This is a genomic window from Bartonella kosoyi (genome assembly GCF_003606325.2).
Lineage (GTDB): Bacteria > Pseudomonadota > Alphaproteobacteria > Rhizobiales > Rhizobiaceae > Bartonella > Bartonella kosoyi.
In genome coordinates this window covers 634,384-692,054 of the sequence record NZ_CP031843.2, presented here as the reverse complement: position 1 = coordinate 692,054, position 57,671 = coordinate 634,384, and the positions used below count along the sequence as shown (strand labels likewise).

The window sequence follows — 57,671 nt, the reverse complement described above, 5'->3', positions numbered from 1 at the left end:
TTAAATGTCTTCTATTGACACTCTAGAAGAGCGCCGGGTGCTAGAAAACACGGCACATAGCCCGTCGTTATGCCTTCCCCAAAAGGGTATTGTATAGCATAACCACACCCGACAAAATCATTATATGTGTGTAACGTACAATGAGTCAAAGGCTTTAATATGCGGAGAAAAGATTGTATCGGCAATCTATCCGCTATGTGTCTAAGGTGTTTTCTAGGCACCTGATTTGACAATAGACACATTGTTATAAGCCTGTCAAGTTTCTCCTATTATAAATGCAGCCCACTGTTCCAAGAGAGCATGGCGTTGTTTCAAAAAATCGGTTCGCATATAAGCTTTTGTCACTGAACTCCCAACTGAATGCGCAAGAACAGTTTCTGCGATCTCAAAGGGTGTTGACGTTGTCTCTGCTATCCAATCACGAAGACTAGATCTGAAACCATGGGGTCTATAATCAAAACCTTTGTCTTTCATGAATTTAGAAAGTGTTACATCAGATATAGGCTTTCCAGAACTCCCAGCAAATAAAAAACCTTTTTTCTCAAAAGGGAGAGATTTTTCAATCACTTTTAAAGCTTCATCACTCAATGGCACGCGAAAGTCTGAAACCTTTCCCACAATACCCTTCATATTTTCTTTGGGTATCGTCCATATATCTTTATCAATTTGTTCAAGACGCAAATAGCGTAATGGATACGACCGTACTCCAGTCAAAATAAGCAACTTCAGTGCTAAATTTGAAAGAATCTTATCATCCAAGCTTTGATAAAATGCCGGAACTTCTTGCCATGGCATAGCAGGGATATTTGTTGATGTTGCACGGGGTTTTCCTAAAAGGGCGCGTGCTTTCATACAAGCTTGTAGATCAACGTCCAAACCAAGAGCCGCAGCATATTTCAAACAAATGTTAATACGATTAAGTGCTTTTCGTGCTGTGTCTGCTTTTTCATGCCAAAGAGGAGCAAGAACATTGCGAATGATATTAGCCGTTAATTTTTCTATAGAGAGGCCGCCTATGTGTGGAATAACATGCAATTCCAGCGGAGAAAACCAGCGCCCATTTTTGCCTTCATTTTTTAACTCTGCTTTTTTACTTTCAAAAGCCGCTGTTGCAATCTCACTGAATATGTTGCTTTGCTGTTTTAAGACGGTTTGTTCTCGAAAGACAATAGGGTCATTGCCTTCTCTGAGAATAGCACTATAATGCTTGGCAAGTTCGCGCGCTTCTTTTAGAGAAAGTTGTGCAACTGGACCAAGCCCCATTTCACGGCGTTTGTTATGGTATGTATAACGAAAGAACCAAGAACGTGTATTGTCTTTTCGAACATTCAGCCACAACCCTGCCCCGTCACAATATTTACCTTGAGGAGATGTCTTTACGAACGCTGCTGATAATCGATGAATCCCCCTCACTTAATTTCCCTTCTCGTCCACCTTTTTGGGTCCACCTTTTAGACCACCTTAATTTTTTGATTTGAGATTTTTTCTTTAATTCTTAATTTTTTATTGGAACATAAAAAAATTATAGACATCAATAGCTCTTGCACATATTTACATAATTTGAATCTTGCTAATAAATACTGATTCGCCTCTTCCGGGCACCACTCTCTTTTTTATTGCTAATAATTTACTATTTTTACGAATGTTTTTTAAGTGAGAGAATAGAATTTTACAACATGTCTCTTAATTATTGTGAGTCAATACTTCTTCTTGAAATATATCCGTTAATTTCAGCACTTAAAATACTTTCGTTTTTAATAAGATAAATCTTTAAAGAATCTCTCGAATTTCATTACAATTATTATAATGCAACGTTAATTGGGACCTAAAAATTTTTGATGATATGCGCCATATTGTCAGAACCAAGAGCTATGGCAATCTTGGAACTGGCAAAAATTTATAATGGTATCGACTTGCTCCTTCATAACTGTAAAACAGCAGGTATCCTCATATATTATTCGTGGAGGCTTTATACCATTCACAAGTATCGTCACGACATAGGTATGACGTGCCTTAAAAATGCCCTGTTGAAAACAAACTCGTAAATTAACAACAATAGCTATTCGCGTTTGAGCTGTTCTCTTTTTGAGTGAGGGACATCACTCTATTAAAGAACGTGAAACATAAAAGCATAAAGCAATGCGTAATTTCCATTATTAAAAAAATATTGATGTCGGTGCTTTTGAAAGTCGGAAAGCCAAATTAAAAGGAGATGATCAAGCGATTGATCGCTTTGCACCTACCACACACATTTTCTTTAAAAACTTTATGAAATTGCTATTCATCCATCTTTTAAAAATTAAAAGACTTATAAATCTTCTTTCAAAAATATTAGTATTTTTTAAAGCCGATTATAAAATTTATTAATTTGGTCTTGAACAATTATATACTGTAACATTGCTACAATACATAAATTATTTAAATATCATATACATAATTTTTTATTATTTATAGATATTTTACTTTATTATATTGATAATAAAATTGTTTTATTATTAAAAAATTAAATAATCTACCAATTAAATATGGAAAATATTGAAGAATATAAATACATTCCTAAATTAGTATATACGCGTTTTACTATTTGAAAAAGAAATATCATATTTTCCCAAAATACATTATGATTACCAGGATGAGATGGTAAAATAACTTTATTTAATAAATTATCGCTCTGCTTACTAAAAAATAAATTTGATTCAGAAAAAGTATAAGAAGTATTAAAAGATGTATCTAATTGAAAATCTTTATATTCAGATGCTTTTATAACAGATAAAAAAATTAATAATATAGCACATATCAAAAAGAAATATTTTATAGTCATTTTGTCATTTAACTCCATTAATAAATATTCATAATGAAATTAACATAATTATATTTTTTTGTCTATATTATATTTAATATAAAAATTAAAACATGAAAAAATATTATTTTTTATCTGAAATTTTTTTTAAAATTAATTTATAATTCATTATATTTATATCACTTATTAAAAATAAGTTGTATTATTTTTTTAATAATATTTTTGATTATATTATTTATAAATTATTTCTAAGATATATTTTATAAAACAAATTTAAATTTATAATAAAAATATAATAAAATTCTCTTTTCTAAATATTCTTTTTTATTAAAATACAAAATTAAGATAAAAAATACTTTGTCTTATTACTATTTGTATTCAAGCTTTTTATGCCATACAATACAACAGCTTACTAAGTTAATACATTGACTTTTAATGATAATTTAGCATCACTTAACTTGAATCAGCTCCCCCAAATATCGTAAGATTTTCTCTTACTTCCAATCTCTTTTATGTTGAATCAATCAAAATCATTTGCTTGCACACCATAAGCGGGATGGATATGAGGATAAAAACTATACAAGAAAGAACTAAAATGTCTCTTATGAAGAGTCTCAAGTGCTAAGGATTGTTGTAATATTTTAGGGCTGACAAATATAACGATAGTGCCTATCCGAATTGCTTCTTCAAAAGCGTAAAGAAGGTGGTGCTCAATGGATTAATCTTTATACCCTTTACGGGTGTCGTTGCGAAATGGGCTTAAGTATCTTGAGAGATGTTTCTTTAAAACAAGCTCATGAATTGGCAATGCAATGGCATTCTGTTTTACATCAGGGGCATGACCCCATTCTAAGAATCAGAACTATCCTTTCTTGGGATGAATGAGAGGGACGGTTTTTTTTATGGTAAGCGCAACAAAGGATGCAATGAGCACTTTCAAAAAACCACCAATTAAAAAACCTAATGAACTTATTAAAACTGTCAGCAAAGGCACTTGTGTCATATAGGCTGTCCATGGAATACCAAAAGCATAGACAACACCTATACCACCCACAGTATTGATCAAAAATATGAGTATAAAATTTAAGTGCTTCCAAAATAACTCAACCAGTAAGCCAATAAAAAATGCTGCAAAAGGGAAACTAATGAGATAACCACTCGTAACTCCTGAAAAAACACTCATTCCACCACGACCACCAGGCAATAGAGGCAATCCAATCGCAACAAGAGTAAGAAAAAGAAGTGATGCGAGAGCTCCCCTCTTGGACCCAAGTATAGATCCTGCTAACATTGGTCCCATCGACTGAGCTGTAATAGGCACTCCTAGAAGAAAAGGAAGATAAACAGGAGGGAAGAGGCTTAAAACAGCATAAATAGCTGCGAATAAAGCAATATAGACTAAATCTTTTGTATTCATTTGATTCTTCTTTCTCTATCAAAAACTTGCATTATTGATGCGATACTGTATCAATATTATCAGCATCATAAGAACGTGCTTCCAATGCTTCAGCTACTTCTGAAGCCATTCTTATAGTTCGTATAATTAAAGGTATTGCAAGAGCAACGATGTTCGTATTCATTCCCCGTGCTTGCTGTGCTTCATAGACTTCATTAAACTTTTCACTCAAAAGAGGAATAAACCTGACCGCCATAGAGATGACCATACTCACTTTTGACGGATTTATACCCAAACAACGAAAGGGCTGAAGCCCTGCTTTAATTCCATCCACCATATCTGAAACTTTTGTTGTGAATGAAACAAGGGATGATAAAGAAAAGAGAATAACAAGACGTAATATGACCTCAACTCCCGTAAGCCAACCACTACAAATAGTTTGAAATACAAAGAGAAGAACTAAAAGCAATCCCATCGATTTAAACTGCTTTATCACAGTGCTAAAAGGAACCTTGGCAGCTCTATAGAATAAGGCAACAAATAATAAAAAGAGTCCAAGAAGTGGTATAGATGAAACCATTATTATAAAAGTTCCACATACCGTAAGAAATAATAACTTAACTCCAGGACTTAACCTATGAATAAATGTATCCCTTGGAATATATAAACCGATCATGACATTCTTCTTATATATTCCTTAACAGCAACAAAAGGTACATCATCAATTGCTATTTCCCCCTTATCAAAAACCAGTACTCTATCAAACTTTTTCAAAAACTCCAAATCATGCGATACAACTATTGCCGTTTGTGGTAATTCTTCTATCACTTGCGTAACACGATGCTTATTTCGCAAATCAAGTAATGTTGTTGGCTCATCAAAAATAATGTAATCTGGTTTCATTGCAATGACACTGGAAATAGCAACGAGTTGTTTTTGCCCACCACTTAATAAATGAACAGCGTGATTTCTGAAATCTTGAAGCTCATAGCGCTGTAAAATTTCATCTACACGCTTCTTAATTTCGTCCTTACTCAGCTTCAAATTTTTAAGACCAAAGGATAAATCTTCTTCCACTAAGGGTAAAACAATTTGGTTGTCAGGATTTTGAAAAACAAATCCTACTTTACGCTTTACCGCCTTTGCATCACGCTTTGTATCAAGGCCATCAACACTTACAAAACCATGAGATGGTAATTGAAGCCCATTAATAAGACGCACAAATGTACTTTTTCCAGAACCATTCGCCCCAATAACGGCGATGCGTCTTTCGGTAAGTTGTACAGTAATATTCCTTAAAACACACAACTCACCAAAGACTTGTGTCACCTTATCAAATTTTATAATTCCCAAGGTTTATTCCAATCAAACCCTTTATATTACCCCTTCTATTGTTATCGCTTAAGCTTATAGCCTAAAAGTAAAAATAAGCACCATAGAGGAATAATAATAACTGCCAAACTCATATCAGGCATCTGTACAGGAATATATGTTTCAAGAAAAGGTATTCTTATTCCTACCATATCCAAAAGTCGAGCCATTAATCCATTTTTCCCAAAACCACTTATAAGCATTATACAAAATAATAAAACAAGAAAGCATAAGCAAAGATAGTTCGCGTAAGGATATAAACCAAACGCATAAATAAAGTTTCCTTTTCTGTTCTTATGCGCCTTTCGAAATTTTAAATGAACAATAACAATAATAGCCCACGTAATAAGCGCCGCAGCAGTTGCGAGAGCCATAATTCGCATAAAACTATTATCAGGAACGAGAGCATTAATAACAACGATTATTGCCGTACATAACGATGAAAAAAGGATAGCAACATAAGGAACACGAGCAGCATTCAGTTTACTGAAAATATGTGGTGCATTTTTTTGTATTGCTAAACTATAAAGCATACGACCATTCGAATAAATGCCACTATTGTAAACAGAAATAGCCGCCATAATAACCACAAAATTCAAAATATGACCCGCAGCGGGAATTCCTACAGTTTCAAAAATTGTCACAAAAGGACTACCATTTTTCCCACTCATATCCCATGGGCTTATTATCATAATAACGCTGATAGAACCAATATAAAAAATTATAATTCTCCACATAACTTGACGAATAGCCGCCGGAATTGTCTTTTGTGGATTAGATGCCTCTCCAGCAGCAACACCAATAAGCTCGGTTCCTCCAAAAGAAAACATGACGACAGAAGTTGCCAAAATAACCCCTATAATTCCATAAGGAAAAAAACCGCCGTGATCCCAAAGATAATGGATACTCGCTTGATTTTCTCCTATTCCAGAAACAATGAGAAAAATCCCAAAAATAATCATACCAATAACAGCAGTAACTTTGATTAAAGCACAACCAAATTCAAATTCTCCATAAAAACGAACATTCGATAAATTAACGAGTGTGACAAACAAAAGTACAATAAAGGATGACTTCCAATGATCAATCAAAATCCAATGATCTAGATAAAATCCAATCACTGTAAGTTCAGTCATACTGACGAGGATATAAAGAAACCAATAATTCCAACCTGTTATGAAACCTGCTAAACTCCCCCAATATTTATAAGCAAAAAAACTAAAAGCACCCGATGTTGGTTCTTCTACAGACATTTCACCAAGCATTCGCATAATGAAATAAATAATAAGTCCCCCGAAAAGATAAGCTAGAATAGCCGAAGGACCAGCCAATTGAATTGCCTCTGTCGATCCATAAAAAAGCCCCGTCCCTATAACGCCACCCAAAGCAATCATTTGAATGTGGCGATTTTGAAGATTACGCTTCAATCCATTATCCGCATTCTTAAGCATTACTCTTCACTCCCCTTAATATTGATTGTAATTTTTACACGAAGGGTTGATGATATCTTCGACATATTTTTTTAACAGAAATTATAAAAGAGAACATAAATCTATTTTTTTGTCATAATGCAACTCCTTGTCTTTCTGTGCATTATGCGAATGTTCCATTGAAAATACAGGAAGAAATATGCTTCGCTTTTTATTCAAATTAATGGCTTTCATTTTTGTTACACTAACAATTATAGCGTTGGTTATTGATAATGCACACTCCGTCATCACATCACATTGGACAATAACCCCCCTTAATAGAATTCTCGTAAATCTTCTGCAAACAGATATCTATAATCTTAATCAATCTTTATGCAAGATAATGCCTGATTTTTTATCCTTCATTTGCATTACTTTCACTTATCTACCAGCATGGATTATCTTTGCTGCTTTAGCAATCATATTTTGTATCTTAACTTACGAAAAACAAAGGCCTTTTCAAAAAAATATCATATACATATAATGGAAAAAACATTTAAACCTGAAAAAGATTTATAAAACTCACTGTACTATACACAACCGATGCAGCCTAAAGTTTCCTCACCCTATCAACACAACTAAAAATCATTTGATCACAAAAACGGATTAAAACGCTTTATTATAATAAATATATATTCAATGATGATTTTTAAACGATAACATCATTTCATTTGCATCAATTTAAAGAAATTAGCGAATAAATTTAATCCCTGCTGCCTATAAGAAAACTCTGTACCGAAAAATTGAAATACATTGAAGTCTCTCGATTTTTTTTGTGGCAGCTTTTTTATACTCTACAAAAACCTTTCTTAATTTTAGTACTAAAAATCATATATAAAAATTGTCTTCCAATATCAGTATTCCTTATAAGATTGAAACTTCTTGAAATTAATAAGAGACGTTTTCAAAAATTTATAAAAACTGTTTTACATGCTAAAAAATACATTCAATAAAAACTAGTCTGTAAATAACGTAAAATCGTGATAAAGAACTTTTCACAGTTTCTTCCTATTGAAATATTCACCCTATCACCTCTAAAAAAATCAAGAGGCTATTATTAATTGTTGAAAAAATATCTTCACAGGTTCACGCCCCTCTCGTAAAATAGAATGCCATTGGGTTGCACATTTATGCGCTTGTTTAAAAAAATATCTCTCAATATGCCCAAGCTCAATTCGCGACGTCAACCATGAATGATATAATGTTCAATCCATTCAGCACCTCCATCTTTATGCTTGTAAAGGAACAAGCAAACACCATCACATACTTTGCCAACCAGCCCTAAAATGTTGCAACAGCCCTTGGTACTTGAGATGATTCATAAGAAGTATTTTTAGCCCTTTCTTAATAGTTTTTATCCACACGGGCTCCTTCCGCTTGTAGCGTGCAAAAGACATGGTTTTTACTTAATTAAACATGAGAGAGATTTGAAATGAGAGAATCTTGCGGTATGAAAGATTTTAATTCAAGTTGAATAATGATAAATATTATAGATCAGCCTGTTGCTTTATTGAGAAAATGGCAAAATAACAGCTTCATTAAGGCTGTTCTCTCCTGAATCTGCCAAGCATCTCGCTAAAACATCAACTTTTCAGATATCTTCTCCAAACTTTTCCATTGATCAGTGACCACACGAGAAAGCTCCTCAATGAATTTTTCTTGGTAAGCGAGCTTCGTTTCTAGTTCTACCAGCCGATTTTCTCCGACATGATCCGACTTCCTCTTAAGTAAAAACCGTGATTAAGTTTAATAACCCGTCCTCTTTTTCTTCTTATAAAGTTGAAAAGAAACTTCAACTAATTTTACTCGCCTCATTTTCAAATTATATAAGATTTATGATAAATTTTAATTTTCTGAGCACTTATTCAACAAATTTCTTCCATGTCTTAGAATCAGAAAATATTTTTATCTTTGCTAAGATCTCTTAACACCATTTTCTATCCTAAAGAGAGAGGCTTCCAGCTTCTTAATTTGAACACTATCATAAACCGGTAAGCATTTTATAGCATTACAATCACAAGAATACTGCCTCCATGACTCTTGTGCAGTTTTCTCCTTCAATTATTATCACATCTTATAAATTATTGAAAAAAATGCATACTTGCTTTTATACATACTTTTAGCTATTACCCTCAAATTAGTTTTGTTTCATTGACTTACAAACCTATGCCGCATTAGCTCAGTTGGTAGAGCACATCATTCGTAATGATGGGGTCGCTGGTTCGAATCCGGCATGCGGCACCGATTTGTGTGTTTAGAATGTTTAAATATATAGATTTTTTCTTTATTTTCTATTTTTAGATCACCTTTTAGTCTACCTCTTGTGACTTATATAATTACTTAGTTTATTGTTATTTTCTCCGTATTTTTTGAGTAAAAGATAGCATCTCTTTTTTCTCCATTTCATGACTCTATCTCACTTATATGACTCTAGAAGTAGCGCTTTGAAGCCTCCAAGTATGAATCATTGTTGTGGATACACTAAAAAGCGGTGCACATTCATGGAAGAAACATATCTACCACCATTATCACAAAGCATCTCATTTTATACTCCATAAATGGGTGAAGATTCTGAAAAGAGAAATTTCCCTTCCTAACTTCAAGCAGCTTTTATCAAAATCTTTTATATCCCTTGTGTTATTACCCCTCAAAAGATTTCACAAGCTGAACTGATGTATTTAAGATGCTACTGGAAACGTAGCCAATAAACACTAGACAAGATAATGCCATTGCCAAAACGCTTCATATGAAGAAAAGAAAGCGTTATTCATATGAATAAAAAACATAACCAAGCTGCCGCTCAAGTTTCTTACAGTACAATATTCTTTTAAAAATTATTAAATATCATTGATCGACAGATTAAATACGCTCCTCTGATATACTGTTTCAGTTGGAAACAGGCTATAAGAGAAAAATAAAATATCCATTATGTTTTCATGTAAATATATTTTATTTATAAAAAAAATTTATGTAACAGTTTATTTCAAACCCTTCATGAAGGTATGTTTTTAATGCAATTAAGAAATTAGAGGAAAAAATAAAGAACAATTAAATTAACTATAGCTTTTTTGATTAAACATGTATAATACGTTATGTATTCGATCTTTTGATTCTAAGATAATTGGTGGATAAAAATGTTTAATCGCAATATCTCTTTTTGTTTTTATAAAAGTTTATATAGTGTAGGTTATGGATTCTGAGATTATTTGAGAATCAATACCTATTATTTCGTTAATTATTATATTTATTACTTTTTCTTGAAAAGATATTTTTCTCTAAATTATTGGAGTATTTCAAGTAAATTTTATCTAAATCATTCTAGATCAATTGTATTTATAGATGAAATATCTGATTATAAATTTATAAATTGGTTTATTAAAAATTGTTGTATTTAGGTTCAAGAGGAAGTTAATTGCTACAAAATGAATAGTATTTAACGTGATTTTTCTCTAATAAAAATAATATGGGGTTTAATAAAATTCGTTAAGATAGTTTTATCTCAATTAACCCCTTTCACTGTTTCGTTCTTTAAAATTGAGTAGATGTAAGTTTTGAATTTATGTCCTGCTTTGTGTAGGTTTTTTATAGGATTAAGAATAATGCGAAAAATATCAACGGAAGGGCTTGCACTGATTAAGCAATGGGAGGGTTTACGTTTAAAGTCCTATGAGGATTCTGGTGGAATATGGACAATTGGTTATGGGCATACAAGTGCAGCTGGCGCTCCAAGTGTCAATAAAGACATGCAAATTACTGAAAAAGAAGCTGAAGAAATCCTTTGCCAGGACTTGAGGGAGTGTGAAGCCGTTGTTGAAAAAGCTGTTACCGTTCCTTTAAACGATGAACAATTCGCAGCTTTGGTGTCGTTTTCCTATAATGTAGGAATAACAGCTTTTTGCAAATCTACGCTTTTAAAAAAGCTCAATAACGGTGAATATGAAGCGGTACCAACTGAATTGCAAAAATGGACAAGAGTAGGCGGAAAGCGTATCCAAGGTCTTGTCAATCGTCGAGCAGCCGAAGCAGGATTATGGGCAAAGGGAGCTCGTGTTGCGCCTAATTATCATGTTGTAGAATCAGAAGGCGTAACGGGGATTTGCAAAATAGAGGCTCTTGCACCAATTATAGGCTCTTTTTCAGGGCTTGGAGGACTTTTTGCAGGAAATGGTCCTGTCCAGTGGGCTTTAGCAGGCATTATGGTTTTAGCTGCTTTTACAGCTATGGTATATATTGCTAAACGTTTTCAGGAACACCGCCTATGATCTTATGGATAAAAAAATATCTGACGACGACGTCAGCAATCATAGCAGCTTTTTTTATAGCTTTAGTGAAGGCCTTTTTCCTTGGAAAAAGAGTTGAGAAGCAAAAACAAACAAAGGAAGCTTTTAATACAGCGAAAACACGGCTTGAGGTAGAAAATGAAATTAACAAGAAAAGTGATGCTGATGTGCGCAATAAGCTTTCTAACTGGATGCGCGATGAATGAACGAACTTCTTGTATTGGATGGCTTCCAATTTATTTGAATAGACAAGACATCAGTGTCATTAGTCCAGAGTTAGCAAGAGAGATTCTCAAACATAACGAACAAGGTCAGCGTGTATGTGGCTGGAAATATACAAGAGAAGTGAAATAATAAAAATGCCATTCTTCTGAAACATTCATCAACGAAAAAATTTGAAAGAGGTGAATCCATTTAAATTAAAAACAGAAACCCTTAAAGGATTAAAACACTTTGATAGTCTCCTTGATTTACTTGGAGCGATTTAATTTCATTAGAGTGACAAGGGGGAGTTTGACTTAAAATCAAAGGATTTAACTGGTTATATTTTCGTAAAATGATTGAATATATTGAGATATTTTAGGGGTGTTCCTGTTATCCTAACCAAACAAGAGAAGGAAGGATTTCGTAGATTGCCCTTTTATTGCCTTTCAAAGATCTGATGATATGTCTTTAGTAAAAATTATTTTTAGAGATCTATTCATATTTAAGAAAATAAACCCACAAAATTATAAAGAGATATTAACTTTTTAGGGGATTTATTAATGAAGTTTTTTCAGCTTTTTACTGTAATGTTCTTGAATATAAAGTAAATACTTTCGCATTATATCTGCTTTTTATGCTGAAGTGGCGCAAGAATATTGCGAATAATATTGACTGTTAATTTTTCTATAGGTATGCTCTCTATGTGTGAAATAACATGCAATTTCAGTGGAGAAAACCGGCCCCTATTTTTACCTTCATTTTTTTACTCAGCTTTTTTGCTTTCAAAAGATGCCCGTGCAATTTCTTTAAAAGTATTGCTTTGCTGTTTTAAAATAGTTTGTTCTCGAGAGACAAATGGTGGCTTCACGAATATCTGGAAAGATTGCTCAATTCGCAAAACTTTATCCGACATGTATTGTAGAAGTTGGAAGTACTGAATAAGATTTGATAGGTATTGCTGCTGGTCTTACTTCATGTGAAAAAAGTTCTTTGTTGTTTTGCAAGCTTGTTTTTTGATAACACGTGCCCTTAACAAATAAAGGTAGATACCTGCTTATTGTGAAAATCCCGTTCGCTTAATTGACATTAGTGCGGGTATTAGCTATGAATCCTGAAGATACCATTATACTACTTCCGATTTTGCTTCGTTTCGCACCATTCCTAACATACAGTATTATTGCTTCTGCAGATAATAAAAAAAGAAATAAAATCTACAATTCTCTCAACATTAAACAATCCTATGCACGTTTATATCTCCCTAGGAAAGCACCTTGTTATAAATATTCATAAGAGTACTGCAAATATCGATATCAGCAAAGCTTCTGTTATCAAAAAGGAGAAAAATATTCTCCTATTTGCCACAGGAAAAATTGTCTAGATTTATCTTAATGTGCCTGAAGCACTTCAAAAATATAAAATTATCCCAACAGTTGTCAGTGTACCAACAATCCGATCTTTAGATGATGCATCTATATTAGAATTTTGCAAATCTCACAGATCTATCGTTATTTGTGAAGAGAATTAATGGAGGCTTAGAGAAGAAATAGCAAGATTACTCATGGAACAAAATATCGTCTGTAAATTCGTATCACTATAAATACCGGATGAGCCAATCTATAATGGAAGCCAATGGGATTGGTTTGGCAAGTTATAAAATAAGTCGAGAAGATATAAAAAAACTGTGTTAGCAACGATATAAGATACAAAAAACATGAAACTGCATCTTAATATGCTCGCCCACTTTAAATCATCATAAATCATTGAGGATGCAAAAAAAGAAACTGATAAGCACATTAAATCGCGTTGTCTTGCTTTCTAATGAAAGCGTTTTTTAAAAGATACTATACTGTTTTTTATTATTTAAAAATATATTCTATAAAAAACAATATCATGTCCATATAATATATTATTCATTAAAATCAGCATAAATAATATAGATATTATAGAATATATCTCCATTTTTTTATAATTTATACACACTAATAATACATATTGATTTTTTGAATAAAATTAATTATATACTATATGTATTAATTTAATATTAAAAACATGATTAATATATTATATTTTTTATAAATAGGAGAGGAAAAATGCTCACAGCATTATTTATATCTATTTTTTCTTTTTCAACAGTTGTTATGCCTTTGTTGGCAGCGCTTGTTCCTTTTTATCCCTAGAACGCACTTTAACAAGGTGAATAATAGATTTATGAAGTGTTATTTGTAATTTTTTTGATTTGATTGTTATTAAGATTTTTTTATTATCATTATAGTTATTGGTTATTTATTGTCATTTTATAGAAGAGATTTTTAACCTTTTTCTTCAACGTTAACTATCAACATATCTGTAAAGTAGACAATGATGCTCTTCTATAAAAAAATTTCTTTTTCTAAAAGCAATATAAAAAAATAACTTTCATTGCTTAAAAACATCTGTATTCACTAAACTTTTGTGTGTAATCTCTTTGAGTGTCTGAGCACCAGTCAGTGTCATAGCGACCCGCATTTCATTGGCAAAAAGATCAAGCAGGTGAGCAACACCTTTCTCACCTGCTGCTGCAAGTGCATAAACAAAAGCACGACCAATCATAACGGCATCCGCACCTTGTGCGATCATGCGTACAACATCAAGTCCAGAACGCACACCAGAATCCGCTAAAATAACCAAATCATTCTTTACAGCCTCGGCAATTGCTGGTAATGCCCGCGCCGTTGATAAGACGCCATCGAGTTGGCGTCCGCCATGATTAGAAACAACGATACCATCAGCACCAAATTGTACTGCTTCTCGTGCATCTTCTGGATCAAGAATACCTTTTAGAATCATTTTCCCTTTCCAAAAATCGCGAATCCATTGTAGATCATGCCAACCAATTGATGGATCAAAATTTTCCCCAAGCCAACCAACATAATCATCCAATGCAATCTCCTTTTTGAGATAGGTGGAAACATTTCCAAGATCATGGGGGCGCCCCATAATACCCACATTCCAAGCCCAATGTGGATGCGTAAAAGCTTGTAAAAAACGGCGTAATCCAGCATAAGGGCCAGACATCCCCGAATGTGCATCACGGTAACGGGCACCTGGAACTGGCATATCAACTGTAAAAACCAACGTGCGGACACCAGATGCCCAAGCCCGCTCTAATACATCACGCATGAAGCCGCGATCTTTGAGAACGTAAAGTTGAAACCAAAATGCATCTCCAACCGCTTCTTGCACTTCTGCAATGGGACAAACTGAAACAGAAGATAGAGTAAAAGGAATCCCTTTTGCTGTTGCGGCATGCGCAGCTTGTACTTCACCACGGCGTGCATACATGCCCGTGAGCCCAACAGGGGCAAGAACAATTGGTAAATCAAGTGTCCGATTAAAGAGCTTTATTGAAAGATCAACACCACCAACTTGCCTTAGAATCCTTTGACGCAGTGCAAGTGCTTGAAGATCGCTACAATTACGTCGCAATGTTTCTTCAGCATAAGCTCCACCATCAATATAGTGAAAAAGGAAAGGTGGAAGCCGACGTTTTGCTGCCTTCCTATAATCAAATGTTGAAGCAATAATCATTGATGACACCATTGTTCCTAAATGAAAAGGGAAAACACCCTAAAACGCATAAGAGCTCCCTGTACCTCCTATTTGATATCCTCACAAAATGCTCCATTGAATAAATAGAGATAACAGGGATTGCAACTTTCTAAAAAAACTAATTGATAAAAACAATGTCTTCTTTCTCTTTTCCAAATATAAAAATCCACAGTATGGAGCAGTATCCATAACGTATCCACTCACACATTGTTCATGGCAATTGAAATTATTATATTCTATTTTAAATGAATACATATTCGAAAGCGATTGCTCCACCAATTAAGTTAGTTGCAATTTAAAGTCATCTCTTCCTCCAAAGAATCCTTACATTATCATTTATAAGAATATAGAGTCTCTTGTCATTGAGTATAACCCATAATCTCCTCCAAAAGAGAGAAAAAAATTTAATTAATACTGGAAACAAAGCTGTCACGTATGTCCAGAAATATTCTCATTCAAAAATGAGATATTTTACTTATTCATGAGAGTTCATAAAAATATACAATATCTCATTCACATAGAGCATAAAAAAAATTTTTAATGTTCATTATCATAGAAATTATTCACCTTTAGTTGAATAATTTTCTGGCGGTATTATATCCTGAGGCTATAAATGGGTTACTAAAATTAGAACACTCTTCATTAAAAAAATTGTTATTAAAATGTAGTGAATAGCAACACCCCGTCTTACACGTTTTTTTGAAAAACAAATAACCTATTGATTTATTATCATAATACATATGCATGACATATTGAATAAGAATTAAATACAATAAAAATCTTTCATTTCAGCTCTTTTCACGATGAAACAATTGAAACTATTCTTTTTCTCTTCATAAACAGAACTCGTATGAATAAAAACTCTTTAAAAAGAAGTAAAAATGCCTCTCATATCCTCAAAATGCAAAGGCAATCATAACTTGTAAAACTGAAAATAGAGTGCATAATGCCGATTTTATGAAGAACAAATTTCTTACTTAAAAGATATTTCCTGCATACATTTTATCAAAATTTGTCGTTTTTAGCTCATTTAAAATGCTTGGATAACTTTAAACCCTGTGCTTGATAATGTGATCTAACATCGTTTCCATAAAGGGCTGATGGCCGATTAAGCATATGCTCATAGACCAAACGGCCAATAATTTGGCCATGCTCTAAGATAAAAGGAACTTCATGGCTCCGCACTTCTAAAACTGCTCTTGCCCCCTTACCACCGGCCTCTTTATGTCCAAATCCTGGATCAAAAAAGCCTGCATAATGCACCCTAAACTCACCCACTAAAGGATCAAAAGGTGTCATTTCTGCGGCATAAAGTGGAGGTACATGAACAAACTCTCGTGAAACTAAAATATAAAACTCATCAGGATCAAGAACCAGCTCCCTTTGTCCACGATCAAAAAGAGGTTCCCAAAAATCTAAAACGTGAGCAACAGCACGTTTATCAATATCAATAACACTTGTATGATGTTTTCCACGATAACCTATAAACCCGTTTTCATCTCCTTTTAAATTAATGGAAAGTCCAATACCACCAGCGCTAATATTAGGAAGGTCATCCGATATCAGCGTTTCTTGCCTTTGCAAAGCATACAGTTCAATTTCATTTAAATAACTTTGCCCTTTTCTAAATCGAAGCTGTGATAAATGCGAGCCTGTACGCACCAAAATTGGAAATGTTCGTGGGCTAATTTCCAGATAAAGGGGACCATGATAACCAGCACAAATTTTATCAAACTCTTGAGCATTGTCCGTAATAACTCGTGTAAAAATATCTAATCGTCCCGTAGAGCTTTTGGGATTGGCAATAGCAGATAAAAATTCTGGTAAGGACAAATTTTCCAAAAGTGGAACAATATAAACACAGCCCGTTTCCAAAACAGCGCCATCTCGTAAATCAAACTCATGTAACTTTAACCGTTCAAGTTTATCCAAAACTTTTGCCTCAAGACCCGGCATAAAGGAAGCTCGTATACGATAAGCTTTCTCTCCTAAACGAAGATCAAGGCTTGCTGGTTGTATTTGAGATCTATTAAACGGATACAGAGCTTTCAGAAAGTTATTATCAATCAAAGCTTGTATATCACTATCTGCTAAAATACCGCTTATACGCGCCATATATGTTGCCTTCCCTTTTTACACTGTTTCTTTTTTGACCTAGATGATAAATCGGTGCAAGCTATTTTAGGATGATAAAAATTATTTTTTCTATTTTTTTCAAGTAATTTGTTAATATTGCGAATAATGAAGAACATTTAGTATAATACGTTCTCAAAAAAATGAGAAACATTTAGAAATAAGATCTCTCATACCCTCTTATTCTTGAATGTTGCACAAATAATGTTATCATAATTTTCCATAAACCCCTTAAGAACCCTGTTAGAATTTATGATGATTATACGCCATCTTAGCGAAAATATTATTAATCAAATCGCCGCTGGTGAAGTTATTGAACGGCCAGCAAATGTTGTCAAAGAACTTGTTGAAAATGCTATTGATGCTGGTGCAACGCGCATTGAAATTATTACAGCGAATGGTGGAAAAAATTTTATAAAGGTAAGTGATAATGGTTGTGGGATTCCGGCAGATCAGTTAACCTTAGCCGTTTCTCGCCATTGTACCTCAAAGATCACCGATGATGTACACAATATATGCTTCCTTGGGTTTAGAGGAGAAGCTCTCCCTTCTATTGGTTCTGTTGCCAAACTCAAACTCATTTCACGAACAAAAGAGGCTGAGAATGCTGCTGAAATTTCCGTAACTGCAGGAAAAATTGTAGGTCCCAAGCCCGCTGCTGCAAATTTGGGAACAATTGTTGAAGTTCGTGACCTTTTCTTTGTCACACCAGCACGATTAAAATTTATGAAAACTGATCGGGCTGAAACAAATGCTATTAGTGATATGATTAAACGAATTGCTATTGCATTTCCACATATCCGCTTTTCTCTTTCAGGACTAGACAGAACATCTATGGAACTGTCTGCGACAGAAAATAATACGCAAGGACAATTACAACGTATTACCCAAATTATGGGAAAAGAATTCGCCCCTAACAGCATTGCATTGGATGCTGAACGCGAATGCGTACGCTTAACGGGGTTTGCTTGTTTGCCATCTTTTAACCGAAATAACAGCCTTCATCAATTTGCTTATGTTAATGGGCGTCCTGTTCGTGATAAATTTCTATGGGGTGCAATCCGAGGCGCTTATGCTGATGTCATGACACGGGATCGTTATCCTGTCGCTATTCTTTTTATTGATCTTCCTCCTGCTGAAGTCGATGTTAATGTTCACCCTGCCAAAGCTGATGTACGATTCCGTGATCCAGGATTAATTCGTGGTTTAATCGTTGGAGCAATTCGTGAAGCATTGCAGCAATCTGGTATTCGCCCTACTTCAACCCGTTCTGAAGCAATGCTCGCTGCATTTCAAACACAAAAACCATTGACACAACAATCTTTGGGTAATTTTAAAAATGCTCACCAATTCTCTTCTTACAGTCCGCAATCTCATCATTTTGCCACCGCTTCAATGGTTCACAAACCGTTGGATAGTACCAACTCTTTTGGTTTGAAAGAAGATGCCACGCCTATTATGGAAGGCTTAAATACACCAAGTGGAGATGCATATATTCCAAGCACTACACCTTCATCAGAAGAGTTATCTTATCCTCTAGGTGCGGCCAGAGCACAAATTCATAAAAACTATATTATCGCCCAAACTCAAGATAGTTTGATCATTGTCGATCAGCATGCTGCGCACGAACGATTGGTTTATGAAGCACTCAAAAATGCACTTTATGCCAAACCACTTCCTTCACAATTGTTACTCATTCCTGAAATTGTAGAACTCTCTGAAGAAGACGCAACATGCCTTTTAACACACAAAGATGCTTTGCAAAAATTTGGATTGAGCATAGAACCATTTGGACCTGGTGCAATTCTTGTACGCGAGACGCCTTCCATGTTAGGAGAGATCAACGTGCAAGCCCTTATTAAAGATCTCGCCGATGAAGCTGCTGAGCATGATACAACAAATAATTTAAAAGAAATGCTTGATTATGTTGCAGCAACAATGGCTTGTCACGGCTCTATACGATCAGGGCGCCTTTTACGACCCGAAGAAATGAACACTCTGTTACGACAAATGGAAGCAACGCCCAATACAAGTACATGTAATCATGGACGCCCTACTTATATTGAACTTAAATTAACAGATATAGAACGGCTTTTTGGCAGAAAATAAACGTTTAACTCTTTTAGACCAGAAAAATATTTTTAAATTAATTCTGGACTGTATAATATATCTTATGGCATTTTTTTGAATAATAATGTCAAGTAAAAAGGAAATGTAGAAAATGTTTTCTAATGATGAACGCGAAGCAAAAGTTCGTTATTCTAATAACGGATATGACATTGTGGAATATGGAACCTATACCATTTGTGCCGTTAGCGGACAAAAAATCCCTATAGATGATTTAAAATATTGGAATCATCATCGCCAAGAAGCCTATGCTAGTTGTGAAATCTCCTATCATCGCGAACTTGAATGCAATCCATATCTCAAACAATTGTTAAAAACACAAGAAGAATAGCCCCTTAAAAGCTATAAATTTAACCTTTGCCTTTCGCACAAGAAAATTCACAGGAACGTTTTCTAAAGCGGGTTATAACCTCCTCAAGGAGCATATGACAGAAATCTTTTTGAACAAAATCGACATCCACATCAAAAACAATAAGATTTTTCAAATCTTTTCGCTCATGAATTGTCTGTATACGAATATAATCTTTAGCTGTTGTTGCTAACCATAAATTGTACATTTGAGCCTTTTGTACAAGGCTTATTAAATTTTTATCGGTAAAAAAATAGTGATCTGGATAGGTATAAGTTTGCACCACATGACCAGACAATTCTTTAATGGATTGAAAAAATTTGTCTGGATTACCAATACCCGCAAATGCTAAAAATGATTTGCCTGCAACCTCATCAGAGGCCCTTGCCTTAAGATGAGCACGATGCAAAGGCTTTCCAGTACGCGCAATAAGAAAAGAAACATTATCACACACATCTGAGTGACCAATCAATAAAACACTATCCATAAAAGAAAATTGCGTTTTTAATGGTACACGCAAAGGTCCTGCTGGAAAGACAGCTCCATTGCCAAAACCACGCATCGCATCAACAACAAGTAGCGTATAATCCATATAAAGGCGGCGGCTTTGAAAGCCATCATCCATTAGAATAAGATTACATCCCTCTTTTTTCAGCCGTTGTGCTGCTGCATAACGATTAGCCGATACAGCAACAAAAGCATGCTGTGCCAGTAAAAGAGCCTCATCTCCAACATCGCGCGCGGTGTCATATTTTTCATTTACAAGATGCACTCCTTTAACTGCTCCACCATAACCCCGTGATACAACACCAGGAATGAAACCAAGTTCTTTCGCCACTTTGGCAAAAGCAATAACAACCGGCGTTTTACCCGTACCACCGCATGTAAAATTCCCAATACATAAAACCGGAAGATCAATTACGGGAGGCTGTCTTGCCATAAAACGACATGAAAAATAGCCATACCCCCATGAAATTGGAGCTAATAAAAAACGTAAAAAGCTTTTATTTTTCCACCAAAAATGAGGGGCACTAATATGCATATCCACCCTGACGCTGATGTAAACCTGTTTGTATGACAAGGGGTTGTAAAAACGGGTCTAAAATCTTTAACGTGCGCTCAAGTGCTCCTGCCATATCTGTTGCAACCTCATGGGCCTTAGCAACCATTTCTTGTCGCAGTGTTTCATTGGTTAAAAGTTTATACACCTGAATCGCAAGCTGTTTTGTATCTTGAACCATATATGCTGCATCACGCATTAAAAATTGTTCAAACATCTCTTGAAAATTTGAAACATGAGGCCCCGTTAAAATAGCAGAGCCGAGTAATGCCAATTCTAATGGATTATGTCCTCCCTTTCCACATAACGACTTACCAACGAAAGAAACTTTGGATAAACGAAGAAAAAGTCCCATTTCTCCAATCGTATCGCCCCATAAAATGTCGGTATTCATATCTGGAAGAGTATTTCTGCTTCTCCGAATAAAACGTAAACTCTGATTGTCACATTTTTTGATAAGATCTTCTAAACGTTCAGGATGTCGAGGCACAATAATTGTTAATAAATCTGGCAAATAATTTTTAACAATCTTATGAACCTCAAAAGCAATCTCCTCTTCCCCTTCATGCGTTGAAACAGCGGCCCAAACTGGGCGATTGCCAATAGCATTACGATAACGTGCAAGCAATGCTTGATCTTCAACCAAAAAAACATCAGCCTTGAGATTACCAGAAAACGTTACAGATTTTACGCCAAGTGTATGATAATAAATAACATCTCTTTCGTTTTGACTAATCGCCAAATCAATATCCTTAAAAATATGTTTAGCAAGAATGTGCCGTTTTTTCCAAGCTTTAAAAGAACGTTCAGACATATGAGCATTAACCAAAATCTGTGGAATATCCATTTTAGCAAGTTCTTTAATACGAAGAGGCCAAATTTCCGATTCACAAATCAAAACGAGATCAGGCTTCCAACGACGAATAAAACGCCGCACAACAAAATCCAAATCCAAAGGAGCATATTGATGAATCAACCGATGACCAAAATGTTTTTTCACAAGAGAGGAAGAGGTCACCGTCCCTGTTGTCAATAAAACATTGATTTTTAATGATAAAATATGATTTATAAGAGGAACAAGCGCAAGTGTTTCTCCAACACTTGCTGCATGCAACCAAACTAACGAACCTTGCGGACGTCGAAGGGAGCTTTTACCTAAACGCTCTTTTTTGCGACACCACTCTTCTTTTCCACGGATAGCACGAAAAAACAAGTAAAAAGGGATAACAGGATATAAGAAAAAGCCAATCATCCGATAGGTTAAAAGAGCCGCATGTGCCTTTAATTCTACCATTTAAAATCACCTCATTAGCTGTTTTGAGATATCTATAGGCTTATTTCGTTAAGAAATTTATCAATACTATTGGTTGTATCCAGATTTTTTTTAATACCACTCGTATTTTGGATAAAGAATATTTCTCCCATGGGAAAATTGAAGGCACTAAAGAAAAAGAAATATAATTTTACCCCTATCTTTTTAAACTTTCCTATAAAAATAGCATAGATACAATAGAATAATAGAAATAGATCATTGACTATACAATGGCTCTGTTACAGCTTTCTCTACTATTTCATATGCAATATCCAAATTCATAGCCATATTTTTTCAGATTTAAAGGTATTTCAAATGTTAATAATACTGAATTTTTTTATGAACGTGATATACTAGACATTATTCCATTCCAATCACAATCACGTTATGCTCACACTGTTTTGTAAACTCCATATTTATTTTTGCACAACCAAGAAAAATAGAGGAACAACTTCCTCACTTTGAGAACAAAGAAAATACTCCTTATGAAAAAAAACGATAATAATAAATGAATTATAAGTTCCTTCGTGCCTTTGCAATTGTCATCTAAATTTATCTTATAAATAAAAGGGCATACCCCTTTGCTTTCACAACAAACACTTGCGCAAACCACCTGTCGCTAGTAAATGCTCCTTATTTTACCAAAGGTGCTTAAAAATATACCGTCTTTTTGAACTTTTTTACTCACTCTGACATAAAATTCAGAAACTTGATCACACTATATTCGCATAATGAGGCAATATATTGATGTATAATTATTTCCCATTGCGTAACTTGCCCTTGCATAGCATAAAACTTTCTCATGTTGAAGCAATCAAAACTTTTTGCTTACGCACAACTGGTGGATAGGAGGTATATAAAAAAATACTGAAAAAAGGAGTAAAAATGCCTCTTATGCTCTATCTCAAGCGCTAAAGTTTATCCTCATACCTTGGGCTAGCAACAGTGCATAATAATGTAAGCCTGCATTTTTATTAATATTTTAAGTGTAAAGATGATGATGCAATAATGGCTTGATCTTGCGCGAACACCATTATGAAATGAATTGGATATCTTGAGAAATATTTTCTTAAGAACGTCTATGAATTTATAACAACAATAGCATTTTGTTCTATGGCGTTCTATTCTTTAAAAGAACACGCTTATGAGAGAGCACGATAAACAAGCGTGAGGTAGCGGATATAATGACCAAATATTCAAGCTTTACTCTGCATCATCTGTTTCAGCATCAAGAAATTGATGCAAATCCACGATGTAATAACGTTGTAATGCATTATCGACACTGCTTTGTGCTTTTGCCTGCCATGCTTCTTGAGCGGATTGATAATTTGAAAAAATACCAACTACATCTAAATCATCAGGATTCTTAAATTGATTGCTCTTAAGATTTTTTAATTCACCGCCAAATACAAGATGTAAATATTGTTTTTTTTCGTTGTTTTCAGTCATATGTGTCTCCATATCCTCAGATAATTCTAGCACGCTTTTATGTGATTAAACTAACTTTGCTTGATGAACAATATCGATCATATCTTGACAGCAATTATTTTTACCAGCAATTAAAAGTCCATATTGATAAGGTTCAGTTCCGTAAGATAGTAAAGGGGCATCAAGCGATAAAAAGCACCCTCCACACTCCTGCAAAATAAGATCAGCCGCGGCAATATCCCATTCATGACAATTCGGACGAACTAATACGATATCGATCTCATCTTGAGCAACAAGAACAAGACGATAAGCAAGAGAAGGAAGATAATGGTAAAGACTGACGCGATTGCGAAAATCATCTGGTAATTTTTGTGCGAGCGATTTATCAAGCGAGATTTTATATTTTCGATGAACCTGAAAGGCTAAACGAGGAAGTTTTATCCCATTTAATGTTGCCCCTCCACCCGTGACCGCTGCATAAACATCTCCTTGAGCTGGACACTGTAAAACGCCCACAATAGGGCGCCCATGCTCAATAATGGCAACCGAAATACACCAATAAGGACTGCCAGAAAGAAAACCTCGTGTTCCATCAATAGGATCAACCACAAAGGAGCGTTCATAATCTCGTTGTTCTCGATTATCTTTTGTTTCTTCTGAAATCCACCCATAATTTGGACGCGCCCCAAGAAGCTTCTCTTTCAAAAAATGATCAACAGCAAAATCTGCCTCACTCACCGGTGAATTCCCCTCTTTCATCCAAACATCCAACGTGCCTCCAAAATACCGCATTGCTAAATCTCCTGCCTCGCGACAAACGTTACGCAAAAGATTTAAATCAGAAAAATGATGCGTGTTATGTTCCTGCAAGTGTCATCCCTTCAATTAATAATGTTGGAGCCGCTGTTCCATAACGCCGATCAATATCATTGGCAGGTGTTAAATGTGCTAACATATGAAGCAAATCAGAACCTAGCGTTACTTCACTCACCGGATAAGAAATTTCACCATTTTCAATCCAAAAACCCGAAGCACCCCGACTATATTGACCCGTAATGAAATCGATGCCATGGCCGAATAATTCTGTCACATAAAATCCACTTCGTAAATTTTTTATCATATCGCAAGGCGATATTAAACCCGGTTCAATAGCAAAATTTGTACTTGTCGGCTGCACTAATGACCCCGAACGCACACCACGCCCATTTGTTTTAAGCCCCAATTCACGTGCTGTAGATGACGAAAGAAACCAATTTTTTAAAATACCATTTTCAATAATATTGAGTGGTTGCCCCTCTACCCCTTCTCCATCAAAAGGATGAGAAGCATTTCCGCGTAATCGCAAAGGGTGATCGGTTACATTAACATCCGGCTTCATCACTGCCTTGCCTAAGAGATTCTGTAAAAGACTCGTTTTACGAACCACAGAAGCTCCATTGACCATCGATGCGATATGCCCTGCAATTGTGCGTGCCGTACGCGGATTAAAAATAACATCAATACCTCCTGTCGCCGCACGAACTGCCCCCAAACGTCGAACAGCACCAAGACCTGCATTCTTTCCTACAGTTTCTGCGGCCTCTAAATCAGAAAAATGTAAGGCTGTTGTATAATCATAATCCCGCTCCATCTGTGTCCCTTCACCCGCAAGAGCGCTGCAAGAACGCGAAAAGCAACTGGAGCGATAGGCTCCACAAAAACCATCGCTGGTCACAAGAATAAACCCACTACGGCCATAAGCTGTTGCAGCGCCACCAGAATTGCTTATGCCTTTAACATCAAGAGCTGCTGCTTCTATTTTTAAAGCATCTTCTGTTAAAAAATGGCTGCTTGGTACAAAATCATCAAAAAGATCAAGATCTTTAGGATGTTTAACCAAACACTCTTTATCTGCCAAACCTTCAAATAAACTATCGGGAGAAGCTTTAGCCATTGCAACAGCACGTTCTGCGAGTTCTTGTGGATAAGACGCTAAATTAGCAGAAACACTTGCCACTTTCTTTCCAACAAAAACCCTTAGAGTAAAATCATTGCTCTCGGCTGCTTCTGTCGATTCGACTTTTCCAAAACGAACAGATACGCTGGTGGAATGTGTATGAACAATAACCGCATCAGCAGCATCCGCCCCAGAACGCCTTGCCGCTTCAACCAACGAAACCGCTTTCTCAATCTGGTTCTTGTCAGTCATTATAGACTCCCTAAAATATTTTATTATTTATATTGATAAGCACTCTGAAAAATTTATACAAATCAGAATATAACTCTTATCTGTTTATTCATAGGATTACGTATATCTCATGCATTCTTTTTCTTTTAATGCACCAAGTTACTTCCCTTTTAGCTTCTTTATGAAAAGACGCAATATGTCGTAAAATCTCTTTAGTTTCAAGATTTCTCATGAGCTCTTATCATTTTAAAAGCCAAATCAGCCCTGCAATCAGATCAATAGAAGGCTTAGCGATAACACTTGGATTTAAGCAAAAATCCTCAAAAATTCAAAAAGCATAAAACGACCTAAACCACACACCTTTTGTCCTCTGGAGTGTCAAATAACGTCCCTCATTCCTATAGCATTCTTTAATTCTCAAGCAAAAACCAAGAAAACGACTTCTCTTTTTGAACACTTCTTACTTCTACAAGCTCTCTCATAAGAGAAAAGCAATCGTGTCAATGAAATAAAACATCAACAGCGTAGAAAATATTTCCTTTCATTTAATGATTTCAACAAAATGAATTATCATAACCTTCTTTATCTCCATAATCAGTAATGTCATAGAAAACGCCTTTTTTATAATTGTAAAAATAAGTTATAATCGTAACATTTTTTCTCAGGTTTAGTGCGTCTAGTAGAAAGCCATTCATCTTTTCTTCTTCATCATCCTTGATTGTTTACTTTGTTATTGAGCCAAGCATAATTTGACGAAATTCTTTTTTCCTTGAAACAAAAATCTCTAGACACGGGATAGATTTTGATTTAGTATTCTCCTTCTCATCCCTCCATTAAAAAATGAAGAAGCGTGATATTGTCAGAAAGTGATAATCAATAAAAGTTTTGTACGAAACTCAACATTGTATCTATGCCTTAATTAAGTTTGCAATAAGCACATTCGCTCAATTAGTTTTGGCAAATTTATCGCTTATAATTGTCTTAACAGATATAAAAAATTTGTCGAAGCGGGGATATCTATTAATATTTTAAAAATTCAGTTTTTAAAACATTTGAACCAAACATATAGATACATGATTTATTTTTACGGGAATAAAGTGTATGCTTATTTTATCTTCTAGAATCTTTTAGAGCTATACTCTCTAGAAAAGTGATCAAAAAAATGCTCTTATAGTTTTTCAATCAAATATTTGATTTACAAAAATAATTTACTGTTTTGTTATTTGCATAAAAGAGCTGAATGTCATAAAATTCTTTCCATTAAAAATCTATCCATAAAGCACCTTATAAGTTTTTATATAAAAATAAAATTCAATAAATTTATAAGATCCTTAGAAAAAAATTAAGCTCGTAAGATGATTTGGTACAATTTCAATGACTAACTAAAAATATTCCGTAGTTCATCGACTTGTCATATATTCACAACTGATTTTTTCTAATATGAGTTTAGTTTCTGCAGCTTTTTAAAAGATCAACTTCTTTATGAATACACATCAGATAGTTTTATTTCCAATAAGAGCACGTCTGCTCATTTCAATCATTGCATCGCGAAGATGTAATTTAATTTTCGATCCAATAATTATTCCAAAGAAAGGAGAAAGTAAACCAGACATCGTTACAGTATGACGAATTTTATTATTTGAAGAAGCAGATTCTTTTGAACAAATATATTCATGATCAAAACGCATACGTGTAAAAGGAAGTTTGGCATAATCAGAAAAACAAACGTTTTTTATCACTTTATCAAGCATAAAAGTTACTTTCGGTCCTTTTTTAGGTTTCATGCGCCCTACAGTGCCTTCTTTGAAAGCACCAGAAAGTTCTACCCACTCAAGTTCATGATCCCAGCAAGGCCATGTTGCTACGTCTTCCCACATAGACCAAATCTGCTCTGCACTTGCTTCTGTACTAATTTCTTCGCTGTGTGTCCATTTAAACATGATAATCTCCCCTTTTTACAAAATCACTTATCTTTAGTGACAAGAAGTAATATATCAATTACCCTTAAAGCTGCACAACGATAAGATATTTAATATTCTCAAGTGTATTTAATAGGTAATGATTAAATCAACAAGCGATATTACAAAATAAACACATAAATAAATTTTCACTGTAAATGAATATTATTGTCTACCTTAAATAAAAATATCTGTTTTTTAATTTCATACAATAACAAAGATAGAATTTACACACCATTTAAGATATAAATGTAGACTACATAAATTAAAGTTGTCCACTGTTGATAAAATGTTTATGATTAATGTTCTACCGAAAGAAATGAGACAAAAGGGTATCATAACTGTTGTCGTGAAATATATATCCTATTCGAGAAGAAACATTCAGCGGTAGTAAAGCTCATAATATACGAAAGCTTTGGCAATCTGTTTCGCTTTTAATGTCGCTGAAATTAACAAATCAGCACATAACTTACAAAAATTAGCAGCAACACATATTGCCCATTCGGGTGTAATAGTATCTACCTCAAAGCAATTTTTGACTGAATAGAAGATTAGAGAACCTCTCTCTCTATTATAATGTAAAAGATTTACTCTTGGAGTTATAAAAAAGCTTCAAAAAATAGAGGAATTGGGACAAAAAGCATAATAAAATTAAAATGCATCAATTTTTTTTAACATGAGAATCTTTTATTGATTTTCTTCTTAACCTTTAAAGAAACCATATAAAATAAAGGAAACTGTAAAGAAGCGTTTTTTCCTCCTACCGGATAAAAAAGAGCTTTCTCAAGATGTCAGCGATCGTAATTTATAAAGGCGTATTGCTGTCTCACCATAAAAACGCTCATCATCGAGATAAAACACGTCAGGTAAATGAATGATTGTATCTTTCTTTTCTTCAAGTACGAAGAGTGTATCCGCTTTTGCCCACCCCCCTCGTAAAGCTTCTACAAAAGCACGTTCACCTAAACAACGGCTATAGGGAGGATCAGCACAGATAACATCAAATGGAAGCATTGTTCCAATATTGCCAAGTTTGGTTGCATCACGACGCAAAATCCTCCCAATAGACTGTAATTCAAAGGCTTCGATATTTTTTTGAAGCAATCCACGCCCCTCAACCGAGTTTTCAACAAAAACAGCCGCCTTTGCGCCACGTGAAAGTGCTTCGATGCCTAAAGCACCAGTACCAGCAAACAGATCAAGGATGCGTTTATTGGTCCAAAACTGTTCTTCACGGCTAGAAAGAATATTAAAAAGGCTTTCACGCGTACGATCACTCGTCGGACGAATCGACTGATCAATAGGAGAAAACAAAACACGCCCAGCAAATTTACCGCCGATGATCCGCACGTGGACCTCCAAATCGCTTCGAAGTTTTTGCACCATCACGATGTGGTTTAGATTTTTTCATAGCACCACTAAACGATTTTATCTTGTCCTTTCTCTCAAAAGAACGCTCATCACGACCCCCTTTTATCATTGTCTCTTTATCCTTTAAAAAGCGATCTTTCTTACCAAAGGTATGCGTCTCTTCATAAGGTGCTTTGCCACGTTTTTGAACAAAACTTCCCTTCTTCCCTTTCTGAAAGTGATTGTCTTGTCGTTTTTCCTTGCTCCCATAAAAGGATTTTTTATCAGCCGTATCGCCCTTATGATCATGCGATTTCTCCTCATTATAGGAAAGCTTCCTCCTCGCACTCTGCGGACGTGCACCAGGAGCCATCCAAACATTCGCACGACGAGAACGTGGTAGAAAACGCTCTGCTTTTCCTTCTTCACTTTTCCCCTTATTCACATTCTCATGAGACTTTGCTCTTAATCGTGCGCGATCATGCTCAACAGCCCCATCTTTCGCTCTACGCCGTATTGCCGTTTCGCTTGAGAAAACCCAACCATCATTTGCAACAGATACATCCTTCTGGCTTTTCTTTTCCGCAATAACTGGAGAATTTGAAAAGGGTTTCAAAATAGGAGCATCAAAATCTGCATTGACTTGCATAATCAAACGCTCTCCCAACTGATCTCGTAACATCCGACCTTTTAATTCTTGCACGGCTCCTTCTTTTAAATCAGAGAGATGAAATGGACCATAAGATACACGTATTAAACGATTAACCGATAATCCCAATGCCCCTAAAACATTCTTTATTTCACGATTTTTTCCTTCTCGCAAAGCAACAGAAAGCCATATGTTAGATCCTTGTTCGCGTTCAATTGAGGCTTCAATCGAACCATAAAAAATACCATTAATCGCAATACCATTTTTAAGGTTATCCAGTGCACTCTGCTTTACTCTTCCATGAGCACGAACACGATATTTGCGAACCCACCCCGTTACAGGAAGCTCTAATACGCGCGCTAAGCCACCATCATTGGTTAAGAGCAAAAGCCCCTCCGTGTTAATGTCAAGCCTTCCAACGGAAAGAACGCGCGGCATTCCTTTTGGCAAATGACTAAATACCGTAGGTCTACCTTCAGGATCACGGTTCGTGGTGACAAGCCCTGCTGGCTTGTGGTAAAGCCATAAACGCGTTCGTTCTATAGGAGGTAAAGGTTTACCATCAACTTTAATAACATCAGAGCGGCTCACATTAAAAGCAGGCGTTTTAACAACTGTACCATTCACGGAAACACGACCTGCAACAATCATCATTTCCGCATCTCGACGTGAGGCAACACCAGCACGCGCTAACCTTTTAGCAATCCGTTCACTCTCATTATTTTCATTCATTTGCGTTTCAAACCAATCTTTGTCAGTATGTTCAGAAAATTATTCACATGCACCATACTGCTTATCCTGAAAGAGGACGTAGCATAATCATTTCTTATTTTCTATCCTTTAAAGACAGTAATGTATTTATTGATTTGCAAGTTTGTTTTAAACACTTTAAAAATAGAGATATTCCTTCCATTATAAAAGCGTATAAATTATTCATTCCATAACATTACTTATCCAAAAATCTTTAAATTCTCTATGCCTTTGTTAGAAAGAATATTATGACTTTGACGCCCATGGAAATAGCCCTTTTAGAAGCACAATGGGCTGCACAAAAAGATGAGGTACCTGTAGGTGCTGTCATTACACGCGGAAAAGCTATCATTGCACGCGCTGGTAACTTGATAAAATCTGCATATGATCCTACAGGACATGCAGAAGTACGCGTAATTCGTATGGCTTGTGAAACATTACAAAGTGAAAGGCTTCCGGATTGTGATCTTTATGTGACACTTGAGCCTTGTGCCATGTGTGCTGCTGCCATTTCATTTGCACGCATACGACGTCTCTATTATGCAACAAATGATCCTAAAGGAGGAGCTATAGAAAATGGCCCACGTTTTTATCAGCAACCAACCTGTCATCACAAACCTGAAATTTATTCTGGTTTTAAAGAAAAAGAAGCTGCTCAATTACTGAAAGATTTTTTTATCCAAAAGCGATGCTAAAAACAATTCTTTATCCATAATTTTCACTCTTTAGAAACTATCCTATTCCTTTAAAAAGAGTATTAACCCTTTAAATAGCGAAAGTTATTTCAAAGATTTTTCCCTCTAACACTCTTTTAAAACTGCATATTGTTTCTATTAGATTGATTCATTCATTTATGAAGAATAATTCATTGTTTTATCTATAAAATATAAAGTTCAAACTATCGTAGAATACGCTCATTTCAAATCTGTTTATGGTGAATCAATAAAAACCTCTTTCTTGCACATCACAAAGTGTGAGTACCATCTGGATAAAAAACAATTTAGAAAAGACTAAAAATATCCCTTATAAAGATATTCAAACGCAAAGGCTATCGCAACATTAAAGGCTTGTAAATACAATGATGATACCAACCTGTTCTCTTCATAAAGCATATAGATGGCAAAGCACAATGGATTTTACGTTATCTTCTCTAAATGAGCGACACTGTGAAATGAGTCTGAAAACCTTGATAGATCTTTCTTGTGAGGGAAATACAGCACCACTTTTTGATGCTATTGCCATATTGCTATTTCATGAAAATCCCCCCTTGCCACAAAGGGAAAACTCTGAATGGAGGAGAACTTGATATTATAAGTAATAGGAAGAACACCTCACATACTTTAATTCTTTAATATTTTTTCTTTTCTCTAGCGACCAATAGGAGCAGTCTTTGCCGGTTGGCGATAACTTAAAGGCGGTTCCGTGAGATAGCGACGATATTTTGGACTTCCAACTTGTGCTCTTTGACGACGTAAATATTCTTGTCGTTGTTTTGCATTTAACTGTGAAGGATTTTCTGAACTAACGCCATTAACTGAGGACCCTTTGTGAGGAAAAGGAGCATTTCCTTGATGCTGTTTTGATGCTACTCCTTTATTGATAGATCTATCCTGTTGTGGCAGCGGCAAAAATCGGCGTGCGCTAGCACTTGGTATCACAAGTTCTGGGCGAGGCTTTATAACGATCTGACTGCTGTTATTTACTGGTGTTAATGAAGCAATATTAGCAACATCTTCAAAAAACTGTATCGAAACCGGTTTATTTGTCCCATAGGTAGGAGCAGATAAACTACATCCCGTTAAAACAAAGCATATACCTAAAATTCCTGTTGGAAATATTTTTACTTCACGTTTTCTCACTGCTTATTCCATTTCCCAAGCATACGGCTGATCAATATTCCCGCTATTTATGAGAGAACAGTCCATACACAAATTTCCCCCCTGCAGATAAAATAACGGAATTTACCTCGTACCACAAAAAACGATATTCATCAATATCAGAAATCTACTTGCATTTCTTTCCTTTGATGTAAAATTTTAAATCTTGCCAAGAATTTTTAATTCTCGCAAAGCAGCTGCATCACGAGCAGAGACATCCGGATAAGCTGGATCACTCCCAACATCTTGTGTATAACGCCATGATCTAGCACATTTTTTCCCCAACGCCTTCTCTGGATATACACCAACACCTTCAACATCATTCAAAGTAAAAGCATCGGAAGGCATTGTATCCTGCGTCATTGTAAGAGCACTGGTGATACAGATTTCCGCCATATCTACATTTTCTAATGCTTCTCGTAAAACTGGATTGGAAATAAAAACGATAGGAGCTGCTTCTAACGAAGATCCAATACGCTTATCAGCCCGTTCAAGCTCTAAAGCACCTGTCACAACTTTACGGACCTGCCGAATTTTTTTCCAACGCTCAGCCAAAGATTGGTTTTGCCATTCTTCTGGTACAGAGCGAAATTGTTCTAAATGAACCGATTGGCTTTCTGGATAACGCTCTAACCAAGCTTCTTCCATCGTAAAAGGCAACATCGGAGCAAGCCATATCACCATTCGTTCAAAAATCTCACGAACAACCTGCAAAGAAGCTTTACGTTTTTGTGATGAAGGCGCATCGCAATAAAGAGAATCCTTACGGATATCAAAATAAAATGCCGATAACTCAATGATTGAAAAATCTAATAATGCACGCATAATTTTTTTAAAATCAAATTCATCGTAAGCGTGATTAATCAATTGATCAAGTTCAAAAAGCCGATGTAATATAAATTTTTCAAGATCTGGCAGGGCGCTATAAGATATTTCTTCTCCTTCATCATACGCTAAAGTTCCAAGCATCCAACGAATTGCATTGCGTAGTTTACGATATGAATCCACATTTGTTTGAAGGATTTTTTTACCTAAACGCTGATCTTCCCAATAATCAGTTGTCATGACCCAGAGACGAAAAATATCAGCACCAGATGTTTTAATAATCTCCTGCGGAACAACCGTATTGCCTAAAGACTTAGACATTTTCTTACCATTCTCATCCAAAGTAAAACCATGTGTGATCACTGTCTTATAGGGAGAACAAGCACGCGTACCGCAGCTTTCCAAAAGAGAAGATTGGAACCATCCACGATGTTGATCTGAGCCTTCAAAATAAACATCTGCAGGCCACTTTAAATCAGCCCGATCTTCTAATACAAAACTATGGCTTGCTCCAGAATCAAACCAAACATCCAGAATATCATAAACCTGCATCCAAGACTCATGGGCACGCTCACCTAAAAAACGCTCACGCGCTCCTTCAGCAAACCATGCATCTGCCCCTTCTACTTCAAAAGCTCGTAAAATACGCTCGTTCACGCCTTCATCTTTTAAAACAACACCATCCTCATTGGCAAAAATACAAATAGGAACACCCCAAGAACGTTGACGAGAAAGAACCCAATCAGGACGATCCTCTATCATAGAAGCTAGGCGGTTTTGTCCAGAAGATGGCACAAAACGCGTTTTTGAAATAGCTTCCAAAGCCCGACTGCGTAAAGTTGAACCATCCCCAAAATCTTTATCCATTGAAATAAACCATTGCGGTGTATTGCGAAAAATAACTGGTTTTTTCGAACGCCAACTATGGGGATAGGAATGCTTTAAACGCCCGCGTGCAAACAATCGATTTGCTTTAATTAAAGCATTAATGACCTCTTTATTGGCATCACCCATTTTTCCATTATCGTCAATAACACGTGCCGGCCCCCCTTCACGATCCGGTCCCAAACCTGGAACATCTTTTGTATAGAAACCCGCATCATCAACAGGAAACGGTATTGATGAATCAATCCCCATTTGCTCTAATAAAAGCTTATAATCATTCCAAATTTCAAAGTCCTCACGCCCATGGCTTGGTGCTGTATGCACAAAACCTGTCCCCGCACTCTCTGTCACATGGGCGCCCTCAAGTAGCGCAATCTTATAATTATACGCTCCAGCCAAACCTTTCAATGGATGAGAAAGAATAAGAGCTTTCAATTCGTCAGCAGAAACAGTACGTAAACGTTTCAAAACAAGTTTGGCTTTTTCTGCACAACTCATCGCTAAAGCATCTGCAAAAAGAAGCCTTTCTCCCACTTGAGGACCAAAATCATTTTCAGCACTTTCAACTTCGTAAAAACCATAAGAAATCTGCGAAGAATAACTCACTGCACGATTGCCTGGAATTGTCCATGGTGTTGTTGTCCAAATGACGACATAAGCACCATATAAATCATCAGAACTTGCTTCAAAAATAGGAAACTTAACCCAAATCACCTCTGATTCATGATCATGATATTCAATCTCTGCCTCTGCCAAAGCTGTACGCTCCACAACAGACCACATCACCGGCTTAGAACCACGATAAATCTGATCTGACATCGCAAATTTTATCAATTCGCTCGCAATGCGTGCTTCTGCTTGAAAAGCCATTGTGGTGTAAGGTGCCTTAAAATCTCCCACGACACCAAGACGTTTAAATTCTTCACTTTGAACGGTTACCCAATGTTGTGCAAATTCACGGCATTCCTGACGAAACTCGTTAAGAGGGACTTCGTCTTTGTTTTTTCCTTGTGCGCGATATTTTTCTTCAATTTTCCATTCAATTGGAAGCCCATGGCAATCCCAACCAGGAACATAATTTGCATTAAACCCCCGCATTTGAAATGAACGGACAACCACATCCTTTAGAACTTTATTTAAAGCATGCCCGATATGAATATGGCCATTTGCATAAGGTGGGCCGTCATGAAGAATATAAAATGGACGATCTTTTGCTTGTTGGCGCAATTGCGCATAAAGCCCTATATTTTCCCACCGCGCCATTAACTCAAGCTCTTTTTGCGGAAGCCCTGCACGCATAGGAAAATTTGTCTGTGGGAGATAAAGAGTTTTTGAATAATCTATTGTTTCATTTTTCACAGTCATTGTGAAATATTCCTGTCCACTTTTACGATTTCATTTTTGCATAACTTCCCTGAATCCTGCAACTCTGGTTTTTATCTATAGGGAAAGCCGAGCTTATCATTCGTATTAAGCAGCGATCAAGAAAATATATCATCACACTCTATGGGCTTTATCATGAAATTCACAAGAAAAGAAACCAAAAAATGATCTTAAAAAAAATAAAGGCTCCACCGATAGTGGAGCCTCTTAAAAATTTAGTTAAAAAAAAGATTAGAATTTATAAGCTACACCAACACGGAAATCATTGGTTTTGTAGTTAACTTCAAGTTTTTCCTTCACAAATTTCTTTTTACCAAAATCGGAATAACGATATTCTGCACGTACAATTACATTATCGAGCACCGAGAAATCAACACCACCACCAAGAGTGTAACCAATCATAGTTTTTGTTTCATCAGTTAAGTTCTTAGAAGAAACAACTGTTCCCTCCTCATCCTTAACGGATATTGATATAGTGTCTTGAAACTGCCCATAAGCAATACCACCCGCAAGATAAGGCATAAAGCGATCAGCAGCAAAACCGATACGCACCCGCGTAGCACCACCCCAATTTTGCTTAAAAGTATGATCTAAAGTCTCAACTTCATCTCCTTGTTCAAGACCAAGTTCAGAAGCCATCCTTCTCATTTGTTCTATACCATATACACTGGATTCATTCTTATCCGCCGCTTGTGTACTTTGTGCACCGTGAGAACGAGAAGCATGTGGATGAACACCATGTGAACTGTGTGGGTTAGCACCAGAGGCATGCCCACCTGGGTGAGACGCACCATGCGGATTAGATTGTCCACTACCATGAGCACTGTAATGCCCCCCGTGCTGTGCTCCACTTATTCCGTTGGAGGCTTTTGTTCCGTTGGAGGCTTTTGTCACTGACCCAGAGGATGATCCTGATCTCGCGAGTACGAGTGGTCCCGCTGGCACTGTTCTTTCCTCTGCTGATGGTTGTGCCGATGAGGCAGAGGATGCTGCTTTTTCTGCAACCACCTTTACAGACGCCACCGCCGCTGCTGGCTGTGTTGCAGGTACGGCAGATTCTACTGACACTTGTTTTGCAACTACTGATCCTGATTCACTTGCCCCTGCTCCTGATGATTGCTTTCCTGTATCTGATTTCGCCGATGAGGGTATTGTCCGCTCTAGTGAGTTTGCTTCTGTGGTAGAGGACACTGATTTAGGTGCAGGCAGCTTTAATACATTTGTTGTTGATTGATCTGATCGCCCTTGTAATTGTCGAACTAAACTTACTGATCTAACTTGTGCTTGATTGGATTGTGTTGCTGCACCTCCTGCCGGTGTAGCTCCTGCACCTGCCGCTGATAGAGCTTGTACACCTGATGTTGGTGTAGAATTAACATTACCAGAATTGCCAGTTGTAGCTAACTGATTTGATTGTCCAGCTCCTGCATTTGACTGTGAAACTGGACTTACTTGTCCAGTTTGTGCTGGTGCAGGTCCTGATGCTGCAGATCCTGAATCTGGTACTTTTGGTACAGCTTGTTCTGAAGTGGCTCTTTGTGTTACTGCTGATATTCCTGCTTGTGAGTTTGGAAGGGGCGTTTCTGCTGATCTGCGGGACCTTCCTACTGCATTTTCTACTGTAATGTTATCAGCTGCACCTATAGTAATGGTCTTTGTGTGTTTTTTTCCAGACAACATTAAATCTGTATCGATACCAAAAATAAAGCTGTCACCGAGATCAATATTAGACCCTGCATAAAAACCACCCGCAAAACCTGAAAGTTTAGGAGAGAATTCTTTATCCAATGGGAAACTCTTTTCTTGACCAACAAGAGCCAAATCAGCCTTGCTCGAAAAGCCCCCAGCCTGGACACCTAAATAAAGACCCGTCCATGAAAAAGTAGGCGCAACAATGGCAGAAGAAGAAGTCGATGATGCTGGCTGATGAGGAATCAGTACATCAGCAGCGAGTGCTGTAGACGCTGAAATTAAAGAAAAAATAGACGCTGTTATTAAACGTTTCGTGTTCATAAAATCTCTCCAAATATCCAAAATGAAGTGTATATAGAGCATCTTTTTTGAAAGATCTGTAGCAAAAATGACACACTCACAAAAAAATAAAGAAATTTTGAAAATAAGGCTTCTTAACTCTTTAATTTTTTAGACAATGAGAATTTATCAACTCAATCATACTAAAATTATGTGTCTTAAAGTTGGATTCATTTTCATTAAATTTTTGCGCAACTGTTAATGATAAAATTTTTTATAAATTTCTTTTATTGAAATCTAGATAACGATATTCTGCGCACAACAGAATATCGTCTGTTATTGCAAAATCAATGCCAGCGAAAGCCACGAAACCAATCATTGCCTTTTTTCAAGCCAAGCATCCTCAAAGTTCCATTAAATCAAACATTCGCAAAAAAAATTTTTAGATTCTTTGCATAAATATTTTCATCGTACCACGTTACTTTGACCTATAAGGGCAATTTTTTATTTTGTATGTTTAATAAAAAAACTAATATTGTAGGATTTTCTCATTTGAAACCTGTTCCATGTTGAAGCAATCAAAACCATGCTTTTGTATGCCACAAATAGGATGAGCGTGTGAATAAAACATTAAAGAAAGGATTAAACGCTTCTTATGAACGCTCTTCAAGATATCTGTCCACAACATTGCTGGCTAACAAAGTGTGTAATATTGTCAGTTCACTCTTGTTTTATTAAGCGTAAAGGTAATAGTGCTTAAGAGATTTTATATTATTTCATAGGAAATTTGCCTCTACACCATTCACAAACACAGCCCCGAAATGGGAAAAAACATTGAGAAATGTATCGTAAAACAAGCGTCTGAATATAAAATAACAAGTATATTCTGTTTTGTATGAGGAGTGTAATCCCATTAAAAAATGCATAAACAAAAAAACAAGACAATGCGTCATGTTTATTATTTAAAGGACATTGTTCTAAATGCTTTTAAAAGCTGCAAAGCCGAATTAAAATGAGATAGTAAGGTTGGAAAATAATTTCTATTTTTATAACTTTATATTCTTCTCCAATGAGAGACTGTATTTCCCTTTCAGAGATTAATCCAACAGATATACGTAATACGATTGCTCTCACTTGGCCTATAAAAGAAAAATAAAGTTGATCATTGTATGATCTTTTCTTAATTTCTGAGGTTAACTGAATGCTTTTTTCTTGTTCGTAGAAAAACAATAGCGCTATAAGATTTTATAGTCATTATAAAACAGATTATAATATCTATTTGCCTTCTATAATATAAAAATTTTTCCTCTAAATTCTTATAATACAAAATACGATAATGAAATAAAAGACATTAAGAGAGAAAATAGAAAGCTAATAAACTAAAAGCCTCGTTAAACGAGGCCTTTATACTTTTTTTGCTTATAATCTCATTTTTATGAAATTAGAATTTGTATGCGACACCTACACGGAAATCATTGGTTTTGAAATTATATTCTTTTTCTTTTGCAAAAAATTTCTTTTTACCATAATCTGAATAACGGTATTCTGCACGCAATAGAACATTATCAGTCATTGCAAAATCAATACCGCCACCAATAGTGAAACCAACCATCGTTGCTGTTTCATCAGATGAGCTTGCAGAAAAAGTTTTATCAGCTACCTTCACTTGTCCATGAGCAGCTTCTAGCTGTGTATAGGCAACACCCCCAGCAACATAAGGCATAATGCGGTCAGCAGCAGCAAAACCAACACGTACGCGCGTAGCTCCAGCCCATTTCTGTTTAAAACCAACACCTTCTGATACGTCCACAACCTCTGAGTCACTTGCATTTTTAGCACTTAGTTTCTTTGTTTGAGTAGTTTCACTACCAGTTTGAGTAGTTTCACTACCAGTTGGAGGAGTTTTAGTTTTAGTGGCTAACCGTACATCTTTTTTGCCAGACCAGATCACATCTGTTTCAACACCCAAAATAATACCGTTGCCAAGATCAAAGTTGGATCCTGCATAAAAACCACCAATCAAACCTGAAAGTTTAGGTGACAAGTCTTTAAAAACTGAAGTATCTTTATCCTTATCTTTTAGGTCAATTTTACTTGAAAAACCACCAATCTGACCTCCAATATAAAAACCTGTCCAAGAAAAGCTAGGGGCAGTGATAACTGGTGCCACTTCATGAGGGATGATAACATCAGCAGCTTGTGCCGCAGAAGCTGCTGCCATAGCGATCACAGAAGTTGTTACTAAAGATTTTATATTCATAAATTTTGCTCCTAATTTATTTATGAACACAGTGCTACAAGATTACACAGAGAAAAGCTGTAGTAAAAATGATACAGTCACAGAAAATGGAGGGCACATCCCAGACGAAATCGCTTCATAGCTTAGTTTTGTACGACAAACTACAAACTGTATATATAAATAAATTATTGATTTTAAAGGTAATTATTTTTATTGTTTATAAAAAAATTTTAAATAAAATCTGAATAATGCTTTTCCACATCCACTATAAAATATATAATGTGTGATAATATAGCAACAGAAAATAATAGAGGCTCTATCAAGGATAGAGCCTCTTTGTTATTTAACTTACCATCTGTTAAAATTTGTAAGCAACACCAACACGGAAATCATTGGTTTTGTAGGAAGTCTCATATTTATCATTTGAGAATTTCTTTTTACCAAAATCTGAGTAACGATATTCCGCACGGACAATAATATTATTGGTCATTGCTAAATCAACGCCCGCACCAAGGGTGTAACCAACAAGAGTCTTTGTTTCATCAGACAGAATACCAGAAGCGATGGCTTTGTCTGAATCTTTCTCTGTTATTGAAATCGATGCTGTATCTTGAAGCTGTGTATAAGCGATACCACCAGCAACATAAGGCATAATGCGTTCAGCAGCAAAACCAATACGTACACGTGTTGCACCAGCCCACTTTTCTTTAAAAGTAAAACTGTGTGTTCGTTTAGAACTGGGCTTAAGTGCATCTTTATCAATATTAATTGAAGCGTCTTTTAAGAGCTTGTTAATATAATTGATGTGTTCTGGGGCAATGACATATGTTTTTCCTGTCTTTGTGTCATCTTTATTAGACCACATAATATCTGTATCGACACCTAAAATAAGGCCATTGCCGAGATCAATATTGGAACCTGCGTAAAGACCACCCATGAAACCAGATAGTTTTGGCAAATAATCATCACTTACTGGAATCTTTTGTCCTTTAGCGAGAATATCCATCTTCGTTTTACCCGAAAAACCACCAATCTGCCCACCAAAGTAGAAACCTGTCCAAGAAAAAGTTGGGGCAACAATAACGGGAGCAACAGGTGTTGGACTCGGGGGAACAATAACATCTGCTGCTTGCGCCGCTGAAACTGAAACAAAAGCGAAAGCAGAAGCTGTTATTAACCATTTCATATTCATATTTTCTCTCCATAGCTGAAATATTTACTTGAACACGTCATGTCATATAGAGCCGCAACTTCAGATATCTGTAGCAAAAATGATACACTCATAAAAAAAACAAAAATCCAATCAAAGCACCCTTCATTGCTTGATCTGTAGTCAATGAGAACTAAACAATGCTCATGCATAAATGAGTTCCTCTCCTCACATTTTCTCTTCATTTATGAATTTTGCAAAAAAACCGCGACATTCCCCTGTATAAAGCATTTGCTATTGGCTATGGCAAAGATGGCATATTAATTATAATGCAAAAATTATCTTTTCGTCTGTAATATTAAAGATGCTCTCATCCTAAATCATTTTATTTAAAGTAACCAAAATCATCCGCCTACCCTTTACAAACAAGAAAATGAATGAAACCGTTTAAGAAAAGACTAAAATGCCTCTTATGAAATCTCTCAATATCAAGGATAGCGAGAACTATTACAATACTGAAAACAAGCCAAATGCAACCGTTCCATTTAAATTCATAAAAATAATGTTTTTAGCTTCATCTTTTGTAAGACCAAATGCGTACATAGCTCTTTAGATTATTTTTTACTGTAAAGGATGTGTATCGCACATAAAAAAGTTTCGAAGGCTTCATGGATTGCAACAAAATTACATTCAACTTACCTGCTTTTTGTTTTTACTTTAGGCACTTATTGTTTTTGAAAGATTGACCATTTTTTACCTCAACCTCATAGAAAGTCTTTTTCAAAGCTTCAGCCTTCTTTGTAAGTGCTCTTGCTCTATTTCATACTCTTTTATAAAATAAATTAAAAAAACAACGCATGACAAACAACTGGTATGATAAACATCGAAACTTATCTAAAAACTCTCCCTAAAGCTGAAAAAATGAGAAATCTTTCTTAAAATTTTCAGACAAAATCTTGCTTTTAAAATCATGAGTTTGGCAGAGAATATATTTCATTTTAACGCATAGATAAATAAAGAATATTTTATTTATAATCGAAACATACCCCAAAAAAAAATCGAAAGTCTAATATTTTTATACTTGACCACACACCTCCTCCTCGATTTTGAGGAAGTGGTCCTCATCAGATCCTGTATGCAAACAGCCCAAATTCTTCTTGAGCGGGTTTGTCTTTATTTCCCGCTCATGTGATTTCCTTAACTGAAGTTTTTTTTAGACCAAGCCCTATCCTTGATCCCCCACGTATTCTAAAAACACTTAAATAAGGGAGATCTCTATGGCTTATATAACCAAACCTCAAATGAGGGAATTTGCCACAGACATAATACAGTAATCCAAAATCTACACGTTATATAAGTTTATAACGAGGAACCGTCATTATACAGTATATTCTTTCATCGAAATCTCCTTTCCCTTATCTTTTCCGAACAGTACCATTCATAACCCGGCACATAATTTAATACCCTTCGCAAACAAATAGCGCCCCCCTGTTTTCAAGTGATAAAAAATATCCCCTTCTTCAATTCCCGATCATACCTCAGAACTCTTGATGTTGTTTTCTTACTTTTTAAAAACTCATTGGACTTCGTGCAAATAAGCCTGGTCGTTTTCTCTTTCCTGGTCCTTTTTTAAGCTTTTTGCCAGAATGTGATACAGGTACTAAATTAACTGCTGTCATGCATTGGCTGTTATTTGTGCAAGAAAGTTCCATTTGGACAACTTCAGATAAGATCTTGCTCAACTGCTCACTAGAAAAAAGATCTCTGGGAGGAACAACCGCAAATATGCCCTCTATGAACTTTTGAGAAGACAAAAAAGAAGCTCCCTGAGCAAAAGAGATTGAAGAAAAAGTAGCAAAAGCCGTAATAAAATATTTTATATTCATAAATTTAACCTCGTGTAATATCCATAATGGATTTTACCTAGTGTCTTCATTGCAAATTTCCAGAAAAAATAGCATGTTTATAGATAAAAAGTGAGAATCCTCAAAAACAAACAAAGCTTTTGGGCATTTTAATTTTAAAATAAATACAAATTATCCTGCTCTACCAACACAGAAATCGCTTGTTTAGCAATGAATAAAAGCACGAAGTATCGTATGGGGACGACAAACTACACAAATGTCATATTAATATATTGATTTATATAGTTTTTCCTATTTAATGCGTGCTCTCCGTATCATAAGATTATCTTCAAATTTGTTCATGATACACTTAAGCAAAATTATCCGCTTACTTATCATAAATGAAGTTGATATATGGATAAAACTCGGGGGAAAAGGCGTTTTTTTCTTAATAAACCCATTTAAATACTAAAGTTATTATCACATTTTGACTTCGTCACAAGCATGCTCCTGCTAGCTTATTTCTAGGTCACTTTCTAGGTGTCATTCTTTGTATTGTCCAGTGTAATCGTGGTCAATCTTTATATATTAAGCCTCCAACATTTTGATTTATAATGATAATATAGTGTTATTCATATTAAATTAGAACCCCGAATGCCATAAAATTCTCTTATTCCAAATCTCTCTTATGTTGAGTCAACCAACACCATTTGTTTGTACATTACAAGTGGAGAAACCTATGTGGAGTGAAACGGTGCAATAAAGGACTAAAAATGCCTTTTATGAAACGTCTCCAGTGAGAAGGACTGTTACAAAATTGGGTGTTGGCAAAATGTGTGATGTTAGCGGCTTGTTACTCTTCCATAAGCGTAAAAATGGGCGTGCTTAATAGGTTTTATATCATATTGAGGGGCTTTATTGCTATACCATTCATAAGCGCCGCCGTATAATGGGCTCGGGTACCTTAAGAAAGATTTCTTAAAAAAGCATATAAATGAGCAATCCAAATATATCCCGTTTAGGGTGTTTTATTTTGCATGAGAAGCGTAGCTCCGCTAAAGAATGTGAAAAATAAAAGCGTAAAGCAATACGTCATCTGCATTACTTAACGGATATCGCTTTTAGATACTTCTGAAAATGATAAAGAAGAATTAAAAATGATGGTAAGGATGGGAATTGTTTTTTATATTGCTGTCTTCATATTCTCCCCCAATTAGTCTGTATACCAATTTCAGAGATTTAAGCCCTCTCACCTTATGTTTCTAACCTCTCCTCAAAATAGCTTTTTTTTCAAATAAAGGCTGCTATAAACATAAAAAATATGAATTCGTAAATAGATTTTTACTGCCTAAAATTCAAATCAAAGAACACTTCTGTATAATTCTTCTGAAAAAATGAAAGGACAGAATGCCTGCATTATAGGCATTTTGTCCTCTTGCATCAATAATTTGCTCCATTAAAAGACAATTTTTAAAGTTAGCTATGCGCAAAAATATCAACTTCCGACCATCCTAAAAGATCTAGCTTAGCTCTCATAGGCAAAAATTGAAAGCACGCCTTTGCAACACTTTCTCGCTCTTCGCGTCTTAAACGTTCTTCAAATATAACCTTTAAACGATGCAAATATAACACATCCGATGCAGCATATTCAATTTGTGCCTGTGATAACGTTTCTGCCGCCCAATCCGAAGATTGTTGTTGTTTAGAAATATTCACATTCAGCAATTCATTACAAATTTCTTTCAATCCATGACGATCCGTATAGGTACGCGTGAGTTTTGAAGCGATCTTTGTACAAAAAACAGCCTCTGGCATAACACTAAATGTATGCGCTAAAATAGCAAGATCAAAACGCCCAAAATGGAATATTTTGGTGACAGCGTTATCTTTAAGAAGCTTGACCAAATTGGGAGCACTCTTTTGTCCTTTAGCAATTTGTATAATATCAGCAGTTCCATCGCCAGGAGAAATCTGAACAACACACAAACGATCACGATGTGGCTGTAATCCTAAAGTCTCAGTATCAATCGCAACGGCATCAGTTTTATAATTGTCTAAGTTTGGTAAATCACCTTGATGAACACGAATCTCAGCCATTCACCCTCCTCTTTGCTAAAGCGGTAAGAATGCGCGCCCAAGACCTCTGCCCCTTATGAAATGATTTTAGATTATACTTTTCATTAGGCGAATGAATACGATCATCAGCCAATCCAAAACCAACCAAAAGAGTTTCCATACCAAGAATTGACCGAAAATCGGCAACAATTGGAATCGACCCCCCCATGGCTGTTAAGACAGCAGGAACTTCCCACTCTTGTGATAAAGCATCCTTCGCCTCCTTGATAAAAGATGAATCATCAGATAACTGAAGCGCTGGAGAAGAACCATGATTCTTAAATTCAACCGTACAATCAGCAGGAATTGAGCTACGGACATAATCACGCAACGCTTGGCGTATTTTCTCTGGATCTTGCTTATGAACTAGACGACAGGATACTTTTGTACTCGCCTGAGAAGCAATAACCGTTTTCATCCCTTCCCCTTCATAGCCTCCACTAATACCATTAAATTCCATGGTAGGACGTGCCCATACAAGCTCTAAAACGCTCCGTCCTTTTTCACCTGCTGGAACGGAAAGACCGATCGGACCAAGCAAATTTTCAGCAGTACAATTAAGCGCATTCCATGATTGTAAAATATGTGGAGGTGTTTCTTCTACGCCATCATAAAAACCAGGAAGCGTCACCTTATTATTTTCATCGTGAAGTCCTGCCAAAATTTTAGCTAAAATACGAATGGGATTAGCGGCTACACCCCCAAAATAACCAGAATGCAAATCACGATTTGCTGCTGTGATAATAATCTCTTCCGCCATAATTCCTCGAAGAGAAAGAGCAATAGAGGGTGTATTCGCATCCCACATCGACGTATCACAAACCAATGCGTAATCAGCCTTAAGTTCATCTTTATTTGCTTTCAAAAAAGGAATAAGGGAAGGAGAAGCACATTCTTCCTCACCTTCACATAAAATAGTCACTTTAACAGGAAGCTGTCCTGTTTCTTTCTTATAAGCACGACATGCTTCAATAAATGTCATCAACTGACCTTTATCATCTGAAGCACCGCGAGCACAAATAACTTTCTCTCCATCTCTCTCTTTTAAAGAAGGTGTAAATGGATCATCCTCCCATAAACTCAATGGATCAACAGGTTGAACGTCATAATGTCCATAAAACAACACATGTAAACAATCATCTGAAGGACCTGGATGATGCCCAACAACCATTGGATGACCCGGTGTATCACGTCGTGAAGCCTCAAAACCAATGCTTTTTAAATCCTCTACTAACCAATCAGCTGCTTGACGACATGCGTCCTTATAAGCCGAGTCTGTAGAAATCGATTGAAAACGTAAAAAAGAAAAAAGGCGTTCAAGGCTCTTTTCTATATTTCCATCAAGATGTGTTAGTACTTTATTCAGCATACAAAAAACCTCTCAAGCCTCATATATTCGTATAATGTAAGAACCTGACTTTAAGCCTCTTGTAGGATTTTGCAAGACATCTTATTCATTTTTGACACTGTGAGCAGTAAAAACTTGAACGTCCAGCCTGTAAAATACGTATAATAGGCGTTCCGCATTCCAAACATTCCTTGCCTTCTCGTCCGTAAACCGAAAAAGCATGTTGAAAATAACCAAGAGAGCCATCCACATGCATATAATCACGTAAAGAAGACCCGCCAGATAAAATAGCTTCAGAAATTACATTGCGTATATTCTGCGCTAAAGAATCTGCAAGTTCACGTGCATGTACCGTTTTTGATGCCAATGTAAATGCACCACGCTGTGGAGACAAACGACTCCGCCAAAGTGCCTCGCAAACATAAATATTCCCAAGACCCGCAACGATAGACTGATCAAGTAAAACACCCTTGAGAGACATTTTTTTATTAACAAAAGCCTTTTGTAAATAACGACCAGAAAATGCATGACTCATAGGTTCAAGCCCTAGCTTATTTAAAAGCGGGTGTTTATAAAGCTTGTCCGTATCAACTAACAGCATAAACCCAAAGCGACGCACATCATTATAAATAAGATGATAAACTTCACCATTCCTTGTCTGAATATCCATGATAAAATGATCATGCTTAACTAATTTATTAGTCGTTGAAAAAGCTTTTCTTAAAAGAGCATTTTCTATACGCCATGAGCCAGACATTCCTAAATGACTTAAAATCGTTTCATCTTGAGACAGATGAAATAATAAATATTTCGCACGCCGACCAAGTTCTAGAATTTTTCTGCCAATAAGCCGTTCAGAAAAAGCCTCAGAAAAAGGAAAACGCAAATCTCTACGATTAAGTTGGACAGATACTATCTTTGCATCAGTGACAACAGACTCAAGTCCACGACGAACCGTCTCTACTTCAGGAAGCTCAGGCATCACTCCTCTTTAATAATTATGCACTTATCCAAGCATATCACTGATCAATTGATCTCTTCCTCACCCTTAAAGAATAAAAATTTTCATCCCATCTGCTCTGTAAATAACGGTGATTCCTGTCGAGTGGGCTTTCCTTGGCTTCATATTCATGTCACTCATTTAACGAAAGGTATTACACGATCAAGCTCTATCTTGAATATTCATTCGCGTACTCTAAAAACACTTCCCCTGTCAAGGAGACTTACCCCACCTCAAATGACGTGTTTTACTTTTACGGTATAACAGGATTAAGAAGTCCATTCTCCCTTACGAAAGATAGGAACTCTTACACTTGCCTGCGTAATACCATCTATGTCAATTTCACCAGAACCAATCATCCAATCAATATGAATAATGCTTTTATTACCACCACGTGCTGCAATCTCTTCTGATGTCAAGGAGGCTCCATCTAAAAAGCATTTGGAATAACACTGCCCTAAAGCAATATGGCAGGCTGCATTTTCATCAAACAAGGTATTATAAAAAAGAAGATCACTCTTAGAAATTGGTGAAGAATGAGGGACAAGAGCAACTTCGCCTAATCGACTTGCACCCTCATCATTTTGTAAAACTTGCTGAAAAACTGCCTCGCCTGTTGATGCTCTGGCCTCAACAATGCGCCCCGCTTCAAAACGTACTTCAATATTATCAATCAGTGTTCCTTGATAGGAAAGGGGTTTTGTTGAGCGAACGAAGCCTTCAACCTTATGAGCATGAGGTGTCGTGAAAACTTCTTCTGTCGGAATATTAGGATTGCAAACAACACCATTTTGAGCAATGGATGCACCACCATGCCATTCATGGTCATCTGCTAAACCAACGGTTAAATCAGTCCCTGGTCCTGTGAAGTGTAAGGCAGAAAAGCGCTGCTCATTCAGCCAAGATGACCGTTTCTTCAAATTTGCATTATGAACAGTCCACGCTTGGATAGGATCTTCTCCTGTAACGCGTGAAGCAGAAAAAATGGCATCAGCTAACTTTTTAATCGCCTCATTAAGCGGTAAAGAAGGAAAAATCGCCTCAGCCCATCCCGCTGTTGGATACGCAACAATCGACCAATTCATAGCAAAATTCGATATTTGCTTGAGTGCTGGCTGGTAAGCCATTGAAGTGGCTTTATTTAATCGTGCAATCTTATCAAAATCTTGATTGGAAAGGAGTAAAGGATTATCACCAACAATTGCTAAACGTGCAGCACCATTTTCAAAAGCTTTCGCCATTCCCTCATAGAGCCAAGAAGGTGCACAATCAAAACTAGCTGTATGGGCATTTTCAAAACGTGTAAGCGATAACATATCATCACTAAAAATTGGTGTAATGACACCAGCACCAACCTTATAAGCATGATACGCAATACGTCGAACAAAGGGTAATGCTGAAACTGGAGCTGTCAAAACAAGGTCCTGCCCCTCTTGTAAATTTAACCCCACTTTTACCGTAACTTCTGCAAGACGATTAAGCATTTCAGGCGAAATTGTCTCATGAATATCAAAATACATTACCTATACCCTTCTTTATGTAAAATGCGTTCCTTAACGCCGTCCTATTCCAAATTGTTTTTCCAGATCCTTTAAATTCACTTTCTCTACGTCTATTTATACATAGCACATTACTAAAGAATTCACTGAATTCATCAATCGCAATGGGGTGTAAAACTCTTCTTCGGTCGTACAAAAACTTACCAGTTTCTGTGTCGCTTTTCTAACATGGCAACAATTGCATTTAACTGATCTGATGAAGGCAACGCCATAATTGTTTTATTTTCCTCTTTCCTCGCTAGATGTTTAGGCGCATAGGTTGGAATGGGAACTTTATCAAGCTGTACCATAGCAAAAGATGTAGGTTGTACCGTCTTGGACTGAGCTACTTCTGTTGAAGGAGACGCACTTTTCTCTGCTTTAACTTCCTTACTTTCTAAACCTTCATCGATAAAGCTTGGCGCATAACCAGAACGCTCCTGAGCAAAGGCATAAGCAACATCATAAGGGCGATTATCCGTAGGAATTTGAAGTGATCCATCACGGGATCGCTTTTCATAAAAAGCATTCCCCCCTGCGACATGAACATAGTGCATGTTTTTATAAGGAAAAGATAAACCAGCGGTATGAAAAAACTTAGCGTGCTTAACCTTCTTATCTCGTTCACCCCGTAAAACTGCATCAGCAGCTTCTCTTACACGAGCAACAGATGCTTTCTCCGTCATAGGACGCGTTAAAACCCCCGGCGCAAATTGCTTATATTGACCAACAACACCACAAATCGTCTTGGGATAAGCGCTTGAATTAACACGATTCATAACAACCGTTCCAACGGCAATCATCCCTTCACGGCTCGAACGATTTGACTCAAAATACATCGCACGCATAAGGCATTGGCGCTCTGTTAATGGATACGTAACTGTTTTTGTTTTCTTATTATTTACTTTTTCAGCATCTAAATGACTTGTAGCACACCCCACAACAACAAACGGCGCTACGCAACAGGTAACAAAAACATTCCAACGATTTTTTTTCATCTTAGGCAACACATTCCTATAATCTTTGAGCTATTCAAATTTTGAAATGAGCTTTAAATGTATCTCTCAATAAAGTATACAGTTAATTGTTACCACTCAGTAAAATTTTAATACAAATGGTAATCAAAAACTATTTATGCGAAATAAAAAATAAAATACTCTTAATTTATAGATCAATATTGTCGCTCCTCATGGAACAATATAGACTTATAGAACCCCACACATTTCAATCGCAATAAAATAATATGATTACTCATTCTACATACGAAAAAAGACTGGAATATTAAAACTCTTTGCGTCAATATTGAAAAAATAACACAGATTCCCCCTTATAATATAAATATTAAGAAAATGATCAGAAAGAAAATGCCCTCCGACCATAATCCGAGTAATCGTATCATCCAATATATAAAAATGTCAAATTAAGAGTTAACAATCTGTCCTGTTAGCTAAAAAAAACTCTTTGGTGCTTCTGTATGTTTTCTCATCATATGGTTACTATATCCTTTTTATGTCCTTTCTAAAGCTTCTGTATTGTAAGACAATCTTCAATCTCTTTTCTTCTCACCTACACCAACTTTATAGGTAAGGTCATCACGAGGACGATCAGAAGGCATATGATACCCCGTTATGATATAATGCAACATTTCAGCAATATTGGTAACATGATCACCAATTCGTTCAATATTCTTTAAACAAAACAACAAGTGCGTACAAACCGTAATATTGCGCATATCTTCCATCATATATGTCAAAAGTTCACGAAAAAGAGAAGTATACAAAGCATCAATTTTCTCATCACGCTCACGCACAGCGTTAATACGCTCTAATCGACGACTCGTATAAGCATCTAAGACTTCTTTTAATTGATTGAGCGCTAAGGCTGTAATTGTTTCAAGCCCATGATAAAAGGACGCAGATTGACGTATTTCTGAAAGGGCAACAGTCCTCTTAGCAATATTTTTGGCCATATCCCCAATTCGCTCAAGATCAGAAGAGATACGAATAGCTCCAATAATTTCACGCAAATCTACAGCCATTGGTTGACGCTTGCAAATAATAGCCACCGCTTTTTCATCAATATCACGTTCTGCTTCATCTAAAAAAACATCATCGGCAATCACTGCCGTTGCAAGTTGAAGATCACTACAGACAACCGATGAAACAGATCGTTCAATCATTCTTTCCGCATGGCGCCCCATTTCTGTAATCCTTGCTTTTAGATATTTTAGTTCTGCATCATAAGAACGAACAGTATGGTTCATAGACATATCTTACACTCCTCAATTCACCTATCCAAAACGCCCCGTAATATAATCTTGTGTCCGTTGCTCTTTGGGTGATGTGAAGATCATTTCAGTTGCACCAACTTCGACCAAATGCCCTAAATGGAACATGGCCGTATATTGAGAAACACGTGCCGCCTGTTGCATGGAATGTGTTACGATAACAATTGTATAATTTTGCCGTAACGCATCAATTAGCTCTTCAATCCGAGCGGTTGCAATGGGGTCAAGAGCTGAACAAGGCTCATCCATCAAAATAACTTCGGGACTAACCGCAATGGCACGCGCAATACACAAACGCTGTTGTTGTCCTCCTGATAAACTTGTTCCAAGATCATGAAGACGGTCTTTTACTTCTTCAAACAAACCAGCCTGCCTCAAACTCTTTTCAACCACATCATGCAATTCAGAACGCGTTTTCACCAAACCATGAATGCGCGGACCATAAGCAACATTTTCAAATATAGATTTTGGAAAAGGACTAGGCTTTTGAAAAACCATTCCAACACGAGCCCGTAATTCTACAACATCAATTCTTTGGTCATAAATATTCTCCCCATCCAAAGTGATAAGACCCGTTATTTTAGCCCCTTCAATCGTATCATTCATACGGTTGAAACAACGCAAAAAAGTCGATTTTCCACATCCTGATGGACCAATCAAAGCAATGACTTGATGTTCAGGAATATCAAGGGTAATACCATGAAGTGCTTCTTTGTCTCCATAAGAAACCTTCACATCTTGACCACGCATTTTAATCTTCATGACAAAAACTCACCTTACAAAAATCTTATCGAAGTTGTTATATTATTAAAATTACTGGCGGCGTTCGAAACGTCGACGTAAAAAAACTGCAGAAATATTCATGATTGCAAGAAACATCATTAAGACAATAATAGCCCCCGATGTCTTTTCAACAAAAGCGCGCTCTGCTTCACCCGCCCACATAAAAATTTGAACAGGCAAAGCTGTTGCCGGATCCATAGGAGTTGTAGGAATATTAACAACAAAAGCAACCATTCCGATCAAAAGCAAAGGGGCTGTTTCACCCAAAGCCTGAGCGACTCCAATAATCGTACCAGTCAAAATACCGGGCGCTGCTAAAGGAACAACATGATGAAAAATCATTTGTGTTTTTGATGCTCCAAGCCCTAAAGCTGCTGCACGAATAGAGAGAGGAACAGCACGCAAAGCAGAACGTGTTGCAATAATAATCGTGGGAAGAGTCATGAGCGCTAAAACAAGACCACCAACAAAAGAGGCTGAACGTGGTAATCCTAAAAAATTAACAAAAACTGCAAGTCCTAAAAGACCAAAGACAATCGAAGGAACAGCGGCAAGGTTATTGATATTAACCTCAATAAAATCTGTAAATTTATTTTTGCGTGCATATTCTTCCAAATAAAGAGCCGTTGCGATGCCTATCGGGAGTGAAACCAATAAAACGATGCCTATCATATAAAGAGATCCAATGATCGCAACACCTAATCCCGCAGTCTCAGGACGACTTGAAGCGCCAAATGTAAAAAAACCAATATTAAACGTTTTATAAAGCGTACCATCATGCGCTAAACGCTTTATCCATTCTACTTGTCGATTAGAAACTTTGCGGTTTTTTTCTGCTACATGCAAATCAATCTGCCCCTTATAAGCAGAATCAATATCCGCTGCTGCCAACACTTTGATTTTTTGCATTGTGCCAATCAGTTTTGGATTTTTTGTCACCATCTCACGCAGTTGAACACGCACACTATTTGAAAACATACGGTTAATGTCCCGCAGAGAGGCTCGATCATTTTGATTGACATCAAGTTTTTTTGCTAAAGCATTGCGTACAAGAAGTGGATAATTCGCTGTTATGAGGACTTGTGGTTTTGTTTGACGTTGACCACTTGGATCAATGATCTTTTCATCTAAATAAATTGATAATGTCATTTCACTTTGAAAAAAAGCTGTATAGCCTTGACTCATGATCGACCATAAAAGCGCAAATAAAAAAAACAAACCAATAAAAATAGCAATCAAACCATAGGCTCGAAAACGACGTTCAGCCCTATACCGACGCTTAAGGCTAATATTGCGACGAGGAAAAAAATCTTCATTCATTCATATTGTTCCCGATATCTACGCACAATATAAAGAGCGAGAATATTCATCAAGAGTGTCATCACAAAGAGTGTCATTCCCAAAGCAAAAGCCACCAAAGTTTGTGGAGAATTAAACTCAAAATCACCGGTTAATTGATTAACAATCTTAACCGTCATGGTGGTCATTGCTTCAAAAGGATTAAGGGTTAAGTTTGCTGCAACACCTGCCGCCAAAACCACAATCATTGTTTCCCCAATTGCACGCGATGCCGTTAACAAAATAGCCCCCATAATCCCTGGAAGTGCTGCGGGTATAACGACTTTTTTAATTGTTTCAGATTGCGTTGCGCCTAAACCATAAGAACCTTCACGTAAAATACGTGGAACAGCTGTAATAACATCATCCGACAAAGAGGAAACAAAAGGAATCAACATGATTCCCATCACAACGCCAGCAGTCAAAACACTTTGTGCCATAATAAAACCACCCCCATCTGAAAGAGAAACAGACAGATCACGTAAAAATGGTCCGACAACCTTCAAAGCAAAAAAGCCATAAACAATGGTTGGAATGCCAGCAAGAACTTCTAATAATGGTTTTACAATTGCTCGCAATCGCGCAGAAGCATACTCGGCCATATAAAGAGCTGAAAATAGGCCTATAGGTACAGCAAAAAGCATGGCGACAAAGGCAATATAAAGCGTACCAGCAAGGAGCGGTATTAAACCAAATTGTCCAGCTTCATCGCCTGCACCACTCACGGAAAAACGCGGATCCCAAACCGTTCCTAAAAAGAAATTTGAAAAGGATACAGACTGAAAAAAGCTTATCGTCTGAAAAAACAGAGAAAGTGCAATGGCTATTGTCGTCAAAACTGCAACGATAGACGCACAAGCCAATCCAATAATAATTAAAGATTCAACCTTATTGCGCGCACGTTGATGAGGTGCAATTTGTATTATTCCATAGATAAAACCGAAAGAGGCAATAGCAAAAAGGAAACCATAACCAATAAATTGAAGCTTTTTAGAAGAAAATACCCATGACCGTGCTATTTTGAACACATCATTCGATACTTCATGAGGTAACATCAATCCTTTCGCCAATAATTGTGCCTGCACTTGTTTATAGGAAGCGGTAGAAAGATCCCCTTCAAAGTAGTTAATCATTTTGGCGAGATTTCGAAGAGTCTCCCAAAGGAGATCATGATTGAAAGGTTCTGTTATATGCGCACTATACGCCCAAAGCTCTCGAGAGGCATTATATTCTAAATAAATTGTGCTCCCAGCATCCCACAAAATTAAAAAAATAAAAGCTGGAATAACAGTAATCAAAAAAGTCCACCAGCCGTAATAATACGCACGAGAATGCATTTTATGTTGTTTGTATTCAAGAGTACGTGCTCGCATATAAGAAATACAAAAGCCACAAAATCCAAAAAGAAATAACAAAAAAATAATGAAGGAAATGCGCATTTTATCTTTCAGTTTTTATAAAAAATAGCACCGAAAACTCTTACTCTGGAACGACAATAAATTATTTCAGCGTCATGACTCGACCAGCAGAAAAATCAGAACGCTGTGCTTGACGTTCCTTTTCAGGAGCAACAATCAAACCATATTCAGCCAAAGGGCTATCAGGACCAATCATTTGTTCAGAAAGGAAAAAGTCAACATACTCTCGCAAACCTGGAACAATATCTAAATGAGCTTTCTTAATATAGAAAAAAAGTGGACGAGAAACTGGATATTGTCCACTAGAAATGGTCTCCACCGTTGGCGCAAAACCATTAATATCGGCAACCTTTAACCTATCAGCATTATTTTGATAAAAAGACAATCCAAAAATACCAATCCCTGTTTTATTCGATGTTAGACGCGCAAATGTTTCAGAATAATCACCATCAATATCAACCGCTTTTCCATCCTTACGGACCGCAATACAAGCAGCGTGTATTTCCTTATCATCCATCCCTAACGCCTTCATCACTTCAATGGCACCACTCTCTTTACAGCCCACAGCAAGTAATTTTTCCTCAAAAACTTCACGCGTTCCATGCTTCTCTCCAGGAATATAGGCTGCTATCGCCCAATCAGGAAGGGCACTATTGACGGCACTCCATTTCAAAACATGATTGGGCTGCAACTTCCCGTCTATAATAACGCGAGCTGCAAGAGCTTTATAAACATCTATCGGCTGTAATTTCCAATCAGGCCCTTTAATATCTGTCGCAAAAACAATGCCATCATACCCAATACGTATTTCCTCAATCTCTTTCACACCAGCCTCAAAACAAGACTGCAATTCACTCGATTTCATTGCCCGCGAAGCATTCACAATATCAACGGTGTTCTCCCCAACACCATGACAAAATTCCTTAATTCCCGCTCCTGTTCCACCCGATTCGATAACAGGAACCTTAAAATGGGGATAAATTTCTCCAAAGGTCTCAGCGACAATCTTTTGATAAGGTAAGACTGTAGATGAGCCAGTAACCTGTATTTGATCGCGTGCATTGCCTATATTTACGGACAGCAATAACGCAAAAAACAATCCCACTCCACTTGATAAGACTCTGCTCATCTATAAACTCCCTAAAAATCGAGGATAAAGCCTCTTAAATTTATATCATACGTTCATTTTAGTTCACATTTGCAACATAACAAAATAAAAAACAACATGGATCATTTTTTTAACAAAACCATAATTGTGAATCCTTGTGTAAATTAATTTGAACGTTTGAACTCAACAACATCCCAAAACAGATGTGCAATATCTGTACCGCAGAAGCGTTTAATTTCACGAATTCCCGTAGGAGATGTTACATTGATTTCTGTTATATAATCTCCAATCACATCAATCCCCACAAACAGAAGACCACGTTCCTTTAAGGCTGGACCAATGCGTTCACAAATTTCATAATCACGTTTTGTTAACGCAACATTTTCCGCACGACCTCCAACATGCATGTTAGAACGCACATCTGTTTTTGTCGGAATTCGATTAATGGCTCCAACCGGCATACCATCAAGCAAAATAATCCGCTTATCTCCCTTTCGTACTGCCTCTAAATAACGCTGAACAATAAAAGGTTCGCGGTAAATGTCCGCAAACATTTCCAACAACGATGCTAAATTGCGATCATCTTGTTTTAAATAAAAAACACCAGCGCCCCCATTCCCATAAAGTGGTTTCACAATAATATCGCCAAATGTCTCTCTAAAAGCAGTTATTTCTTCAATATCTTTGGTAATTAACGTTTCAGGCATCAAATCAGAAAACTCTGTCACAAAAATTTTTTCTGGACTATTGCGGACCCATACCGGATCATTCACAATAAGTGTTTGAGGATGAATACGTTCTAATAAATGTGTCGTGGTGATATAATTGAGATCAAAAGGCGGATCTTGGCGCAAAAGGACCACATCCATATCTCTTAGTTCCGTGCGAACCGGCTTTCCTAATTGATAATGCTTTCCCTCTTCATCATAGACAGTCAATGACTCTAAGTATGCAATCACACAACCATCGTACAGAGATAAACGATCTGGAGTATAATGGAAGAGAGAGTGTCCACGCTCTTGCGCTGCTACAGCGAGAGCAAATGTCGTATCTCCTTGAATCCGAACGGTTGAAATATGATCCATCTGAATAGCAATTTTCATAAATAAATCCTCCTTACCCTAAAAGCAGACTGGTCTATGCACCATAAACTTAGTAAACAATAAAATAACGATGACAAGAGAAAATTCATGACACAAGAAACAGATACAAAATTCACTAACGAAGAAATCGAACGCTATGCACGTCACATCATTTTGCCTGAAATTGGTGGTGCGGGACAACAAAAGCTCAAACAAGCACGTGTTCTTGTTGTGGGTGCTGGTGGACTTGGAGCACCTGTTTTAACTTATTTGGCTGCCGCAGGTGTTGGAACCCTTGGAATTGTCGATAATGACACTGTTTCACTTTCCAATTTACAACGCCAAGTTATTCATAAGACAAAGGCAATCAACCAAAGCAAAACAGACAGTGCTGAAACCACTATAAAAGCCATAAATCCGCATGTTATGGTTGAAAAACACACCCTACGCTTAGATGAAAGGAATGTGGATAAACTGCTCAATGCCTATCATATCATTGTTGATGGAAGTGATAATTTTACTACACGCTATCTTCTTGCGGATCACGCTGCCCAATGCAAAAAGCCTTTAATAAGCGGTGCTGTAGAACGTTTTAATGGCTCATTAACCGTCCTTATGCCATATGAAGACAATAACCCTCACTATCGCGATTTATTCCCCACCCCTCCTGCTCCCGACACGATCCCAACATGTGCTGAAGCTGGAATCATCGGTGCTTTACCTGGCGTTATTGGAACCTTACAAGCAATGGAAACGATTAAAATGATCACAAACATCGGAGATCCATTGGTAGGAAAAGTTCTCCTCTATAATGGATTATTAGCGCAATTTAATATTATTACCTATAAACGATCAAATTCCAAAGAAAATACCATAGCACTTAAGAAACTTGGAGAATCATGATTTTATCCCTACTCATTTTCAAGATTCTGGCGATATGTGTTGAAACTGAAACACTGACGTTTTACCGCAAATCATCGAAATGCTGGAAACAATGAGAACAATTAAACTTATCACAAAAATTGAAGACTTTTTATGGAAAAAAAATCCTCCTCTATAATGGATTATTAACATAATTTTATGCCATCT

The 57,671-nt window shown here is 36.4% G+C and carries 41 protein-coding genes, 1 tRNA gene and 1 pseudogene; 9 read left to right on the top strand and 34 right to left on the bottom strand.

The window, feature by feature from the left end:
• Window positions 1–255 precede the first annotated feature (255 nt).
• The 6 genes from D1093_RS02755 to D1093_RS10145 all read right to left on the bottom strand — a co-directional run bounded on the left by D1093_RS02755 (window position 256) and on the right by D1093_RS10145 (window position 8,686).
• Entirely contained in the window at window positions 256–1,413 is a 1,158-nt protein-coding gene (locus D1093_RS02755) for a tyrosine-type recombinase/integrase (protein ID WP_120100533.1), read from the bottom strand.
• Between the two features lie 2,249 nt (window positions 1,414–3,662).
• Window positions 3,663–4,217 (bottom strand): biotin transporter BioY, encoded by a 555-nt coding sequence (locus D1093_RS02740; RefSeq protein WP_120100530.1) that lies wholly within the window; start codon window positions 4,215–4,217, stop codon window positions 3,663–3,665.
• 31 nt (window positions 4,218–4,248) lie between these two features.
• A complete protein-coding gene (locus D1093_RS02735; protein ID WP_120100528.1) occupies window positions 4,249–4,872 on the bottom strand; it encodes an energy-coupling factor transporter transmembrane component T family protein in 624 nt (207 codons plus the stop codon).
• The gene (locus D1093_RS02730) at window positions 4,869–5,549 is read right to left on the bottom strand and encodes an energy-coupling factor ABC transporter ATP-binding protein (RefSeq protein WP_120100527.1); all 681 of its coding nucleotides are present in this window, start codon (window positions 5,547–5,549) and stop codon (window positions 4,869–4,871) included. The genes D1093_RS02735 and D1093_RS02730 overlap by 4 nt, the downstream gene beginning before the upstream one ends.
• 41 nt (window positions 5,550–5,590) lie before the next feature.
• Window positions 5,591–7,018 (bottom strand): amino acid permease, encoded by a 1,428-nt coding sequence (locus D1093_RS02725; RefSeq protein WP_120100525.1) that lies wholly within the window; start codon window positions 7,016–7,018, stop codon window positions 5,591–5,593.
• 1,593 nt (window positions 7,019–8,611) lie between these two features.
• Window positions 8,612–8,686 carry a hypothetical protein gene (locus D1093_RS10145; RefSeq protein WP_244614041.1) on the bottom strand — a complete coding sequence of 25 codons (75 nt, stop codon included), beginning with the start codon at window positions 8,684–8,686 and terminating at the stop codon, window positions 8,612–8,614.
• A 518-nt stretch (window positions 8,687–9,204) separates the two neighbouring features.
• Here D1093_RS10145 and D1093_RS02710 point away from each other — a divergent pair.
• From D1093_RS02710 to D1093_RS02695, 4 genes are all read left to right on the top strand, one after another.
• Window positions 9,205–9,277 (top strand) — tRNA-Thr (locus D1093_RS02710).
• Between the two features lie 1,358 nt (window positions 9,278–10,635).
• On the top strand, window positions 10,636–11,298 hold the full coding sequence (locus D1093_RS02705) for a lysozyme (RefSeq protein WP_120100522.1): 663 nt from the start codon (window positions 10,636–10,638) through the stop codon (window positions 11,296–11,298).
• Window positions 11,295–11,522: a hypothetical protein gene (locus tag D1093_RS02700; protein ID WP_120100521.1), complete on the top strand. Its 228-nt coding sequence runs from the start codon at window positions 11,295–11,297 to the stop codon at window positions 11,520–11,522. The genes D1093_RS02705 and D1093_RS02700 overlap by 4 nt, the downstream gene beginning before the upstream one ends.
• The gene (locus D1093_RS02695) at window positions 11,515–11,670 is read left to right on the top strand and encodes a hypothetical protein (protein ID WP_342212227.1); all 156 of its coding nucleotides are present in this window, start codon (window positions 11,515–11,517) and stop codon (window positions 11,668–11,670) included. The genes D1093_RS02700 and D1093_RS02695 overlap by 8 nt, the downstream gene beginning before the upstream one ends.
• Window positions 11,671–12,148: 478 nt before the next feature.
• On the opposite strand, the pseudogene D1093_RS10140 reads toward D1093_RS02695, so the two are convergent.
• Window positions 12,149–12,379, bottom strand: a pseudogene (locus D1093_RS10140) (integrase); the annotation flags it as partial.
• A gap of 531 nt (window positions 12,380–12,910) precedes the next feature.
• Here D1093_RS10140 and D1093_RS10135 point away from each other — a divergent pair.
• Complete coding sequence (locus tag D1093_RS10135) at window positions 12,911–13,045, top strand: transketolase C-terminal domain-containing protein (protein ID WP_244614018.1); 135 nt, start codon at window positions 12,911–12,913, stop codon at window positions 13,043–13,045.
• 890 nt (window positions 13,046–13,935) lie between these two features.
• On the opposite strand, the gene lldD is transcribed toward D1093_RS10135, so the two are convergent.
• Together lldD and D1093_RS02675 are read right to left on the bottom strand one after the other, a co-directional pair.
• A complete protein-coding gene (gene lldD, locus D1093_RS02680) occupies window positions 13,936–15,087 on the bottom strand; it encodes an FMN-dependent L-lactate dehydrogenase LldD (RefSeq protein ID WP_120100518.1) in 1,152 nt (383 codons plus the stop codon).
• A gap of 1,047 nt (window positions 15,088–16,134) precedes the next feature.
• Entirely contained in the window at window positions 16,135–17,223 is a 1,089-nt protein-coding gene (locus D1093_RS02675) for a 2'-deoxycytidine 5'-triphosphate deaminase (protein WP_120100516.1), read from the bottom strand.
• A 273-nt stretch (window positions 17,224–17,496) separates the two neighbouring features.
• Between D1093_RS02675 and mutL the strand changes: the two genes are divergently transcribed.
• Window positions 17,497–19,350 carry a DNA mismatch repair endonuclease MutL gene (mutL, locus tag D1093_RS02670; RefSeq protein ID WP_120100514.1) on the top strand — a complete coding sequence of 618 codons (1,854 nt, stop codon included), beginning with the start codon at window positions 17,497–17,499 and terminating at the stop codon, window positions 19,348–19,350.
• 112 nt (window positions 19,351–19,462) lie between these two features.
• Complete coding sequence (locus tag D1093_RS02665) at window positions 19,463–19,699, top strand: DUF2093 domain-containing protein (protein ID WP_120100513.1); 237 nt, start codon at window positions 19,463–19,465, stop codon at window positions 19,697–19,699.
• 19 nt (window positions 19,700–19,718) lie between these two features.
• On the opposite strand, the gene lpxK is transcribed toward D1093_RS02665, so the two are convergent.
• The 8 genes from lpxK to D1093_RS02620 form a co-directional block, all read right to left on the bottom strand.
• Window positions 19,719–20,759, bottom strand: coding sequence for a tetraacyldisaccharide 4'-kinase (lpxK, locus tag D1093_RS02660; RefSeq protein WP_120100511.1), 1,041 nt, complete (start codon window positions 20,757–20,759; stop codon window positions 19,719–19,721).
• A complete protein-coding gene (gene waaA / locus D1093_RS02655; RefSeq protein WP_120100509.1) occupies window positions 20,749–22,071 on the bottom strand; it encodes a lipid IV(A) 3-deoxy-D-manno-octulosonic acid transferase in 1,323 nt (440 codons plus the stop codon). Before waaA ends, lpxK begins: the two co-directional genes overlap by 11 nt.
• 1,221 nt (window positions 22,072–23,292) lie before the next feature.
• Window positions 23,293–23,538 (bottom strand): DUF4170 domain-containing protein, encoded by a 246-nt coding sequence (locus D1093_RS02650; protein ID WP_120100507.1) that lies wholly within the window; start codon window positions 23,536–23,538, stop codon window positions 23,293–23,295.
• A gap of 45 nt (window positions 23,539–23,583) precedes the next feature.
• On the bottom strand, window positions 23,584–24,387 hold the full coding sequence (locus tag D1093_RS02645) for a 3'(2'),5'-bisphosphate nucleotidase CysQ (protein ID WP_120100505.1): 804 nt from the start codon (window positions 24,385–24,387) through the stop codon (window positions 23,584–23,586).
• Entirely contained in the window at window positions 24,374–25,705 is a 1,332-nt protein-coding gene (locus D1093_RS02640) for a TldD/PmbA family protein (RefSeq protein ID WP_120100503.1), read from the bottom strand. Before D1093_RS02640 ends, D1093_RS02645 begins: the two co-directional genes overlap by 14 nt.
• Window positions 25,706–27,177: 1,472 nt before the next feature.
• Window positions 27,178–27,624 (bottom strand): SRPBCC family protein, encoded by a 447-nt coding sequence (locus D1093_RS02635; RefSeq protein WP_012230724.1) that lies wholly within the window; start codon window positions 27,622–27,624, stop codon window positions 27,178–27,180.
• An 801-nt stretch (window positions 27,625–28,425) separates the two neighbouring features.
• The gene (rsmD, locus tag D1093_RS02625) at window positions 28,426–28,992 is read right to left on the bottom strand and encodes a 16S rRNA (guanine(966)-N(2))-methyltransferase RsmD (RefSeq protein ID WP_120100502.1); all 567 of its coding nucleotides are present in this window, start codon (window positions 28,990–28,992) and stop codon (window positions 28,426–28,428) included.
• Entirely contained in the window at window positions 28,973–30,373 is a 1,401-nt protein-coding gene (locus tag D1093_RS02620) for a pseudouridine synthase (RefSeq protein WP_120100500.1), read from the bottom strand. Before D1093_RS02620 ends, rsmD begins: the two co-directional genes overlap by 20 nt.
• A gap of 266 nt (window positions 30,374–30,639) precedes the next feature.
• On the opposite strand from D1093_RS02620, the gene D1093_RS02615 reads away from it, so the two are divergent.
• Window positions 30,640–31,086 (top strand): nucleoside deaminase, encoded by a 447-nt coding sequence (locus tag D1093_RS02615; RefSeq protein ID WP_120100498.1) that lies wholly within the window; start codon window positions 30,640–30,642, stop codon window positions 31,084–31,086.
• 672 nt (window positions 31,087–31,758) lie between these two features.
• On the opposite strand, the gene D1093_RS02610 is transcribed toward D1093_RS02615, so the two are convergent.
• The 17 genes from D1093_RS02610 to gshB all read right to left on the bottom strand — a co-directional run bounded on the left by D1093_RS02610 (window position 31,759) and on the right by gshB (window position 56,603).
• On the bottom strand, window positions 31,759–32,250 hold the full coding sequence (locus D1093_RS02610) for a hypothetical protein (RefSeq protein ID WP_120100496.1): 492 nt from the start codon (window positions 32,248–32,250) through the stop codon (window positions 31,759–31,761).
• Between the two features lie 177 nt (window positions 32,251–32,427).
• Window positions 32,428–35,343, bottom strand: a complete 2,916-nt coding sequence (ileS, locus tag D1093_RS02605; RefSeq protein ID WP_120100494.1) for an isoleucine--tRNA ligase — start codon at window positions 35,341–35,343, stop codon at window positions 32,428–32,430.
• A gap of 249 nt (window positions 35,344–35,592) precedes the next feature.
• Window positions 35,593–37,374, bottom strand: coding sequence for an outer membrane protein (locus D1093_RS02600; RefSeq protein WP_120100493.1), 1,782 nt, complete (start codon window positions 37,372–37,374; stop codon window positions 35,593–35,595).
• Window positions 37,375–38,773: 1,399 nt separating this feature from the next.
• Window positions 38,774–39,592, bottom strand: coding sequence for an outer membrane protein (locus D1093_RS02595; RefSeq protein ID WP_120100491.1), 819 nt, complete (start codon window positions 39,590–39,592; stop codon window positions 38,774–38,776).
• Between the two features lie 337 nt (window positions 39,593–39,929).
• Complete coding sequence (locus tag D1093_RS02590) at window positions 39,930–40,763, bottom strand: outer membrane protein (protein WP_120100489.1); 834 nt, start codon at window positions 40,761–40,763, stop codon at window positions 39,930–39,932.
• 1,526 nt (window positions 40,764–42,289) lie between these two features.
• Window positions 42,290–42,607: a hypothetical protein gene (locus tag D1093_RS02585; RefSeq protein WP_120100488.1), complete on the bottom strand. Its 318-nt coding sequence runs from the start codon at window positions 42,605–42,607 to the stop codon at window positions 42,290–42,292.
• A 1,434-nt stretch (window positions 42,608–44,041) separates the two neighbouring features.
• The gene (locus D1093_RS02580; RefSeq protein ID WP_120100486.1) at window positions 44,042–44,662 is read right to left on the bottom strand and encodes a ribonuclease D; all 621 of its coding nucleotides are present in this window, start codon (window positions 44,660–44,662) and stop codon (window positions 44,042–44,044) included.
• Window positions 44,655–46,049, bottom strand: coding sequence for a M20/M25/M40 family metallo-hydrolase (locus D1093_RS02575; RefSeq protein ID WP_120100484.1), 1,395 nt, complete (start codon window positions 46,047–46,049; stop codon window positions 44,655–44,657). Before D1093_RS02575 ends, D1093_RS02580 begins: the two co-directional genes overlap by 8 nt.
• Window positions 46,050–46,134: 85 nt before the next feature.
• Entirely contained in the window at window positions 46,135–47,010 is an 876-nt protein-coding gene (mutM, locus tag D1093_RS02570; RefSeq protein ID WP_120100482.1) for a bifunctional DNA-formamidopyrimidine glycosylase/DNA-(apurinic or apyrimidinic site) lyase, read from the bottom strand.
• A 287-nt stretch (window positions 47,011–47,297) separates the two neighbouring features.
• Window positions 47,298–48,548: an aminopeptidase gene (locus D1093_RS02565; protein ID WP_120100481.1), complete on the bottom strand. Its 1,251-nt coding sequence runs from the start codon at window positions 48,546–48,548 to the stop codon at window positions 47,298–47,300.
• 179 nt (window positions 48,549–48,727) lie between these two features.
• The gene (locus D1093_RS02560) at window positions 48,728–49,564 is read right to left on the bottom strand and encodes a cell wall hydrolase (RefSeq protein WP_120100479.1); all 837 of its coding nucleotides are present in this window, start codon (window positions 49,562–49,564) and stop codon (window positions 48,728–48,730) included.
• 548 nt (window positions 49,565–50,112) lie between these two features.
• The gene (gene phoU, locus D1093_RS02555; RefSeq protein ID WP_120100477.1) at window positions 50,113–50,835 is read right to left on the bottom strand and encodes a phosphate signaling complex protein PhoU; all 723 of its coding nucleotides are present in this window, start codon (window positions 50,833–50,835) and stop codon (window positions 50,113–50,115) included.
• A gap of 21 nt (window positions 50,836–50,856) precedes the next feature.
• The gene (pstB, locus tag D1093_RS02550) at window positions 50,857–51,615 is read right to left on the bottom strand and encodes a phosphate ABC transporter ATP-binding protein PstB (protein WP_120100476.1); all 759 of its coding nucleotides are present in this window, start codon (window positions 51,613–51,615) and stop codon (window positions 50,857–50,859) included.
• A 51-nt stretch (window positions 51,616–51,666) separates the two neighbouring features.
• Complete coding sequence (gene pstA / locus D1093_RS02545; RefSeq protein WP_120100473.1) at window positions 51,667–52,956, bottom strand: phosphate ABC transporter permease PstA; 1,290 nt, start codon at window positions 52,954–52,956, stop codon at window positions 51,667–51,669.
• Window positions 52,953–54,413, bottom strand: coding sequence for a phosphate ABC transporter permease subunit PstC (pstC, locus tag D1093_RS02540; protein ID WP_120100472.1), 1,461 nt, complete (start codon window positions 54,411–54,413; stop codon window positions 52,953–52,955). The genes pstA and pstC overlap by 4 nt, the downstream gene beginning before the upstream one ends.
• Window positions 54,414–54,474: 61 nt before the next feature.
• Complete coding sequence (locus tag D1093_RS02535) at window positions 54,475–55,521, bottom strand: PstS family phosphate ABC transporter substrate-binding protein (RefSeq protein WP_120100470.1); 1,047 nt, start codon at window positions 55,519–55,521, stop codon at window positions 54,475–54,477.
• 143 nt (window positions 55,522–55,664) lie between these two features.
• Window positions 55,665–56,603, bottom strand: coding sequence for a glutathione synthase (gshB, locus tag D1093_RS02530; RefSeq protein ID WP_120100468.1), 939 nt, complete (start codon window positions 56,601–56,603; stop codon window positions 55,665–55,667).
• A gap of 87 nt (window positions 56,604–56,690) precedes the next feature.
• Between gshB and D1093_RS02525 the strand changes: the two genes are divergently transcribed.
• Window positions 56,691–57,485, top strand: a complete 795-nt coding sequence (locus tag D1093_RS02525; protein ID WP_120100467.1) for a molybdopterin-synthase adenylyltransferase MoeB — start codon at window positions 56,691–56,693, stop codon at window positions 57,483–57,485.
• Window positions 57,486–57,671: the final 186 nt, after the last annotated feature.

Bases quoted from the DNA above. Each gene is read 5' to 3' on its own strand.
- D1093_RS02740 (WP_120100530.1), bottom strand. From the start codon at position 4,217: ATGAATACAAAAGATTTAGTCTATATTGCTTTATTCGCAGCTATTTAT.
- D1093_RS02735 (WP_120100528.1), bottom strand. From the start codon at position 4,872: ATGATCGGTTTATATATTCCAAGGGATACATTTATTCATAGGTTAAGT.
- D1093_RS02725 (WP_120100525.1), bottom strand. From the start codon at position 7,018: ATGCTTAAGAATGCGGATAATGGATTGAAGCGTAATCTTCAAAATCGC.
- D1093_RS02705 (WP_120100522.1), top strand. From the start codon at position 10,636: ATGCGAAAAATATCAACGGAAGGGCTTGCACTGATTAAGCAATGGGAG.
- D1093_RS02700 (WP_120100521.1), top strand. From the start codon at position 11,295: ATGATCTTATGGATAAAAAAATATCTGACGACGACGTCAGCAATCATA.
- D1093_RS02695 (WP_342212227.1), top strand. From the start codon at position 11,515: ATGAATGAACGAACTTCTTGTATTGGATGGCTTCCAATTTATTTGAAT.
- lldD (WP_120100518.1), bottom strand. From the start codon at position 15,087: ATGATTATTGCTTCAACATTTGATTATAGGAAGGCAGCAAAACGTCGG.
- D1093_RS02675 (WP_120100516.1), bottom strand. From the start codon at position 17,223: ATGGCGCGTATAAGCGGTATTTTAGCAGATAGTGATATACAAGCTTTG.
- mutL (WP_120100514.1), top strand. From the start codon at position 17,497: ATGATTATACGCCATCTTAGCGAAAATATTATTAATCAAATCGCCGCT.
- D1093_RS02665 (WP_120100513.1), top strand. From the start codon at position 19,463: ATGTTTTCTAATGATGAACGCGAAGCAAAAGTTCGTTATTCTAATAAC.
- lpxK (WP_120100511.1), bottom strand. From the start codon at position 20,759: ATGCATATTAGTGCCCCTCATTTTTGGTGGAAAAATAAAAGCTTTTTA.
- waaA (WP_120100509.1), bottom strand. From the start codon at position 22,071: ATGGTAGAATTAAAGGCACATGCGGCTCTTTTAACCTATCGGATGATT.
- D1093_RS02650 (WP_120100507.1), bottom strand. From the start codon at position 23,538: ATGACTGAAAACAACGAAAAAAAACAATATTTACATCTTGTATTTGGC.
- D1093_RS02640 (WP_120100503.1), bottom strand. From the start codon at position 25,705: ATGACTGACAAGAACCAGATTGAGAAAGCGGTTTCGTTGGTTGAAGCG.
- D1093_RS02635 (WP_012230724.1), bottom strand. From the start codon at position 27,624: ATGTTTAAATGGACACACAGCGAAGAAATTAGTACAGAAGCAAGTGCA.
- D1093_RS02620 (WP_120100500.1), bottom strand. From the start codon at position 30,373: ATGAATGAAAATAATGAGAGTGAACGGATTGCTAAAAGGTTAGCGCGT.
- D1093_RS02615 (WP_120100498.1), top strand. From the start codon at position 30,640: ATGACTTTGACGCCCATGGAAATAGCCCTTTTAGAAGCACAATGGGCT.
- ileS (WP_120100494.1), bottom strand. From the start codon at position 35,343: ATGACTGTGAAAAATGAAACAATAGATTATTCAAAAACTCTTTATCTC.
- D1093_RS02600 (WP_120100493.1), bottom strand. From the start codon at position 37,374: ATGAACACGAAACGTTTAATAACAGCGTCTATTTTTTCTTTAATTTCA.
- D1093_RS02595 (WP_120100491.1), bottom strand. From the start codon at position 39,592: ATGAATATAAAATCTTTAGTAACAACTTCTGTGATCGCTATGGCAGCA.
- D1093_RS02590 (WP_120100489.1), bottom strand. From the start codon at position 40,763: ATGAATATGAAATGGTTAATAACAGCTTCTGCTTTCGCTTTTGTTTCA.
- D1093_RS02585 (WP_120100488.1), bottom strand. From the start codon at position 42,607: ATGAATATAAAATATTTTATTACGGCTTTTGCTACTTTTTCTTCAATC.
- D1093_RS02580 (WP_120100486.1), bottom strand. From the start codon at position 44,662: ATGGCTGAGATTCGTGTTCATCAAGGTGATTTACCAAACTTAGACAAT.
- D1093_RS02575 (WP_120100484.1), bottom strand. From the start codon at position 46,049: ATGCTGAATAAAGTACTAACACATCTTGATGGAAATATAGAAAAGAGC.
- mutM (WP_120100482.1), bottom strand. From the start codon at position 47,010: ATGCCTGAGCTTCCTGAAGTAGAGACGGTTCGTCGTGGACTTGAGTCT.
- D1093_RS02565 (WP_120100481.1), bottom strand. From the start codon at position 48,548: ATGTATTTTGATATTCATGAGACAATTTCGCCTGAAATGCTTAATCGT.
- D1093_RS02560 (WP_120100479.1), bottom strand. From the start codon at position 49,564: ATGAAAAAAAATCGTTGGAATGTTTTTGTTACCTGTTGCGTAGCGCCG.
- phoU (WP_120100477.1), bottom strand. From the start codon at position 50,835: ATGTCTATGAACCATACTGTTCGTTCTTATGATGCAGAACTAAAATAT.
- pstB (WP_120100476.1), bottom strand. From the start codon at position 51,615: ATGAAGATTAAAATGCGTGGTCAAGATGTGAAGGTTTCTTATGGAGAC.
- pstA (WP_120100473.1), bottom strand. From the start codon at position 52,956: ATGAATGAAGATTTTTTTCCTCGTCGCAATATTAGCCTTAAGCGTCGG.
- pstC (WP_120100472.1), bottom strand. From the start codon at position 54,413: ATGCGCATTTCCTTCATTATTTTTTTGTTATTTCTTTTTGGATTTTGT.
- D1093_RS02535 (WP_120100470.1), bottom strand. From the start codon at position 55,521: ATGAGCAGAGTCTTATCAAGTGGAGTGGGATTGTTTTTTGCGTTATTG.
- gshB (WP_120100468.1), bottom strand. From the start codon at position 56,603: ATGAAAATTGCTATTCAGATGGATCATATTTCAACCGTTCGGATTCAA.
- D1093_RS02525 (WP_120100467.1), top strand. From the start codon at position 56,691: ATGACACAAGAAACAGATACAAAATTCACTAACGAAGAAATCGAACGC.